Here is a 57,671-nt window from a genome sequence, read left to right as displayed (position 1 = left end):
CGAATACTGTTCCAACGCTTTAAGTCAAGCTGCCTGATATTAGTATCGTCAAAAAATATCATGCCTTGGTAATCTTTACGATAGCCAAATATATAGCTCAACAAAGAGCTTTTGCCTGTACCCGACGAAGCTTTAATGAGTGATATTGAATCACGACTAAAAGCTAGTTCTTGGTGCCAAATATCAGACTGGACCCATTCTCCTTTAGCGAATACCTCTGGTAGTGCTTGTTTGAGTATTATCTTCTCCATCTTAGAAATGCTAATTAATAAATAAAATCCAGTACGAATATAACTTATTTAATGCTTTATTTGGCATATTTCGAAGCCTTTAATATGACATCCATCAATAGTTTCAGTGTATTATCTGCCTTACTGGTCATAAGCATCTCTGTAAGATTAGAGGACGGAGAACCTGAAATTCTTAAATAATCCAGATCTTCAAATAACTTATCAAAACCAGTTTCTTTATATTGGGGAACGCCCGACATAACCAGCTGCATTATCGGATTAGAAAATATCTGCTTAAAATCTATTATAAAATTGATATCAATTGATTTCCTCCCGACATAACGGGCACTTGAAATATTCTCAACTTTAGGAAGCATTGAGCTTTCAGATAATCCATCCTTATTAGATATGATAAGACCTTTATCTGTTCGCGTAATAAACAGCACTAAATCTTTATCACCAAAGGTCAGTTTATCTGGTTGACTCTCAATAATGAGTGAACTTAACGAACTTTCTTTTAATTCTTCAAGAATGATATCAAGCAACTCTGGAGTTGACTCTACAAATGCACTGAAATTAAAGTCTGGTTTATACAGGTTAAACTCAAGTGAATTCATGGATAAAACAAGATCACCATTTACCGAAGATAGCGCAGCCTTTAGTCTGGATGCGGTAGATTCACCCATACCCATAAAAATACGAGTTATTTGAGGTATATCATTTAAGAAGTTATGCAATTGATCCCCCTTTATCCCCGCTTCTAAATAAAAAAGAGGATTAACGGGTAGATATGAATTCCATGTGCCACGAGTCTTGGTTAAACCAGCATCGAGATTGTCAATATAGGTCTTTGCCTGCTCATCTTGACCATACAGATTTTGAGCAAGCGAAACTTTACCCTTCTCAAAATTCAAGCTCGAACTTGCATAAAGAGAGTTTGCGCAGCAGGTATCATATTTAGAAGAGCAAAATCTGGATTTATAAGACTAAAGGTATTAACTAGCTTTTGAAAGTTTGCCATGTTATAAACCACAACGATATCGTTCTTGGGCTTTAAAACTCCCGACCACACATGGCTCATAAGAGAAGCTTTAGGCTTGGTTATACGATCAATATCAGAACTCGAGGTTAAAACTAAAATATCTTTGTTTACAAATAGATTTGCATTTTTCATCGTTCCCTTATAAAAACGAAAGCCACCCAAATGGGCTACACTATCTGTTTGCTCGTCAAAGATTTCACTTGCCGATAGAGACGCTATTAGTTTTTTATAATCTTTTACTGCGCCATAAAGACTAAACCGTTCTGACGATTTAGATTCTCCATCGACAATAAAGTATAAGGGTTTAGAATAATCCAATCCTGACTGCCAGGGATAATAGAAAAAGGGATTTATAATTGGTCCACTCAGCTTGTTTAGGCCTAACTGACTAAGTACTTTATCTTGAATCTCTTGAGAAGCCAATTTTTTATACTCAGACTTATCCAACATCTGATTGATATTCACACCAACAAGCAGGGTGCTTGATTCAACACCTATAAGAGATTCGTATTTTTGAGAGGCACATGAACTCAGAAGAGCAATAGTTATAATCAGAAAAGATAATCTGATACTTAATTTTGATTTTTTCATTTACGGATTATGGTTTAAAATACTTGTTTTATTGGCTTTACACAAAACAAGAAGCCACTGCTAATATAGTTATTAGCAGTGGCTGAAATACATTATCCTTGCAATATTATTTTACAAATGAGCTAAACTCTTTAGTAATGCAGTTATAAGTTTCAAAGAGTTGTCTTCTTTATTCTTTAAAACAATCTTGGTTTGGGTAGCAGTAGCTGTACCCGAGGCCTCACCATAATCTAGCGTAGAGATGAAGTCAGCTACACCTGGATATTTGTCGGTAGACAAACTAGACAAAGCCATTTGAACCATTGGTATATTTAATATCTTCTGGATATCAAGAACAATGAACATTTCTTCTGATTGCTTATTGTAGTAACGTGATTTGCTAAAATCAGATTCCATCTTCATAGATGGGTTTTCGGAAAGCGCCTGATCTGTAGTTAGAATTATGTGATCACCAGCATTAACTAAATAGACCGTAAAACCACGTTCGGATAGTGTCAAAATATTTTCTGTTTCAAACTGAATAGCAGACATACCATAGTTGGACTCCTTGATTAGTTTTACCAGGAAAGGATAAAGGCTTGGCTTAGCCTCACAAAAAACACTAAAATCAACTGAAGGCTTTAAAAAGTTTATATTTATATCACTTACAGCAAACGTAAATTCACCATCAACACCATCTAAACCCTCTTTAAGTTTATCCAAACTGTCTTCACCAAGTTTATCAGCACTAAGTATACCTGGTAAAACCATCTCTAAATAGCTAAGGATCTTATCTCCATGAACAGATGTATTAATATACATAAAAGGATCCGCCGCAATATTAGAAACAAACTTATCTGATGATTTGCCAAATACAGCTGCACTTGCATCTAGGATTTTTTGAGCTTCGGCCGATTCAGACAACATCTTTTGAGAGTAAACAACCTGACCTTTTTCAAAGTTTAAGTTAAAGGATTGGTATAACCCATCAGGGAGATTGACCATACCAGAGAGATTATTGGTTGGATAACCAGCGATTAAGGTTGTAAAAAACTGAGAGATATTTTGAATAAAGTTCGACTGGGCTACCAAAGTAAAATCATCACTATTATTAAAGCTATCCGACCATTTATAAGCTGTCAGGGTTTTACTTGATTCAGTTTTCGATTTTAGATCGTCACTAGAAGTAAGCATAAAAATATCTTTGTTGTACAAAACATTTAGTGGCTGTCCTGAAACATTAGCTACCGCATGGTTGTAATTACCCACTTTCTCAGATTGTAGCTCATACATTGAGTTACTAGCTATATATTTATTGAGTTTACTCAAATCATCAACAGAAAGGTAAATACCCAAATCAAAATCATCTGTCTGGGTTTGACTTAGCACAACATAGGTGTTATTATCACAGTTAAGTCCTGTCTTGCCTGCATCATTAATTAAATCAGCAACAAAGTTCCGGAGTCCTTCTTCTTGGATAGCTCCATATAGCAGTTGAGCTCGAGTGTCTTCTGGTAATAGAGTTTTAATATCAGATTTTGTTAACACCTGATTAAGTTTTATACCAGCCACAAGGCTTTTCTCATTCACCGGGATTAATGTCTCATAGATCGACTTCTTTGATGAGCATGAGGCAAACACACCCACACACAACAGTAGACATAAAGTCTTAAATGAAAGAAATTCTTTTTTCATTGATAACAAGTTATTGGTTTAAAATATTGATCATACTACAGGCGAAAACAGCAGCTGTTTCTGTACGAAGCCTACTATCCCCTAGGCTTATGGGTTGAAAGTCGTACTTGAGAGCCAAGTCAATTTCCTCAGGGCTGAAATCACCTTCAGGTCCTATAAGAATTAAAGCATTGGATCCTGGTTTATAAGCATTTTTTAGGAGTAGTTCATTGCCGTCATAGCAGTGTGCTATAAACTTCTGACCATCAAAAGGCTGACTTATAAACTCTTTAAAACTCAGCATCCCATGAAGTTTAGGTAAATGAGCACGCTTGGACTGTTTCATAGCCGAAACTAGAATCTTCTCTACTCGATCGTCTTTGATTACCTTTCGCTCAGAGAATCGACAGTTTAGGAATGTTAGTTCCGATAAGCCAATCTCGGTACATTTCTCGGCAACCCATTCGTTGCGATCCATATTTTTAGTAGGCCCCATCGCCAAATGAATAGATACAGTAGAGGGTGGAACCTCAGTAGTCTTTAAAATATTAAACAGGCATTTTTTAGGACTTGACAGTGCTATCTCGGCCTCGTATAAGCCTCCTAACCCATCGACTAAATCAATTCGATCTCTTTCAACCAGGCGTAGAACCCTAGAACAATGACGAGCTTCCTCTAGAGGAAGCTCATTACTTTTTAATATATCGGGTGTATAAAATATTGGCATAAAAATTTATTCTAATTCGGCTATTTGGTCTCTCAAAACAGACGCCAACTCATAATCTTCCTGACTGATGGCCTTGTCTAACTGATTTTGAAGGTCTTCTTTTGATGGAGTAAGAGGTTTTGGCTCATCAGTGAGCATAACCTTATCAACATCAAGAACAACTTCAATACTCTCAGCCTCTAAGATTTCCTGATCTATATAAATAGGAACATTAAAACGTAGGGCTAAGGCTATCGCATCAGAAGTTCGTGAATCAACTCGCGTAAACTGATTTTCCTTATTTAGATAAATATGCGAAAAATAGATTCCACCTTCTACCTTATAAATCACAACACGAGTCAAGTTTCCATCCAAAAACTGAATGCAAGTAGTCATCAAGTCGTGAGTCAAAGGGCGTAAGTTAGGAATACCATTAAGTGCACAAGAGATGGAATAAGCTTCTTTCTCACCCACAATAATGGGTATTTGTTGTTTATCCGTATCATCTAATTTCTCCAATAGTAGCACGTAGGCTCCCACTTTAGATTGGCTTTCAAAAACCTGTTTTACTTTTAACTCAACTTCGTTCATCTCAAATTTTAATTTTTTCTGGGTTGTGTTTATATTTAAAGAACATAGCAAATAGCACGGTTACTACTAAAGCGTATGCGGCAAATACAAACCATGAATTTGGCCATCCAATATAATCTACAACAGCCCCTGCAGCATATGATCCTAAAAATGCACCAAAACCGTTGGTCATAATCATAAATAAACCCTGAGCACTCGAGCGAATGGAGTGATCCGTTTCGTTGTCAATAAATAGAGAACCAGATATATTAAAGAAGTCAAAAGCAACTCCATAAACTAACATCGAAAGTACCAACATCCACACACCTTCTCCTGGGTTTCCTGTACCTAAAAGGCCGAAACGTAATACCCAAGCAAACATACTTATCAACATAACATTTTTTATTCCAAATCGTTTAAGGAAAAATGGAATTAACAAAATACAGAGTGTCTCAGAAACCTGAGATAGTGATATTAATGTATTGGCATGGGTTACACCAAAAGTGTCTTTATAGGCAGCTATACCGCCAAAATGTTGTGTTAGGTAGTCGTTTGCAAAAGCATTGGTAATCTGAAGAGATACACCAAGTAGCATACAGAAGATAAAGAATATAGCCATTCTCTTTTGCTTAAACAGCGAGAATGCTTTTAAGCCAAAAGCCTCAACCCAGCTCTGTTGCTCAGAGGGTTTAACCGTTTCACAGTTGGGTAAGGTAAAGGAGTAAACAGCCAGTATTAAGCCAAAAGTAGCGGCAACATAAAGTTGCTTATATGTACTCGTATAGCCTAAAAATTCGACTAAGTTCATTGATATTACAAACCCTACAGTTCCCCAAACCCGAATAGGTGGGAAATGTTTGACCGTATCGAGTCCCGACTTGGCCAAGGAAGCATAAGCTACGGAGTTGGACAGTGCAATGGTCGGCATATAAAAAAACACCGATAAAAGAACATAAGTATACAAGGGGGTATACGTCGTTTCTTGGGCTGCCATAATAAGCAAGACCGCACTTATCAAGTGACTGATCCCAAGCATCTTTTGTGCAGGGATCCAACGATCAGCAATAATCCCAACTATAGCGGGCATAAATAACGATGCTATACCCATGGTGGCATAAAAGCTACCAATCTCTCTACCTGTAAAACCTAATGTTCCACTAAGGTATCCTCCAAACGAAATTAGCCACGAACCCCAAATTGCATATTGCAAAAAGTTCATGATTATCAAGCGATGCTTTATACTCATAGATGCGTTTTTTAGACAAAAATTAGACCTTATGTATAGCTACAAATGTAACCAAATATTTTTTAAGTAAATAGATCTTTCAATATCTATTTTAACTTTCCTTTAAAGTAGTAAAAACTTAGTTATAGGTCAAGTTATCGCTATTTATTTGTGTATTATCGCATTGACATACATCGGCATAATGAATCTGAAAATAGAATGGAGGTTTAAAACAAACGAGCTAGTCGCAGCCTTGCTCCGACTTACTGGTAAGAAGCAAGGGAGTAAGTTCTTTAGAATTCGCAACTTGGAAGAAACAGAAGTTGCTTTGGGGTAGGTACAAAAAAAAAATTGATTGTCTCACGACAACCAATCTTTGTTAACCTTAAATCTAATACCATGAAAAACACAGTACAAATATAAAGATATATGCTTTATAACACAAGTTTGTGCTTGTTTTTACCAACTTATTTAACCTGACTTAACGGGTTTTACAGTTTATATAATAAATCACTCAACATAAAGAACCAAACCCTTAAGATATTCTCCCTCGGGATGATAAACACTTACGGGGTGATCTGCAGGTTGAGTCAACTGGTGCAAAACTCTTACCTTACGTTTTGAGATAGCCGCTGCTGAGAAAATCATAGTTCTAAAATCATCTTTAGAGACAACTTGAGAACAAGAGAAAGTGAAAACAATTCCACCTGGGCGAATTTTCTCAAAAGCTTTAGCGTTTATCTTTCTGTATCCTTGAAGCGCATTACGAAGTGCACTACGGTGTTTAGCAAAAGCTGGAGGGTCGAGAACGATCAAATCGTATTCACTACCCATTCGGTCTAGATATCTGAAGGCATCTTCAGAAAAGGCTTCGTGACGAGGGTCTTGACCAAAATTTAATGCAATGTTCTCATTAGTTAAGTCTATGGCTTTAGCCGAACTGTCAACTGAATGAACCAATTCAGCTCCACCACGCATAGCGTAGAACGAGAATCCTCCTGTATAACAGAACATGTTTAAGACTGCATGACCAGCTGCATATTTTTCAAGCAATGCACGGTTGTCTCTTTGATCAATAAAGAACCCTGTTTTTTGTCCTTTTAGCCAGTCGACATGAAACTTTAATCCGTTTTCCACAGCAACGTTATTTTCATCACCGCCAAGCAAAAAGCCATCAGTTGGATCAAGCTCTGCTTTAAAAGGAAGAGTTGTTTCTGATTTATAATAGACATTCTTCACAACACCATCGGTTGCTTTAAGAATAGACTCAGCTAGGATATTACGCATAAAGTGCATCCCTACTGAATGGGCTTGCAAAACTGCAGTCTCACCATAGACATCAACAATCAGACCAGGAAGGAAATCGCCCTCACCATGAATCAAACGGAACGTATTATTGACTGGATTATCAGCCAAGCCAATTGTTTTACGAAGCTCATAAGCTGCTTTAATACGTGTAAGCCAAAAGTTATCATCAATAGGCTCATCATCAAAACTTAAAACTCGAATAGCAATACTTCCTATCTGATAATGACCTTTTGCTATAAATTCGTTCGAGGCGGTATAAACATCAACTAAGTCTCCCTCGTCTGGCTTGCCGTCAATTTTGGCAATTGCCCCTGAAAATATCCAAGGGTGGAAACGTTGTAATGACTGTTCTTTCTTGGGTTTTAAAAACACTTTATGTGTGGTCATAATTCTATATAATAGATAAAAAAGTAATTATTTATTTGTATTTAGCTCGGTTTGAACCTCAGGAGCTAGCGTATAGTTACCTTTGGCTTTGAGTTCTTCGAGGAGTTTATAGATACGCAGACAGCTCCAAGCATCCATTGCAGCATAACGCTTTTGAGCTTCAGAAAGCTCGGGTGCCTCCCAATTGGATAAACGCTGAGCCTTAGATATTCGCTCTCCAAACAGTATTGCGTAAAGCTTTTGGAGACTCTTGTCTTTAATACCGAAAGGCTTAATAAACTCCTGAAGATCAATACAACTAGCTTGTTTAAAAGGTGCTCGTTTGCGCAACATTAAAAAATCGTCACGAAGCGATAGCCCAATTTTCTTAATCCTAGGATTTTCTAGAAGTTCTACGAGTTCGGGCATTAATCCAAGACTGTTTAGTCTAAACAGAAAGCAGGTTGATTCAGAAGAGATTTGAAGTAGAGCTACCTTATGCGAAATACCTTTAACAAAAGCTGGGCGTGTTTCACTGTCAATCCCCAATAATGGCTGCTCATTGAGGTGTTTTAGAGCCGAAACAGCATCAGCTTTAGTCTGGACAACCTCGATTGCTACAGAGAATTTAGCTTCGGGAAGTTGCTTCATTTGTTCTTTTGAAATGCTTCTGTGTAATATCATTTTATTATTTTCAATAGTTAAAATAGAAGATCATCTTCGAAGGGTTCTTCGTTATAAAGATCTTCATCATCACCCTCTGGGTTAGTTGTATTATACTTGATGTCGTGCAAAGCTCTTAGTGAATTAACTAAGCGTTGCCCCCAGTATTCAGCAAAATTATTCTTGCATCTTACCAATGCATCGTGCATGGTTTGGTTAAAGCCAAGCTGAAAGATAAACACAAAATTCTTTAGATCTTGATAAATATCGGCTAAGTCTTCCGAAACATTTTTCTTGATTGGAGTATCACTATAACGCATTTCGGGAAGAAACACCTCAAGATAGTCATCCTTGTCCGCCAAAACCGAAGCTATATTTATTCGAATAATCTCATAAACCTCTTCGGATACGAAGTGTTCCAAATCTTCTTCTTCAATAGCTACACAAGGGGGTAAGAGATTGGCCTTAAGATAGAGTAGAGGCAACATTTTTAACGAAGTATCTACAAACTCGTCTTTGCTTAAAGTCTCGGTTCTCTCAAGAAAACCACAGGTTTCAGCAGCAACAGTGACAAACTCGATCACGTTTTTATCAAAAATAACAAGGCTATCTTTTTCCATTAGGTAATTGTAATTATTTGGACAAAGGTAAGAAAAACTAATGATAGCTAATAAAAAGGTACAGCCTTTAACTATACTTAGAAGATAGTTTTAGACGAAGTTTTATGACTCAAGGGTTTTAGATTTAATCCAAACCCAACCCTGAATTGCAATATTCAGATTATATTTGTATTGTTTAATATAAAGATTGTATCTTAAATAATTACTACTTTTGCACAAAGTAAATCAAATAAAAATCAGGCAATGGCAAACTCCATATCCGACGACAATACAACAGAATCAACCTCTTGGATCAAAAGAATAAAGGCTTTTTTAGGCAATGAAATTGTACATTTCATTTTCGGCCTATTCTTAATTATGTTTACGTTATACATGCTCATAACTTACCTCTCTTTTTTTATAACTGGGGGGGCAGATCAGAGCATACTCGAAAACTTAAATGAAGCGGGTTTAAATGCTGCTGACAAAGAAGTTAATAATGCTGGAGGTGAAAAAGGTGCACAACTAGCCAATTGGCTAACTAATGGAACATTTGGTGCAGCTTCGATTTTTATTATCGCATTTACGGCTGCTGCAGGTATTCGCCTGATGAAAGTTAGAGCATTAAACATGTGGAGGTGGTTTATTGGCAGCAGCATGTTGCTTATTTGGTTTTCAATATTTCTGGGTTACTATTTCTTTGACCTCTATAAAGACACTTATTTCTATTTAGGAGGTAAGCACGGCTATCACACCAGTGAATGGCTTAGCGCTCAAATTGGAGCTAGTGGATTAACTATCCTTTTGGTGATTACAGCACTCTACATGATAATATTCTTCAACAAAAAGTTTATTCATCAGATTCGAGATTTCTTCAAGGGCAAGTACTTCCCAAAAATGAAGAGAAACCAAGACAAGAAGAACGAAGACAAACAGGATACCTTAGCCGATGACGGTGGATTTACACCAGAAGACGATGAGAGCAGTTCTGCAAACTTCATTCAAGAGTTTACACCAGCAGCGAAGACTGAGCCAACTTCAACTTTACCAAAAACACAAGAAAAAGAAGAGGACAAGCCAACTTGCAATAACGAAATAGAACTAACCCTAAATCCTCAAAAGAAACCAAACAAGCCGCAAACTGGCGAAGTGAGTTTTGAGGTATCGGGAACCACTACTCCACATCAGGAACCTGCCCCTACTCAAGATGGCCCCTCATTTGAGGTTGAAGCCAAACAAGACGATTTGGTGGGTTCTCTTAACCAACCCTACAACCCCAAACTCGACCTAGAACATTACAAATTCCCTACGCTCGACATGATGAAGTTCTTCGAAAATAACGAACCAACCGTTAATATGGAAGAGCAGAATATGAATAAAAATAAGATTATCAATACACTCCGAAGTTTTGGTATTGAGATTACGACCATAAAAGCCACAGTCGGCCCTACAGTGACCCTCTACGAAATTACACCAGAACAAGGGGTGCGTATTTCTAAAATCAGAGGGCTTGAAGACGATATTGCCTTAAGCTTAGCAGCACTAGGGATACGTATTATTGCACCAATTCCAGGCAAGGGAACCATCGGTATTGAGGTACCAAACGAGAACCCAAAAATCGTATCGGGACAATCCATTATCGGTAGCAAAAAATTTCAATCCTGTACCTACGACCTACCCATTGCATTCGGAAAGACTATTACAAACGAGGTATTTGTGGTCGACTTATGCAAGATGCCTCACGTGCTAGTAGCTGGAGCAACGGGGCAAGGTAAATCAGTAGGGCTAAATACGATCATTACTTCCCTACTCTACAAGAAACATCCTGCCGAATTGAAGTTTGTCTTGATTGACCCTAAAAAGGTTGAGTTTAGTATTTACTCGGCCATTAAGCACCACTACCTAGCGCAACTACCAGACGCTCAAGACCCTATCATTACAGATGTTACCAAAGTGGTCCAAACACTTAACTCGGTTTGTATTGAGATGGATAGTCGTTACGACTTGCTAAAGATTGCAAAGGTGCGTAACATTAAAGAGTACAATGAGAAGTTTATCAACAGAACATTGAACCCTGAGAAAGGACATAAATTCATGCCATACATCGTGGTAATCATTGATGAGTTTGGTGATTTAATTATGACTGCTGGTAAAGAGATAGAGTTACCAATTGCACGTATTGCACAGCTGGCTCGTGCAGTAGGTATCCATATGGTTATAGCGACACAACGTCCTACAACAAATATTATTACAGGAACAATTAAAGCTAACTTCCCGGCTCGTGTAGCCTTTAGGGTATCGTCAATGATGGACTCAAGAACCATTTTAGACCGCCCAGGGGCCAATCAACTTATTGGTAAAGGTGATATGCTATTCCTACAAGGAGCAGATCCCATTCGTGTACAATGTGCCTTTATTGATACCCCCGAGGTCGAAAATATCACGAAGAATATTGCTCAACAACAGGGTTACACCACTCCTTTCTATCTGCCTGAATACACCTCCGAAGAGAGTAAAGCAGCACTCGGAGAGGTTGATCCAAGCCGCTTAGACCCCTTATTCGAAGAGGCTGCTCGAATGATTGTTATACATCAGCAAGGTTCAACCTCACTGATTCAACGAAAATTCTCTATTGGCTATAACCGAGCAGGTCGAATAATGGACCAGTTAGAGAAGATGGGAATCGTTGGTCCAAGTGAAGGCAGTAAAGCACGCCAAGTTTTCTGTCAAGATGAGATGGATTTGGAGCAACGTTTGAACAATTAACAATTAGAATCGTTATAAGTAAGCATATGAAAACATGGGTAACACTGGGGTTAATTATCTTGTCATTTACGACAGGGTTCTCACAAAAAGACAAAGAAGCTAAAAACCTCCTCGACAGAACAACAGCACTGTTTACGGAAGATAAAGGAGTGGAAGTTTCTTTTAATACGTCAAGTTATCAACAGGGTGTACTTAAAGGTAAAACCGAAGGCAAACTCTATCTAAAGAAAGAGAGCTTTGTGATTCAGACCACTGAGATGCAAACTTGGTATGATGGAAAAACCCAATGGAGTTTAATCTTTGAGATGGAAGAGGTTAATGTATCGAACCCAACCGAAGAAGAGCTCCAACAGATCAACCCTTATCGACTCTTAAATTTATATCGTAAAGGATACTCCTACCAACTAGGGGAGAAAATTGCAGATCGTCAAGAGGTTGTGCTTAAGGCTCAAGACAAGAATAAAGAGTTTCAAACCATTACCGTGTGGGTAAACACCAAACTCTATGAACCTAGTTCGTTCGAGGTTGTTCTAAAAGATGGTACGGTCAATAAAGTGGGAATTAAACAAATCAAAAAAAACTTGATACTAAAGGATGGTCTCTTCAAGTTCCACGAATCACAGTACCCCGATGCTGAAATTATTGATTTACGTTAAACAAAATATAAAGAAAAGATATGGCAAACATAGAAAAAGTGAGATGCTTAATTATTGGTTCTGGCCCTGCAGGGTACACTGCTGCTATTTATGCAGGTCGTGCTAATATTGCACCTGTGATGTACGAAGGACTTCAACCAGGTGGACAATTAACTACTACTACTGAAGTTGAAAACTTCCCTGGATATCCAGAAGGAATTACTGGCCCAGAACTAATGGAAGATCTTAAAAAACAAGCTGAACGCTTTGGAGCAGATATTCGTTTTGGTCTAGCTACTAAAACAGATTTATCTAAGGCTCCTTACAAAGTTACTATTGATGATGACAAAGTAATCGAAGCTGATTCTATTATTATTGCAACAGGTGCGACTGCAAAATACCTCGGACTTGAGGATGAAAAGAAATACATGGGTATGGGCGTTAGTGCTTGTGCTACTTGTGATGGTTTCTTCTACCGAAAGAAAACAGTTGCTGTTGTCGGTGGTGGAGACACAGCTTGCGAAGAGGCACTTTACTTAGCAGGACTTGCAGATAAAGTATATTTAGTTGTTCGTAAGCCTTTCTTACGCGCATCTAAGATAGTACAAGAACGTGTAAGCAATAATCCTAAGATTGAACTATTGCTCGAACACAACGCTGTTGGACTCTATGGAGACAAAGGTGTTGAAGGTGTTCACTTGGTAAAAAGAATGGGCGAAACAGACGAAGAGCGCTACGATTTACCTATTGATGGCTTCTTCCTTGCAATTGGTCATAAACCCAATTCAGATATCTTCAAACCATTCATCGAGACAGATGAAATTGGCTATATCAAAACAATTGACAAATCACCTAAGACTACTGTACCTGGTGTATTTGCTGCTGGTGATGTTGCTGACCCACATTACCGCCAAGCTATTACTGCAGCAGGCACAGGTTGTCAAGCAGCGTTAGAGGTTGAAAGATACTTATCAGAAAAAGGTTTGTAGGTCTAACATATAGACTTTACTTCTAAATAATAAAACCCCCGTTCATTGAACTCCTAGAGTTTAGATGAACGGGGGTTTTATTATAGTAACCTAAACCAGTTGGTCTTTAGGGTAATTAATCAGATAAAGATTTTCTGTCGATCGAGTAAATGCTGTATATAGCCAACGCAGATAATCGGATGTCAATCCATCGGGGTTAACATAACCTTGATCCAAAAACACATTCTTCCACTGCCCACCTTGCGCTTTATGCCCCGTAATGGCATAAGCATATTTTACTTGCAAAGCATTAAAATGGGGATCATCTTTGATCTTTTTATAGCGCTCACGTTTTAACGAAATATCTTGATAGTCTTCGAGCACAGCATGAAAAAGTTTTTCTTGTTCAGCTCTTGAAAGAGCAGCTGTTTCGGTATGCAAAGCGTCAAGTAGAAGTTTCACATCCATCTCATAATTATTTTGATCGGGAAAAGAGACCGTAGCATCGGCAAATCGAAAACCATACAACTCATAAGTTCCGCGAAGTCGAACAATCTCAATAATCTCACCATTGGCGATAAACTCCATACCTTTATGCTCTTTAGCCCAAAAGTAATTGTTCTTATTGACCATCAATAAGTCGCCTGTGTTGAGTTCATCTTCACGGTAAAGCACGGTAGAACGAATTCCTTTATTGTACAAATTAGCTCTTTTGTTCGACCGACAAATCACGATAGACTCCCCCATTCCATCTCGACTATAAGCGGAGTTTATCTCTTCTATCAAATCCATCCCTGAGATGTTTTTAATATCTGTAAAGTCGTGCAAGTCAATCTTCGGAAGCTCAAGACTATCTTCTGAGGCCAATTGATTTCGAAGCTGAGTTGCATTAAACAAAATACCCGAATCGCGATCTTGACGAACAACATCAGTGAGCTCAAACTCTGTAATATCTAAATTGTAACTCTCGAGCTGCGAGGCCGATAGAGCAGGGCTTTGCTCCTCTCCAACAGGAGGAAGCTGAGCCGTATCACCCATCAAGATCAACCGACAATTCGTTCCACTATAAACATAGCTAATCAGGTCATCAAGTAACCTACCCGAACCAAATGAAACACCCCCATAACCTTGATTAGCAATCATCGAAGCTTCATCAACGATAAAAACTGTATGCCCGTGAAGATTAGGAGATAACTCAAAGTTACTCTCATCACTACCAAACTGTTTTTCACGATAAATCTTTTTATGAATTGTGAAAGCAGGATAATCTGCATAGAGGGAAAAGACTTTAGCAGCTCTACCTGTAGGTGCTAAGAGGACAACCTTTTGCTTAAGCTCCAACAAGGTCTTTACTAATGCTCCAACCAGCGAAGTCTTACCAGTACCGGCATAACCTCTAAGTAAAAACAGCTGATTTAATTTCACGCTCGTTAAATACTGTGAGAATAACGTGATTAACTGATCTTGCTGGGAAGTTGGAGTATGTTCAAAGTTTTCTTTTATTTTTTTAGAGAAAAAAGTATATATCATCATATTAGCTAGAAAAAGTTTTTCCTTTCTATCGTTTTATCGATTAATTTATTCTAAATTTGCACATACGAATATAAACTAAAAATAATACATATCATGAAGAAAGTAACCAATGTCGTATTAGCGGTATGTGCGGTAGTTTTACTTTACATGTGCTATTCGAGTATCATGGGACCAATTAATTTCGAGAAGGAAAAAGCCAAAAGAGAGAAAGCGGTTGTTGCTCGATTAATCGATATTAGAGAAGCACAGCTTGAATACCGCAAGCAATTTAATCATTATGCTAATGAATTCGATAGTTTAATTGATTTTATTCAGAATGGTTACCTACACACCGTAGTTAAAGAAGGTGAATTAACAGACGTACAGAGAGAAGCTGGTATTACTGAAACTAAAGCTGTTGCAATGATCAACAAAGCTAAGAAAACTGGCGACTGGAAGGAAGTTGAGAAAAACGGCTTAACAAACTTCAGACGTGATACAATCAACGTTCCTGTATTGAGCAGTTTATTCCCTAAAAACTTTAAAGCAGACTCAATTCAATATGTACCTTTCACTGAAGGTGCTAAATTCGAGCTTTCGGCTAAAGTTGATACAATACAATCTGGTCCTGCTAGATTCTTCCAAGCACAAACTCCTTACCAAGTTTACCTAAAAGGTCTTGACGAGCAAGAAATCAATAACATGATTTACATGCGTCAACAACTTGACAGATACCCTGGATTACGTGTTGGATCTATGGAAGAGCCTATCACAACAGGAAACTGGGAGTCTCTATAGTCATAGAGTACAATATAACGCTGCTTAAGCGAGCAGTTTAAACTTTAAGATATGTCTCCATTAACTACTATTCAAAAAGTGGATTTTAGCAAATCGGAACAATATACATTATCCATCCGTATTAATACGGATGGATTTTCTTTTTCTATATTTAATCCCATAGCAGAGAATCCTTATACTTTATTTAAATTAAGCATTAATCCCAAACAACCCCTAATTGCTAACTTCAAGGATAAAGTCACTAACTACCCCTTCCTTAGTCAACTGTATAAACGAGTAAATATTGTCATTGGCGACACTAAAGCAATAGTACACCCAACAGCCTTATTTACATCGGAGATAGCTGAAGAACTTTATTTTTATGGACAGAAGGTATTGTCTCCCAATACCAAAATAGTTTATAACAATATCGAGACGAGCAAATTAACAGTCATTTACGGCATCAATAAAGGGTTGTATAAGTTTCTTAACGAACACTTTAGAAACCCACGTTTCTTCTCACAAACGACACCTTTACTGGCCTACTTTGCTCAAAGAAGCAAAGAAAGTGCGACCTTAAAGATGTTCGTGCAATTCCAACGCGATGCCATACATATATTTTGCCTCAACAGAGGTAAACTAACATTAACAAACTCATTTAACACCTCAGAAATTAGCAATCAAGTCTATTATATACTCTATATATGGAAACAACTAAACTACGAGCAACAGCGTGATGAGTTATATCTTTCGGGTGCACTAGGCGATAAAGAAGAGCTCATCAAACAGCTAGAAAAGTATATACAACATCTATCAATCATAGATACACCCGATTTTATCGATTTAAAAGCAATAAATTTATGCGAGTTATAAGCGGTCTTTACAAACGTAAAATGTTTACAGTCCCTAAAAATTTCAAGGCAAGACCTACAACAGATTTTGCCAAAGAAAACCTATTTAATGTGCTAGTGAACAACTATATTGACTTCGATTCCGAGAACATTACTGCCTTAGATTTATTTGCAGGCACAGGAAGTATCAGCATTGAGTTATTATCTCGTGGGTGTCAACAAGTAGTAAGTGTTGAGAAAGATCCCAAACACTTAGCCTTTATTCGTAAAGTTATGGATGAGGTTAAAACAGACAAATGCATTCCTATTCGAGCTGATGTATTCAAGTTTATTGGCAAATCACACCAAGCATTTGATTTTATATTTGCTGACCCTCCTTACGAGCTCAAAGAGATGGAGACAATCCCTCAACGAATATTCGATGCTGGTATGCTTAAGAAAGGTGCAATACTAGTATTTGAGCACGGAAAAGATCACGACTTTTCACAACATCCATTCTTCATTGACCACCGAATCTATGGAAGTGTTAACTTCTCTATATTCAGAGAGCAAGAATAGAGAAGATTAAAGCATCGGGGAAAGAATACGAACAATAGATTCGAGTACCCGAACTCTTAATGGGCGCTTTGCCCAGTTTTTGTAGAATATCTCTTCACAGTGGTGCTGATCTTGCAGAAATATATTCTTAAGCTCTATAGCCGCCTTCTTATCATACATAAAGGCATTAACCTCGAAATTATGTTCAAAGCTCCTAAAGTCGATATTTGTAGTGCCTACACTAGCCAATAAGTCGTCTGATACAAGAGTTTTAGCATGCAAGAATCCTGGTTCATAGAGATAGCAGCGTACACCAGCCTTCAACATATCATCAAGAAAAGATCTTGAACCCAAATAAGTCAACTTACTATCCCCTCGCTTGGGAATCATCAACCGAACATCCACACCAGCAAGTGCTGCTGTTTTTAGAGCAACCTGCACAGGTTCTGTTGGTAAGAAATAGGGGGTTTGGATATAGAAGTACTCCTTTGCCTGCCCAATGGCCAAAATCATACCTTGCATAATTTCACGCCAAAGCCCAATGGGTTCACTCGTCACAATCTGACAAAGTGTAGTACCTGCATTATCAATATGCGGGAAGAACTTAGCCGAAGACAGTAATGTATGGTCAACAAAATACCAGTCGACCAAGAAAGCAGTCTGAAGACCATGAACAGCCTTACCTTTGATCATAATGTGAGCATCTTTCCAAGTTCCACCCCACTTTAGACCTTTAATATAGCGATCGGCAATATTCATTCCTCCCACAAACCCTACTTGTCCATCAATTACCACAATCTTGCGATGGTTACGATAATTGACCTTACTTGTAAATAGTGGAAAGCGAACTTTAAGATAGGCGCGCACCTCAATGCCTGCATAGCGCATTTCATCAAAAAACTTATTGGGTACGCTCCAACAACCCACATCATCATAGATCACACGAACGGTAACACCTTCTTTGGCCTTATCAATTAAGACATCACGTATCAAATGCCCCAAAGCATCATTTTCAAAAATATAATAGTTTAGGTGGATATGTTCTTTAGCCTTGTAGAGCTCCCTTATCAGGCTTTGAAATTTATCAGCTCCATTGGTATAAAAAGAGATCGCATTGCCCTCATAAGGAAAAGACTGGTTAATTCGTTTGAATAAAGAGACCAACGTCTGATAAGAGGTTGGCAGTTCAATGGATTCTTGAGCCAAGTACTGACCTCTGGGCTTTTTGAGAAGGTTACCATAGCTCTTATTATTTATGATGCGCTCTCGTCGCTGATCTTGTCCAAAAAAGAAGTAGATAATCAGCCCTATAAAAGGAACGAAAATAAGCACAAGCAACCACGCAATTGTTTTAAGGGGATTACGGTTATCTAGTATCAAAACAAAGATAGTCCCCAAAATAATTGTGAAGTAAATGATATTAAATAAAGTCCCTGCTAAATTAACAAAGGCAAAATTCCACTCAATCATATCTGTACAGCTTATAAACAAATGTAAATAAAAAAGCGACTGAAACAACTATAAGTTAACAGATATTATACCTCTGATCAGTAGTGTCGTACTCTTCTGGGACCCCCTCTACCAGGTCGACCTCCCTCGTTTGGCTGCTTTCCCCCTCCAAAGGTGTTGAGTTTGTAGATAAAGTGCACCATAAAGAAGTTGGTAATTTCGTTGTACTCCGTGTCTTGACGCATACTAGCCGATATAGAACGAGAAAGGTTACTACGTTGTTTCAAAATATCGAACATTTGTACACTAATCGTTGCCTGTTTACTCTTTAAGAAGTTCTTAGAAAGCTCTATGTTCCAGATTAACTCGTTACGGTCTAAACCCTGACTATATCCCGACTTGATAGCATAAGTTGCATCGGTCGAAAAGCTAAGATCCCAAGGGATTTTGATGTTAGAGTTAACCATAAAATTGTAGTCAAATGTCTCCCTATCACTTTGCGATTGCATTGTATTGGATATTTTAGAATATCGCACACCAGGATTAAGCCCCATTTCGAACCAATCGTTACGGAAGTTCAAATTCAAGTTTTGATTAAGCCTCAGGTTTCGCGTGCTGTTCTTTTCGGCTTCACTCTTAGGATCAAGCGACATATAACCAACAATATTATTGTAGTTAAGTCGAGAGTTCGTAGCAAAAGTAAACTTTTTGTTTTTAAATGGTGTGGTAAAGTTAAATGAACCACCTGCACTCCAGTTGCCGTTAATGTTTTCGGGACGAGTTGTTTTCCCCCCAGTTTCGGGATCATAAACTACCATTGTACTCACGCTATTCATCGTGTTTCTAAAATAAGCGTGAGCAGAAATACTACGTTGAGACTTAGAGAAATAGGTATTGTAAAAAGCCATAAAGTAATTGACGTAACCGGGTTTTAAACCAGGATTACCCTCACGAATATTCAGAGGATTCGTAACGTCTTTAATCGGAATCAGGTCGAGCATACTGGGTTGCTGTGTATTACCTCGATATATAACCCTCAAGAAACTTTGCTTGTGAAACTGATACTTCAAATTAAAGGTTGGAGTAAAGTTGACTACCGTACGCACTGTATCAATTAGCTTTTTAGACTGATCGTACTGAAGTCTGTTTTTTTGAGGTTGAAGAGTGAAACCAATATTATAGTTATACTTCTCACGAACCGTATTAAACTTCAAGCTAACCTCATGGTTGTCGTAATAGTTGCGAGCAAGTTTACTCAAGTCAGGATCAAAGTAGTCAGTAATATCATCACCCTCGAGATAGTTCTCCAGCCGGTAACTCCTACGATCTGACTTATTATAAGTCTTATTATAGCTATAAGAGAATTGTAAAAAACGCTGTGTAAATATAGGTTCCGAATAATTAACTTCAACCTTATAACTGTAGTTATCATTAGTGTTTTTAGTCAAGAGATCACGTTCATTACGCTTATCTGTCTTATAATATTCAATCAGCGAATAGTCGTTTCCATCGGTCTTGATATCTCCATAAGAGAAGTTTAAGTTTACACCTATATTTCTTCCTTTATCGCTAAGCCTTCTATTGACAAGCATATTGGTACCAAAACCCAGGTTATCACCTTTACTGTTCGAGTAGGTTGTACTTTTGTTTATAGCCTGACCGTCTTGAAGCATTTGCTCCCAATGCTCAAAATTGTCAATATCTCCAGTTAGTGTCTCTCCATCACCATGACGCTTAGTCTTAGAATAATTAACCCATGGAAGAAACATAATATTCGTCATTGAGTCGGGCTTCCACTCCACACGAAAATTAGAGCTAAACCGTTTATCACGATTTATGTCGTTAGAATAGCCCTTCGAATAAGACGATCCACTTTGGAGAAAGGTCTCTGCAGTAGTTTGTGACTGTGTGTCGCGCTCAGAGTCTCTAAAATCAACACTTCCACCAAGCTCAACTTTCTTTCGTGTAAGACTAAAGTTAATACCTCCCGACTTTGTATCCTCCATTCCTCCACCACCATACCAGCGACGTCCACCTCCAACAGAGGCATCACGTACGTTGTTAAAGTTAAAGACTCCCGTTAGTTGGTCTCCATCAACAAACCTATTAAGCATTCCCTTAGCAGTATATCGGTCGTGATTACCTGCTGCAATATCAGCATTACCAAACCAACCTTGGTTCTTACCCTTCTTAACGGTTAGGTCTAAAACAGTTTCTTCTTCTCCGTCATCAATCCCTGTAATTCGAGTTTTGTCACTCTTTTTATTATAAGATTTAATATTGTCAATAATATCAACTGGTAAGTTTTTCAACGCTAAATCGGGATCTTTGGTAAAAAACTCTTTACCATCAACCATAATTTTGGTTATTTCTTGACCATTAATAGTGATTTTACCCTCATCATCGACCTGTGCTCCTGGTAATTTCTTAACAAGCTCCTCAAGCATCGCATTTTGGGATACACGATATGCAGAGGTGTTAAAAACCAATGTATCTGCCGATACTGTAACCTGCGGAGCTTCTGCAGTAACTTCTGCTCCAGCTAAGAGAATGGCATCAGAGTTCATTTTTATCTTACCCAAGTTCGTTTTTTCTTTTAAAGTCGACTTGGATACCGACTGTGTATAAGGTTTATACCCTACATAAGACACCTTAACTAAGTAATTTGCGGCATTTAATCCAGGCAAGAAAAACTTACCGTTGGAATCCGTCATCACTCCCTTAACAAAGGTACTATCAGGTAGAGTCAAAAGTTGCACAGTAGCACCTTCAACCATCTCATCAAACTCTTCATCAATGACTTGACCGTAGATTTCATATTTCCTCGACTGACCAAAAACAGAGAAACTCAGAGATAAGAAAGCCGCAAAGAGCAAAATTTTATTTATGGAAATCATAAATTAGGGTATATCTAGTTAGTAACGTTTGTCTATTAGACTTGCATTAACTTAAAAGGTTTAAAAGATGTTCTGTTATTTATCGCTTAGAGATCGTAAAATACTCAAAACAAGCATTGCTTAAGATCAAAAATACAAGAAAGGAAGATCCGTCAGTATAAGTCAAATCTTGTGATATAATGTGCAGAAACATATCGGCAAAGAGATAAATAGTTGTAAGGATAAGACCAAATACAATTGATTTTTCTCTATACACACTCATAGAGGTTTTATTGTTGCGTTTGGCAAAAAGCATTAATAGCGCTCCAAAAATCAAAACCAACTTTACTGAAACCTTCACCAACAATAGGTTATCGTCTGTTAAGACATTTAGATAAAATAAGAGTAACGGAAATGACAAAGCAAAGATTAAAACTAAATAGCCCAAAGCTCTGCAATAGGATGGAAATAAAGCTCTCATAGATTCTGTTTATAAGTCGTTAGTCTTAACAAAGATAGCAAAAGGCCATATAAAACTCTGGGAAGAGAAGATTAATGCCGAGGAAACTCTTATTTTCAAAGCATAATTTCAATAATAAAGCTGTAAAACATATCTTTGTTATATTACTAAGAATTATTTTAAACCTCATGGAACGTCAATCTCTAATTATAACTACCAATCTTCGAGAAGATTTAACTCGTCAAATCGAAAGAATCAATCCTGATAAGATTTTTATTCTTACCGATACGAATACATACAAGCACTGTTTGCCTGCCATACAAGATCACCCACTTCTGCAAGAAGCGAATATCAGTACAATCCCCTCGGGCGATAATAATAAGACAATTCAGTCGCTAATGTTCGTATGGAAGAATCTTAGCTCACAGGGAGCTTCGAGAAGATCTTTGCTGATTAATATTGGAGGAGGGATGATTTCGGACTTAGGTGCTTTTGGTGCAGCGACCTTTAAGAGAGGAATGCATTGTATTAATATCCCAACAACCTTGTTATCCATGGTAGATGCTTCACTAGGTGGCAAGACGGGCATCAACTTCAATGGTTTAAAGAACGAAGTGGGTGCATTTTACGATGCCGATGCTGTTCTTATTGACATGCAGTTTTTAAAGAGCTTGGATAAAGAAAACAACTTATCAGGCTATGCCGAAATGCTAAAGCACGGACTTATCTATAAGGTGGAACACTATGACCAATTAATTAATTTTAGCTTCGATGCTCCTATTGATTATGAAACTCTGGCTATGCTGGTCGAAGAGTCAATTGCGGTTAAAGAGTTCTATGTAACACAAGACCCTCACGAAAAAGGATTACGAAAAATCTTAAACTTAGGTCATACAATAGGTCATGCTTTTGAGAGCCATGCCCTACATACCGACCGTCCAATATTACATGGTTATGCAATAGCGTGGGGCTTAATCTGCGAGCTTTATATAGCACATAAACAATGTGGTTTCCCACGTGAGGAACTAAAGCCAATCATCGACTTAATAAAATCCCGATACGGAGCCTTCTTTATTGAGTGCAAGGAGTACGAACAGCTTTATGAGTATATATTGCACGACAAAAAGAATACGAAAGGTGAAGGTATCATCAATATGCCACTACTCAAAAGCAGAGGTGAGGTTTCGCTTGATGAGGTAGTCGAAAAGGAACTTATTTTTGAGAGCTTCGACTTCTACAGAGACTTCATGGGGATATAATATACTTGTAATGAATAGCTTACTTAGCAAAAGAAATTATTTGTCAATCATAGTTTGTTATTCATTATTAAATGCATTAATTTCGCAATCGCAATACGAAAGTATAGCGGGGTGTGGCTCAGCCCGGTTAGAGTGCGCGTCTGGGGGGCGCGAGGTCGCTGGTTCGAATCCAGTCACCCCGACCATACAAAAACGGCAGTTAGATTAGTTTCTACCTGCCGTTTTTGTTAATATATAATTCTTAGCTTTCCGCTTCTCTACACAGGTATAGATCACAGATAATTTATTCAGCTAACAGTGAAATCGAATACATACATGTATGCCCCCTCTCCATCGGGACTATTAAATAAAAAACAATATTCTCCATTAGCTATAGGTTTATCAAAATATACTTTGTAAACTCCATCACGAACTTCCTCAAATTCAACCGCAGCATCTACATCATCTGCAGTTCCCATAGTCATCCCTGAATAAGCATTAATTTTACCAACTGAGAGTTCTCTTGTCTTTTTCTTCTTTTTAAACTTAGCCAAAATAATATCACTAGGGGTATCGGATGCGTAGAACATATAATATTTTATTTCTTGGCTCAACTTGACTTCATCCTGATAATAAAAGTAAAACACAGGTGTATTACTTACAACATTAGACGATGTTGCACCAGGATATATTTTTCTAATTGATGTACTAGCTATACCCATACTAAATGCTGACCCAAGTGTATTGACTTTAGTTTTAGTGTAGCGTATAGGTTCTATTTTCTTAAGCCCTAAATCTGTTTCATAATATACTCCGATACTGTCTCTTTGTGCATATCCAATTAATGGAATGAGTATTGCTAGTGCAAATAATAGCGTTTTTTTCATAATCTTTATTTTTGTATATATTACTATGAGCTTACTTTAAGAAAAACAAGCAACAAACAGCATTAAATATAAACAAAGTAACACTATGAATCATAATATAAACACTAAACTTTCCTCCTTACTCCCACTAACCAAACGACTTACTCATTTGTCCTAAACCACCCTTTGGTTTTAACATAGATCAAGGACTTCTTGAATTAGGCCAATTAAAGGGCTTCTAAGCTATTGTTATTCAGTCGAAGTTTGTACTTTTGCAAAATCTAAAAAAATGAATTGAGTTATGAACAAGGGGTTATTAGCCTTAGCTTTTGGGACTTTAGGGTTGGGAATTACAGAATTTGTAATGATGGGAATCCTTACGGATGTCGCTACTAACTTCAATATCGACATAAATACTGCAGGGAACCTCATCTCAGCCTATGCATTGGGAGTATGTTTTGGAGCTCCTATCCTTATTTTAGCAAGAAAAAACCCACTCAAACATATTCTACTTGCATTGGTGTCTATTATGGTAGTGGGAAATATAGCAGCTACTTTCGCACCCAATTACGAAACGTTATTAATTGCCCGTTTTTTCTCTGGCTTGCCTCATGGAGCCTATTTTGGAGTCGGATCTATTGTGGCCTCTAGCCTTGCACCCGAAGGTAAAAAGTCACTAGCAGTTGCCATAATGATTGCTGGCATGACTGTTGCTAACCTTATTGGAGTGCCACTAGGCACACTCTTAAGCCTTCATTTTTCATGGCGAATTATCTTCTTTTTTGTTGCTATTTGGGGCATTTGGGTATTCTACAGCATTTGGAAATGGCTACCACACGTCAACAGTCTACCCGACACAGGGATTAAGGGGCAGTTTGCTTTCCTGAAATCGCCTGCTCCATGGCTTTTGATTTTGGCAACCATGGTAGGTAACGGTAGTATCTTCTGTTGGTATAGCTATGTTACCCCACTCTTTACAAATGTCGCCGGATTTTCGGCCAGCTCAATGACCTATATTATGATTCTTGCAGGGTTAGGTATGGTAATAGGCAACTTAATTAGTGGACGACTATCGGATATCTACACCCCAAGAAAAGTAGCTCTTTGCGTACAAGGGATGGTTGTTTTTATCTTAATAGGATTATTTCTCTTCGTATCTCAACCGTGGATAGCCGTAATTTTATTGTTCCTCTCAACATCGGCTCTCTTTGCACTCTCAAGCCCTCAGCAAATCCTACTCATTAAGTTTTCAAAAGGAGGCGAATTACTTGGGGCAGCGAGTGTCCAAATCGCATTTAACTTAGGCAACGCTCTAGGTGCTTACCTAGGTGGTACGAGTATTGGTTTGGGATATAGCTACGAATACACAGCCTTGTTTGGAATCCCATTAGCCCTGATAGGATTTCTGGCTTTAACTACATTTCGGAAACATTATGCTGGAACTAAATCTTAATTAAATTCAAATAAAACTGGAAGTTATATTACAGAGAAGTTATATCTTCGCTAAAAATAAACACAATATTACTATGCTACTCATTGCAATACTAGTTCCTTGGCTCTCTTTTTTTATGAGAGGAAAAATATTTGCAGGTCTACTCTGCCTCATACTACAAATAACCCTGATTGGGTGGTTGCCAGCTGCTATTTGGGCCGTATCATCGCGAGTACAAGCCAGAAATAGAGCAGATGTGGAAAGACTGGTTAGAGAACTTAACCGTCAAAAAACAAATTAAAATATTTATCGGTCTCTTGTTTTTAAAAAATAAGCCTTATATTGCCAAAATAAAGAATTAAAGTTATGGGATTTAAGAACCAAAATATGCAAGCTATCATGATGATGTGGAGATTACTCTTCGCAAGGCTTGCCTATTCCCCAAACTTAAATAACTGACAGAAATAAATTTAAGATACGGATTAAGGAGTTCTTGCGAAAGCAAGGGCTCCTTTTTTTGTACCCAATAATTAAACCCAATAAAACAAAACGTTATGAGCAATTTAAATTTTGAAACCAAAGCATTACACCAAGGTCACGACAGTAAAAACACACAAGGAAGCCAAGCTGTGCCAATTTATCAAACTACTTCGTACGTGTTCAACGATGCTGATCACGCTGCTGGTGCTTTTAATCTTTCAATCCCGACCTACATCTACACACGTCTTAACAACCCAACCAACGATGTATTAGAACAACGTTTAGCAGCACTCGAAGGTGGAATTGGAGCAGTAGTTACAGCATCTGGAGCTTCGGCTATCTCTACCACACTGTTAACTCTACTCAAACCAGGTGACCATATTATCTCTTCGAACAGCTTATACGGGGGTACATACAACCTACTCAATGTCACCTTAAGACGATTTAATATCGAAACAACTTTTGTTGACCCGAAAGATCCTCAGAACTTCAAAAATGCAATTCAACCTAACACACGTGCTATTTTTGTGGAGAGCTTGGGTAACCCTAAACTAGACGTAGTAGAACTCGAAGAGATTGGACGAATTTCGAACGAAGCCGATATTCCTTTTATTGTCGATAACACCGTAGCAACTCCATTCTTACTCAACCCTATCACTTACGGAGCAAATATTGTTATCCACTCGCTTACAAAATATATTTCGGGCAACGGAACTTCACTAGGTGGAGCAATCATCGATGCAGGAACTTACAACTGGGGCAATGGTAAATTCCCCGAATTCACCACACCTTCTGCTGGTTATCATGGATTAGTTTATCATGAGGCACTTGGTAATGCAGCCTTTATTGCAAAAATCCGTATCGAAGGACTTAGAGATTTGGGTGCAGCACTCAGCCCATTCAATGCATTCCAAATCATACAAGGACTTGAAACATTACCCCTACGTATAGAGAAACATTCTCAAAATGCTTTATTACTAGCTAAGTGGTTGCAAGAACAACCCGAAGTGGCTTGGGTAAACTATCCGGGGCTAGAGGGCAATGCCTATTATGAGTTGGCACAAAAATACCTACCCAACGGACAAAGTGGTGTAGTAACCTTCGGACTAAAAGGTGGATACGATGCCGCAAAAAAAGTAGTAGGCTCAACCAAATTGTTTGCTCTATTGGCCAATATTGGAGACTCGAAATCGTTGATAATTCATCCAGCCTCAACCACTCATGAACAGCTATCACCGCAGGAGCAGTTATCAACAGGTGTAACGCCCGATTTGATTCGTCTTTCTGTGGGACTAGAAAACATTGGGGACTTAAAAAACGACTTAAGAACAGTCTTCTATACATTATAAACTATGATTCCATCTGAAAACTATACACTACTAAGGGAGTTAATCCAAAACAAAACACTAGTACTCGACGGAGCTATGGGGACAATGATTCAAGCCCATAACCTAGTTGAGCAGGATTTTAGAGGCGAGCTATTTGCCGACTCTAAAATCCTACTAAAGGGTAATTATGACGTTCTTTCACTTACACGTCCCGACATCATTACTCAAATTCATGAAGCTTATTTGGAAGCTGGTGCCGATATTATTGAAACAAATACGTTCTCTTCGACCACAATAGCTCAAGCTGATTATGGTTTAAGCCAAGAGGTTGAGAAACTTAATTTCCAATCGGCACAACTGGCCAAAAAAGCTGCTAAAAAATTTAGTGCTTTAACACCAGACAAACCTCGATTTGTAGCAGGAGTACTAGGTCCGACCAATAAAACAGCGAGTCTTTCGCCCGACGTTAATCGTCCAGGTTATCGTGCGATTAGTTTTGAAGAACTACGAACTGCATATAAGCAGCAAGCAGAAGCACTCATAAAAGGAGGTGCCGACTTGCTAATGATCGAAACCATCTTCGATACACTAAACGCTAAAGCTGCACTCTTTGCAATCGATCAATTGAGCCAAGAGTGGAATCTTCAAATTCCGATTATGGTTTCGGGTACGATCACCGATGCTTCGGGGCGTATTCTATCGGGACAAACCCTAGAAGCTTTTATAACTTCAATCTCACATACTCCTCTGTTAAGCATTGGGTTAAATTGTGGATGGGGAGCAAAGCAACTCAAAACCTATGCCTTAGAGCTAGAACGAGTTAGCCCCTATCCCATCTCTATCCACCCAAATGCGGGATTACCCAACGAGTTTGGCTACTACGATCAAACCCCACAAATCATGGGTCAGGAAATTCAGTCGTTACTACAAAACCCTGCGATACGGATTGTGGGTGGATGTTGTGGAACTACTCCCGATCATATCCGAGTAATAAGTGAGTTAGCAAGTCAAGCAGACCAAACAAAGTCGACTTACATAGAAAAAACAAAACCTCGGGTTTTGGAGCTTTCTGGTTTAGAACCTTTCAAGTACAACGAGAATATTGCCTTTGTCAACGTGGGTGAACGCACCAACGTAACAGGCTCAAAGAAGTTTTTAAGACTCATCAAAGAGCAAAGTTATGAACAGGCTCTAGCTATAGCCAGAGAGCAAGTTGAAGGAGGTGCTCAAATCATTGATATCAATATGGATGAGGGGTTACTCGACGGTACCCAAGAGATGAAAACCTTCTTAAACCTAATTGCCTCTGAACCCGAAATAGCCAAAGTTCCCATTATGATTGACAGTTCTAAATGGGAGGTTATCGAAGCAGGACTGCAATGCCTGCAGGGTAAAGGTGTTGTCAACTCAATCAGTTTAAAATCGGGAGAAGCCGAGTTTATCCACCATGCCAAATTAATCAAGAGATATGGTGCAGCAGTTATTGTAATGGCATTTGATGAAAATGGACAAGCCGATAATTTGGAGCGACGTATCGAAATCTGTAGTCGTTCGTATAATATACTAACCGAACAAGTAGGTTTCCCAGCACAAGATATCATCTTCGACCCCAATGTATTTCCTGTAGCAACAGGAATGGAGGAACATCGTCGAAATGCACTCGATTTCTTCTTAGGCTCAAAATGGATTAAAGAGAACCTTCCGCTAGCTAATATTAGTGGTGGCATCAGCAATGTATCGTTTTCATTTAGAGGCAATAACCCCATTCGTGAAGCGATGCATTCAGCTTTTCTGTATCACGGAATCAAACACGGCTTAAGCATGGGAATTGTTAATCCAAGTTTACTGACGGTTTACGATGAAATTGAGCCAGAACTTTTAACCCGAATTGAAGATGTACTTTTCGATCGAACCGACGATGCTACGGGGAAACTATTAGAGTTTGCAGATAGCATTAAAGACATAAAAGAAGAGCACGCTCAAGTTATTGAGCAGTGGAGAACCACTGACCTACAAAGTCGACTTGATTATGCACTGGTTAAGGGAGTTTCCACACATATTGAAGAAGACATTGAAGAGGCACGATTGACAGCAAATCACCCCATAGAGGTAATAGAGGTTAATCTAATGCATGCCATGGGTATTGTCGGCAATTTATTTGGCGAAGGTAAAATGTTCCTTCCTCAAGTAGTGAAGTCTGCACGTGTAATGAAACAGGCAGTAGCCTATCTTCTACCCTATATTGAATCGACTAAAACAACTAAAAAATCCAGCAGTTCTCCAAAGATATTACTAGCTACAGTCAAAGGAGATGTTCACGATATAGGTAAAAATATTGTATCGGTAGTATTGGCTTGCAATAATTACGAAATTATTGATTTAGGGGTAATGGTACCTGCCGAAAAAATAATTGAAACAGCCATTCGTGAAAAAGTAGATATTATCGGTCTTAGTGGACTCATTACACCCTCACTTGACGAGATGATTCATGTGGTATCTGAACTCGAAAAAATAGACTGTAAGATACCCGTAATGGTGGGTGGTGCAACAACGACCAAACTACATACAGCAGTAAAGATAGCACCGCATTACAGTGGGGCAGTTGTGCAGGTCAAAGATGCTTCACGTGCAGTTACTGTTGTGAGCAACTTACTACAACCCGAAACTTCTCAGGAGTATATTCAGTCGATAAAAGACGATTATCAACAGACAAAAGAGAAGTACCTCAACAAGAGAGAAACACAGAGCTTATTATCAATTCAAGAAGCCAGAGTTAATAAGCTCGCCATCGAGTGGGATAATTATCAACCTACTAGGCCTAGAGAGTTGGGTGTCTATACAAAAGAGGTCGAAATTGGTGAACTCATTCCGTATATCGATTGGAGCCCATTCTTTAATGCTTGGGAGCTTTACGGCAAATTCCCTGAGATTCTGACCGATCCAGTAGTCGGAGAATCAGCATCACAATTATACAACGACGCAGTAGATTTGTTAGAGCAAGCTAAAAAAGAAGCGTGGTTTCAACCCAAAGCTATATACGGATTATTCGGAGCCAACCAGGTTCGAACCGATGACATCGAAGTATGTGCCCCCGATGGAAAACCGTTGACCACAATCTATACGCTTCGTCAGCAAATGGCAAAAAACAACGGTTTACCCAACTATGCCCTTTCCGATTTTGTGGCACCTAAAGAGAACGGCAAGACGGATTATATGGGCTTCTTCTGTGTAACGAGTGGATTGGGTATTGACTTAAAAGTACAGCGCTTCAAAAAATCGGGAGACGACTATACGGCATTACTACTGAGTTCACTTTCCGATCGATTGGCAGAGGCTTATGCTGAATACCTACACCGGTATGTTCGAAAAGAAGCTTGGGGATATGCTGAGCCTGAATCTTTAAGTTATCAACAGCTAATTGCTGAAGAGTATCAAGGCATTCGTCCTGCACCAGGTTATCCTGCGTGCCCCGACCACCAACAGAAGAAAACAATTTGGGAACTTTTGGAGATTGAACAAAAAATTGGAGTACGCATAACTTCAAGCTTTGCCATGTACCCAGCCTCATCGATTTCGGGATACTACTTTTCGCACCCGCAAAGCAAATACTTCTCAGTTGGAAGAATTGGGCTAGATCAGGCGGAAGACTATGCAGAGAGAAAAAATCAAAACATTGACCAGGTTAAGCAATGGCTTAAACCCTTATTATAAACAACAACTATTATTATGACAGTTACAGAGCACTTAGCACAACTCAACGGGAAACCAGCTTTCTCTATTGAAATACTTCCTCCACTGAAGGGAGCCAATATCAACGAAATATTCGACTCCCTAAACCCTATTATGGAGTTTGACCCAGCCTTTATTAATGTTACTTACCATAGGGAGGAGTTTGAATATAGAGAGCTAGATAACGGACTTTGGCAAAAAAGGATAATCCGCAAACGCCCAGGAACCGTAGGGATTTGTGCAGCTATTCAGAATAAATTTAAAGTTGATACCGTAGCACACGTACTTTGTGGAGGTTTTACACAAGAGGAAACCGAAAACTTATTGATTGATCTTAATTTCTTGGGAATAAACAATGTCGTAGCACTTCGAGGCGATGCAGTTAAGAGTGAAATCTATTTCAATGCAAAGAAAGAGGGACACCAATATGCTTCGCAACTTGTAAAGCAAATCAACAATCAAAATCAAGGAATCTACCTTGATGAGACCCTTGAAAATAAAACTAAAACTAATTTCTGCGTAGGCGTAGCAGGCTATCCAGAGAAACATTTTGAGTCACCCAACCTTGAGGCCGACATTGCCTATCTCAAAGAGAAGGTTGACAATGGAGCATCCTACATCACAACCCAACTCTTTTACGATAATCAGAAATTCTTCGACTTTGTGGATAAATGCCGAAAGGCGGGTATCACGGTACCGATAATTCCAGGGTTAAAACCCTTTGCAACCAAACGTCAACTCAATATCATTCCACAACGTTTCCATGTGGATATCCCACTCGACTTAGCCAATGAGGTTGTGAAGGCTGACTCAAAAGAGGCAGTCAGAGAGATTGGCACAGAGTGGATGATTACCCAATCAAAAGAGCTAATGGACGCAGGCTTCAATCTGATTCACTACTACACCATGGGAAATAACAAAGCAGTTTGTAAACTAGCCAATACCTTGCTCTAAAACGGAAGACCTTCGTGATTAATAAGCAATAAATTGGAGCCTTAAGACGATGGTCATTCTTATTATGCCTATATTTATCTTAACTTTGTGAAAGCAGCAAATCTTAATTAGTAATCATATTCTTATGAAATATTTAATAGAATATCCAAAGGAGTTGAATGCAAAAATTCAGCTTCCTGCCTCAAAAAGCATTAGTAATAGGGCTCTAATTATTTATGCCCTTACACAAAACGGCATTTTACCCCAAAACCTAGCCGATTGTGACGATACCTCAGTAATGATTAAAGCACTCAACTCGGCCGACGAGTTGGTCGATATAATGGCCGCAGGGACTTCTATGCGATTTCTTACTGCCTTCTATGCCACACAAGCAGGTACAAAAATAATGACAGGTACCGAGAGAATGCAGAATCGCCCAATTCACTTGCTTGTTGAAGCTCTTAGAAAACTTGGCGCAGATATCGAGTATCTCAAAAACGAAGGGTTTCCACCATTGAAGATTAACGGGAAGAAACTCCAAGGGGGAGATTTAAGTCTGGATGGTAGCATTAGTTCTCAATTTATTACAGCACTGCTACTAATCGGACCCACACTTGAAAAAGGATTAAACTTAGAACTCAAAGGTGAGATTGCATCCAAACCTTATATTGATATGACACTTGCCTTGATGAACCAATGTGGTGCTTCGGCCAAGTGGACAAGCCCTAACAAGCTTGAGGTGAAACCTCAACCGTATAAACCCACACCTGTTTTAGTAGAGTCTGATTGGAGTGCTGCATCTTATTGGTTTGAGATGGTTGCACTTATGGATAAGTCTGAGATTTTGCTCAAAGATGTAACGCTGCCAAGCCTTCAGGGCGACGCACAAGGAGCTGAACTCTTTAAGCTATTGGGTGTTGACTTTAAAGCAATAGATCGAGGATTATTGCTAACCAAGACCGATAATATTGCGGATAAGCTAGATATCGATTTCACTAAAATCCCAGACTTGGCTCAAACCTTTGTAGTTGCTGCGGCATTACTTAATATTCCGTTCCGATTTACTGGTCTTCAAACCTTAAGAATAAAGGAGACCGACCGTATCGCAGCACTGATCAATGAGCTCAAGAAACTAGGGTACAACATTAAAGATAAGGGTGATACCCAGATGTATTGGAATTTGGAAAAGACAACACCCCAAGCCAAACCAGTCATAGCAACCTACGAAGATCATCGAATGGCGATGGCCTTGGCACCTGCGGCAATAAAACACCCAAGTTTGATCGTCGACGAGCCTATGGTAGTGACCAAATCATACCCTACCTACTGGGAAGACCTTCAAGAAATTGGTGTTAAAGTGCTAAAAATATGAAACGATTCAATCATTAGCCCCAATATTACGTTAACTTTGTTGTATTAAACACAAGTAGATTATGTATGTACTTATAGCTTTTCTTATTGCTATTGCCTTATTTGCAATGATTGCAGGCTATATACGCAATAAGAATATTCAGAAAAAGATAGATCGTGGCGAACTCGATAAGTTTCCTGAACCCGAAGAGGTTGATGAAGAGTGTTGTGGACAACATTCAATCTGCGAAAAAGATAGCTTATTGGCGGCAGTGAGTAAAGAGGTGGTTTATTACGACGATGAAGAACTTGATCAGTTTATAGGCTACACCCCCGATGATTACGACAATAGAGAGGCCGATATGTTTCGAGATATCTTCTATACCATGCAAGACACAGATGTTGCTGGCTGGGTAAGAAGCCTTATGCTTAGAGGTATTAGCCTGCCGGAAGAAATTAAAGACGAAGTATTTTTAATAGTAGGCGAACGAAGAATTCACTAACAGACGAGCATGAATATATTTCAATTTGCCTTCTTTCAATATGCTATTATTGGCAGTTTACTAGCGAGTATAGCATGCGGTATTATTGGTACCTATATCGTTACTCGCCGTTTGGTATTTATCAGTGGTGGACTTACCCACGCCTCATTTGGAGGTATTGGTATTGGATTATACACAGGCATATCTCCACTCTTTTCTGCAGCAGTATTTGCTATACTCTCTGCTTTTGGCGTAGAGTGGCTAGCCAAGCGTAAAGAGACTCGAGAAGATTCTGCTATTGCTGTGTTTTGGACATTCGGGATGGCCATAGGAGTCATATTTACGTTCCTTGCACCAGGATTCACTCCAGAACTTTCGACCTACCTATTTGGCAATATCTTGACAATCAACAAAACGGATTTATATCTATTAAGTGGATTGGCCATTGCGCTTATCCTCTTCTTTTCGTTGTACATCCATCCTATTCTATCAATCGCATTCGACAGAGACTTTGCTCTTTCGCAGAAAATTCCAGTACAACTCTTCGAATACATACTGATGTTTTTTATCGCTTTGACCATTGTAGCATGCCTGCACATGGTGGGGATTGTTTTGGTAATTTCTCTACTAACCATTCCACAGATGACAGCCAACATCTTTACGAACAGCTTTAAGAAGATGATCTTTATCTCCATATTCATTGGCTTTACGGGTTGTTTAGGTGGCTTAGTGTTGTCGTATATCTTGCATGTACCATCGGGTGCTGCTATTATATTCTTCTCAATACTGATTTATACTACCTGCAAATTAATAAGAACTATACAATTAAAACTTCAAGCTAAATAAAAGCAAATGGAAATAACTATAAACTCACTAGACGATATACAACAGGCTGCCAAAGAATTTGTAGCAGCAATGGGTGAGAACTCAGTATTCGCATTCTATGGTAAAATGGGTGCTGGAAAAACCACCTTCATCAAAGCACTATGCCAAGAGCTAGGTGTAACAGATGAGATAACCTCACCAACCTTCTCAATTGTAAACGAATATCGTGCCGACGAATCAGGTGAACTCATTTATCATTTCGACTTCTACAGAATAAAAACACTAGAAGAGGTTTACGACATGGGTTATGAAGATTACTTCTACAGTGGAGCAATCTGCTTTATCGAATGGCCAGAACTAATTGAAGATGTATTACCTGGTGATGCAGTAACCGTTAAAATCGAGGAGTTGCCAGAAGGTGGTCAACGTAAGATAACAATTTAAGGAAATACCGTAATGAAAGAAGCCACAAGTCTAATTCCACACTACATTATGCTGGGGATATTCTTCCTCTCGGGTGCTGTTTGTTTTATCTCTGCACTGGCAAATGCCAAGTGGTTTTTTGACTCTCAAAGCTTAAACTTTTTCAAGAAACGCATAGAGCAGCGAATGACACTTCGCATAATATATGCAATCATCGGAATCCTCTTGATGTGCCTTGCTCTCTATTTTTATTATACTCTGCAACAGGCAATCATCAAATTACCACATTAAAAAAAGAGCAGTTAACAACAAAGTTAACTGCTCTTTTGATATATGCTTAACACATATAAAGTATCAATCTAGCTGTCCAAGCTATCTCCGTATTCCATTTCACCTTGTACAACAAACAGAAGTGCTTCTGGATCGAATTCTCCCATGTCGTCCTTTTTAGCCTCAGCTAAGATATAATCTACGATATCGTCTAAGTTCAGCTCGATGAAACCATCTGCATCAGTAGTACTATCTAAAACACCACTATCCATATAGTATTCGTCAATTAGATCCAAAAGATAAAATAGCTCATCATCGGAAAAGGTCTCTTTGAAATCTTGAGGCAAATAGCTTTTGATAAACTCTATTGTTTTATCGTCGTCAAGATCATCTAATAAAAAATCTTCGTTACTCATAACAGTTCAGATTGAGTGTATTTAATATTACATGTGTTTTTTAATAATCTCCTCGTAAGCGGATTTTGATGCTGCACCCACTTGTTTATCCACAACTTCACCGTTCTTAAAGAACAATACAGTAGGGATATTACGGATACCAAATTCTCCAGGTACATCGCTATTTTCGTCAACATCGCATTTGCCGATAACAACTTTACCTTCATAATCTTTAGCAAGCTCATCGATGATTGGGCCTACCATTTTACAAGGACCACACCATGGAGCCCAAAAATCTACTACTACTAATTGATCGCTATTAAGTAATTCTTTGAAATTACTGTCAGTAATGTTTAATGCCATTTTCTTATTCTTTTAAAATGTAATATTTAAGTGTTTCTAATTTATAGTAAACGTTAATCCAGCAGATTGGTTTAAAAAACTGACCAAATCCTTGCCAACACTCACTTTTAATTGCTTCGAAATAAACTCTAGCGAGTGATTGGATTCTCCGTCAGTAACTTTAAAATAAAGCTCTGCTGTTCCTCTTGAACGCTTAACCGTATCAGATAGTTCAGAGATAAAAGCTGAATTTAGGACTTCTAATGGAACCGAAATTGTTAGCTTTTGTACCAAATCATCTTTAACATCGGTAAGCAGCTCTATGCTAGTTATTTTAAGCTCAAGCTCATTGGGATTCCATTGTCTAGGCTGACACCTAGCTTTCATATATAATAACATTCCTTCGTTAATATAACCCTGGAACGTAATCCAATCTTTACCAAAGAACGGAATCTCGTACGAACCTGAATAATCCTCAATCTTAGCAATCCCATAAGGGTTGTTTGTACGGGTCATTCCCCTACGCACACTGGTTACAATGCCACCCATCGTGATTTCTCGCCCAACAAGTTCTTCTTTATCTTCGAGCTCACTTACTCTGGTGTTACAAACATAATTTAAAATCACGGAATAATCATCAAGTGGATGCGCCGAAAGATAAATTCCGACTAACTCACGCTCTTTGTTTAACAATTCTAAGTCACTCCATGAATCGGCTTCAGGAACCTCTGGCGTAGCAATATCAATAGCATTATCCCCTCCAAAAAGAGAATTCATACTCATCTCCTTATCGGCTTGATACTTGTTACCATAACGCATCAAAGCCTCGATAAAAGTTTCATCGCCAATATTCATTGGTGAAAAGTATTGCTCACGCTTGACGTGGAATTCATCAAAACCTCCAGCCAAAACAATGTTCTCCATGTTTTTCTTACTGCAAGCATTTAGGTTAACACGCTCAATAAAGTTAAAAAGAGAGGTGAAAGGACCGTTTTTAGTTCTTTCATCGACAATGGCTTTTACGGCATTTTCGCCTACACCCTTGATTGCACCCAATCCAAAACGAATATTACCATCCTTATTAACGGTGAACTTCAAATTACTTTCATTCACATCGGGCCCCATAACCTTTATCCCCATAGACTTGCATTCGTCCATGAACTTCGTGATTTCCGTTATATTGGAGATATTACGGCTCATGACTGCCGCCATATATTCTGATGGATAGTTCGCCTTTAGGTAAGCCGTCTGATAAGCAAGCCAAGAGTAGCAAGTAGCATGCGATTTATTGAACGCATACGATGCAAATTTCTCCCAGTCGGTCCAAATCTTTTCAAGCACCTTTGGCTCGTGACCATTACTCTTTCCTCCTGCAATAAATTTAGGTTTGAGGACGTCCAGTTGATCACGGAGTTTCTTACCCATTGCCTTACGGAGTGCATCAGACTCGCCACGAGTAAAGTTACCCAATAGACGAGACAGTAACATGACTTGCTCCTGATAAACCGTAATCCCGTAAGTCTCTTTCAGATACTTTTCCATGATAGGAATATCGTATTCGATAGGTTTACGGCCGTGTTTACGATCAATAAAGTCTGGAATATAATCCATAGGACCTGGCCTATAGAGCGCATTCATGGCAATTAAGTCTTCGAAAGTAGAGGGTTGGAGCTCTCTCAAGTACTTCTGCATCCCAGCAGACTCAAACTGGAAAGTACCTACGGTACGTCCATCACTGTATAGCTTATAAGTCTTCTCGTCTTCAAATGAGATTTTCTCTATATCAATCTCAACACCAACAGAGTCTTTTACATTAGCTACAGCTTCTTTAATAATAGAGAGGGTTTTTAGCCCCAAGAAGTCCATCTTGATTAGACCAGTATCTTCAATGAGCGAACCTTCGTATTGTGTTACTAAGATTTTCTCACCCGTATCTTTATCAACAGCCGTACTCACGGGCACCCAGTCGGTAATATCGTCACGACAGATTATCGTGCCACAAGCATGTACACCCGTACCACGAACATTACCCTCGAGCATTCGAGCATACTTTATGGTATCGCGAATCTGTGGATTGTCCGAAGCCTCGGCAGCCTGTAGTTCGGGAACATAAGCTATAGAGTTATGCAGGTTGATTTTCTTATCGGGAATTCTATCGGGAATTAATTTAGCCAATCGATCGGCTTCAGGCAAAGGTAATTTCTGCACACGTGCTACATCTCGGATAGCCATCTTCGTGGCCATTGTTCCGTAAGTGATAATATGTGCAACCTTGTCTAAACCATATTTCTCGGTTACCCAACGCAATACCTCACCACGACCATCATCGTCAAAATCGACGTCAATATCGGGAAGTGAAATACGATCGGGATTAAGGAAACGCTCAAACAGCAAATCAAAGCGAATAGGGTCAATCTTGGTAATTCCCAAGCAATAGGCTACGGCAGAACCTGCAGCAGATCCACGACCTGGCCCAACCGCAACACCCAACTCATTTTCAGCTGCAGCAATAAAATCTTGTACAATCAAGAAGTAACCAGGGAAACCCATGGTCTTCATAATGTAGAGCTCAAAGTTTAATCGCTCTTTCACCTCAGGCGAAAGTGGATCGCCATAAAACTTGACAGCACCCTCGTAGGTGAGTTTCTCAAGATAATCAGCTTCAAGCTTTACACGATATAATTTGTCGTACCCACCGAGTTGCTCAATTTTGGCTTCACCATCGGCTCGAGTTACAACAACCTCTCCATGCTCATTCTCGGTGAATTCATGATAAAGATCTTCATCAGTATAACGCTGACGATACGACTCTTCGGTACCAAACTCTTCGGGAATCTCAAAGGTTGGCATAATTGGTGCATGGTCTATGGAGTAGAGTTCGACCTTATCAAGAATCTCCTGAGTGTTAGCCAAAGCTTCGGGCAGGTCAGCAAAGATGACATTCATCTCTTGCTGAGTTTTCATCCACTCTTGCTTTGTATAAAGCATACGGTTGGGGTCATCAATATCTTTACCTGTACTCAAACAGATCAAGCGATCGTGCGCTTCTGCATGTGCCTCTTCAACAAAGTGAACATCGTTGGTTGCAATAAGCTTGACATCAAACTTCTTGCTATATTCTATCAAATGATTATTTACATTGACTTGTAGCGGATACGCCTCGTGATTCGCTCTGGGTTGTGTCGCCTTATGACGTTGAAGCTCAAGATAAAAATCATCACCAAAGGTCTTTTTAAACCATAGTATTGCCTCCTCAGCCTCAGCAAATTTGCCTTGTGTTATATTTTTTGGTATTTCTCCACCCAAGCAAGCCGTACTTACAATCAGCCCTTCTCTATATTTTTCGAGTTGCGCACGATCGGTACGAGGTCGCATATAAAAACCATCAGTCCAAGCTTGAGAGACAAGCTTAATCAGGTTGTGGTATCCTTTTTTATTCTTTGCCAAAACTACCAAGTGATAACCACTTTGGTCAATCCTACCCTCACGCATATGTACACCACGACGAGCAACGTACATTTCACATCCTATAATAGGTTTAAAAAGGCTTTGCTTTTTAGCTTCAATTTCTTGCTCTATTTCAAGGATAGCGGGGTCATCGTCCGCCTTACCCTCTTTCTTCAAACTCCTGATCTGTTTCTTAAGTGTTTTGATCTCACCATGGATTGGACCGTTCTTTTTCTTAACATAATTGTAAAACTCTTTAACTCCGAACATGCTTCCGTGGTCAGTTAATGAAATCCCTTTCATTCCATCAGCTAACGCCTTATCAACAAGCGCCTTGATGCTGGCTTGACCATCTAAGAGAGAGTATTGAGAGTGGACGTGTAAATGAGTATAGTTTTGCATATAATATGGATAGCTAAGATATTTATTACTAAGATAATAGGATTGTATATATTCTCAAGAGTGAAGACAATTGAAAGTGCGATGAAACACTACGAATAAGACAATATCCTACTAAATACAAAGGTATATATGACAAAGTTACCAACAAAACCATATTATAATCTCTTTTTTTTGCTGATATTTTAAATTAAGCCTACTTTTGCTAACAAATAGATTTTATTACATTTATGAATCGTTCAACAAGATTGAAAAAACTAAAAAAAGTGAGACTCCACCATGAGGGAATCTCAACATTAGTGGTAAGCTTTATTGCTTTTTTAATTATTAACCTCGTACTATACAAGTTTGTACCAAGTAGAATCCTATTCTATTTAGTATTAACAGTTAGTGCAGCAGTTTACTTGTTACTCATAAATTTCTTCAGATGTCCTATCAGACGTTTTGAAGGGGAAGTGGAAAAAACAGTAGTAGCCCCTGCAGACGGCAAAGTAGTTGTCGTTGAGGAAGTGTATGAAAATGAGTACTTCCATGAAAAGAGGCTAATGATCTCTATCTTCATGAGTGTATTAAATGTTCACGCCAACTGGTATCCAGTAGAAGGCACAGTGAAGAAAGTCGGTCATCAGAACGGCAAATTCATGAAAGCTTGGCTTCCTAAAGCTAGTACAGATAATGAGCGCTCAATGGTAGTTATAGAGACTCCAGAGGGACAAGAAGTTATGGCTCGTCAGATTGCTGGCGCTATGGCTCGACGCATCGTTACTTATGCTAAAGAAGGAGAAGAATGTTTTATCGATGAACATATGGGCTTTATTAAATTAGGCTCACGTGTTGATGTTTACTTACCTATTGGTTCAGAACCTCTCGTAAAGGTTGGCGACTTAACAACAGGTAACCAAACGATTATTGCAAACTTAAAATAGAAGAAATATGTCAAATGCCATTACTCGCCATATACCGAATACTGTTACATGTCTGAATTTATTTTCAGGGTGCATTGCATCTGTAATGGCCTTTGAATCAAAATACGAGCTAGCATTAGGCTTCATTATCCTGAGTGCCATATTCGATTTTTTCGACGGCATGCTGGCTCGTCTTCTTAATGCACATTCGCCCATAGGCAAAGAGCTCGACTCTTTGGCTGACGATGTTAGCTTTGGAGTTGCTCCAGCCCTAATTGTCTTCAGTTTTCTTAAAGAGTCAGGATTACATTATCCTGATTTTTTAACACCCATACAAAGCTATATTCCCTATTTAGCATTTATTATTGCCGTGTTTTCTGCCCTTCGCTTGGCAAAATTCAATGTTGATGAAAGACAAACCAGCTCATTTATTGGATTACCCACACCAGCCAACGCGCTATTTTGGGGTTCACTAATTGTAGGTGCTGGCGACTTATTACTTATGCATGTCAACGCTGTAGTTATAGTAGCATTAGTAATTGTGTTTTCATTATTATTAACTGCGGAAATCCCAATGTTCTCCCTAAAATTCAAGAATTTAGGATGGAAAGACAATAAAATAAGCTATATTTTTATTTTAGTGTCAATTCCTATGCTAATCATCTTTAAACTTAGTGGAATAGCAGCTGTAATTACGTGGTACATTATACTTTCGTTGTTGACACAGAAGGCAAATAAGTAAGATTGGCATAGATATTGTATCTACTTATACAAATTATCAAACTCATACCGTCATGCTAAAACTTCTTCTTATCCCCATAATTATCATTATCCTAATTGTATCCATGGTAGTGGGCTACCTAAAATACTTGATTCTTCTTTTTAGAGGAAAAGGTAAACAAACCTACCAACAATCAAAAGGTTATAGAGCGAGGAAAGAGGGCGAAACCTCTATCAATACCGAAGGAACAGCTCAACAGAAAAAAGTAATTGGTAAAGATGAGGGGGAATATGTAGATTATGAAGAAGTTGACGAGTAAGTACTACCTTCTTTTTGCAAAAAACTCCTGAATCAGTTCTGCCGATTTTTCATGCTGTACACCCCTTACAACTTCAGTCTTAGGGTGAAGCGCATTAGGTGCCAACAAACTATACCCTTTCTTGCTGTCTCCTGCACCAATCACTAAGCGACTTACTTGCGCCCAACCTATTGCACCCGCACACATAACGCAGGGCTCTAAGGTCACATAAAGCGTGCAATCTTTCAAATACTTACCTCCAAGCGAACTTGCTGCCATTGTTATGACCTGCATCTCTGCATGTGCTGTAACATCAGTAAGGCGTTCTGTCAGGTTGTGAGCTCGCGCTATGACAGTCCCGTTAGAAACCACAACAGCTCCAACAGGAATCTCTCCTGCAAACATGGCCTTTTCAGCCTCTTGGAGTGCCAAACCCATATAATAGGCATCATCTTTCAAATTATTCATCTTCGCATTTCATGTTCGTCAAAGAGTGTGGGATATTTGTTATCCAAATCCTTATGAATAAATAAAAGGATAGTCTCACGAAGCCACTTTGACCGATTAGCAATCTTATTGTTTTTCAAATAAGCATCAATAAAGGTCAGTTCTTCTTCACTCAGAAAGCAAGTCAAACGTTGATACCGTTTAACCTCCTGATTACTACCTATAGATTTATCCTTCTTTGTCATTATTTTACAAAAATACCGTTACTTATTGAATTGCAAAATAATAAATATTGTATTTTTACAATTAAGATGGCAAAACACAATATTTTAGGGCAAAAAGGAGAAGAAGAGGCGAAATTATATCTTGAAGCTCATGGATATAAAATTATAGAGTTGAACTGGACTTATCGACATCTGGAGATTGACATCATCGCACTAAAGTCGAACACACTCAGTTTTATAGAGGTCAAGACCCGAGAGAACAAACTCTACGGCGAGCCCTACCAGGCCTTCACGCTCAAAAAGCAAAAAAACATTCTTGTAGCGGCAAGTCACTACATCAAAAGCCATAAAATAGATTTTGAAATACGGTTCGATCTGATTACAATTATCACAAGCCAACCCACCGAATTTATCCATTACGAAGATGTCATACGACCTTTTATTTTTTGACTTATGAACAAGCAAACTCCCAATATTATCCGTCTTGAGCTTATAGACTCGACCAATAATTTTCTTAAGGCACTAAAGACTCAAGAGCAGCTCCCTGACTTCACGTACGTACAAGCAAACTTTCAAACTGCGGGCAAAGGTCAGAGAGGTAATTTCTGGGAAGCAGAAAATAATAAGAATCTACTTTTTAGCGTCTTACTAAGACCCACAGAGCTACCCATAGCCAAGCATTTTATACTCTCCGAAATTGTTTCTTTAGCGCTTATAGCTACACTAAGACAATTCAGCAAAGAGTTCAAAATAAAATGGCCCAACGATATTTATTGGAAGGAGAACAAAGTTGCAGGTATACTTATTGAAAACGACTTAGAGGGCATGCAAATCAAAGAGAGCGTTATTGGGATTGGTTTAAATGTGAATCAAGTCAAGTTTTCTCCCGCTGTGCCCAACCCTACATCCATCCATTCAATTACTTATAAGGAGCAAAACTCAGATGATATTCTACTGGAGTTTCACCAGCATCTGGAGCGATATCTTGAGATGCTTAAAGGCAAAGCCTACGATAAGATAGCGGAGGAGTATCAGTCTTTATTATTTAGAGCTGAGGGGTATCATCAGTTTAAAGATAAAGAAGGGGTCAAATTTAAAGCTAAGATAGAATCCGTAGCTCACGATGGAGCCTTAAACTTAGTGGATGATAAGGACAAAAAAAGAACCTACTTGTTTAAGGAGGTTCAGTTTGTAATTTAATGTAGAAGTATCAACAGGCTATTGACAAGATTAAAATCTTATAAAACCTCATCTTTGAGTTTATCAATATGGGCTAGCATTCTTCGAATTTCAACAGACTTAATTTTAGCATAAGCCTTTGTTAGATAAATATAAGCTTCACAATACGAAAAGGTATAAAGATCCTTTAGCTTATTACGATACTCCACATACTCCATATGAGTCGGCTTACGTTTACGCTCGTAATTAAACAATAATCTGCGACGCTCTTTTTCTGCACGCAGATAAATATAATTACCCAAAAAGAGGTTCGCATTCAGGTTGTTAGGATCTTGAGCGATGACTTGACGGTAAAGTTCTTGCGTAAGCCTCACCTCACCAATATCAGTTAGTCGTTGTGCCAAAACGAGTAGCTCGCTTACACTAAATGAGCTAGTGTTTTTACAATACTCTTTATAAAGACCCAACGACTTGTCGAGTTTACCCTTATGGAAGTAAATATCTGCTAGACTTACCAATAAAGTATCACTAAGAGCAGGTTTATCGGAGGCTCTTACCCAGTAAAACACCTCTGCATTTTCAGGGTCAAGATTAGCAAATTGATGAAACAAACCAATTACCTCGCCCCACTTCTCGTCCTCCAGCGAAATAAGCATTTTTGACATGATCGAATCTGGCATTTGAGATTGAGCCTGAGTCATCAGAGGAGTCAAAAACAAGAAAATAAGTAATAAAATTTTCATGAATAATTATTGAATAGATAAGCTAATTGGTTATATTAAACAGTTGTTATACAACTACAGTAATATATACAAAGATAACATCTTATTGTTTATCTAATTTTTATCATCTGCATTTTTTTACGTAAATTTGCCTAACAAATTGATATTTTATGGCAAGATATAAAAGAGTGCTTCTAAAGCTAAGTGGAGAAAGCTTAATGGGGCAAAAACAATACGGCATAGACGAGGCTCGATTAGCCGAGTATGCTGCACAAATCAAAGAAATCCACCAAATGGGTGTTCAAGTTGGTATCGTTATTGGTGGTGGTAACATTTTTAGAGGCCTTTCGGGTTCTCAAAAAGGATTTGACCGTGTCAAGGGCGACCAAATGGGAATGCTCGCAACCGTGATCAACAGTTTGGCTTTAAGTTCGGCTCTTGAGTCGGTTCAGGTTAAGACCAAAGTACTCACTGCGATTCGTATGGAACCAATTGGTGAATTTTACACCAAATGGAAAGCTATTGAAGCATTAGAGAATCAAGAGGTCGCTATTTTTTCGGCAGGCACAGGTAACCCATTTTTCACTACTGATACGGGCGCTTCTCTTCGAGGAATTGAGATTGAAGCAGACATTATGCTCAAAGGCACACGAGTAGACGGTATCTATACTGCAGACCCTGAAAAAGACCCTACTGCAACCAAGTTTACAGAAATCACGTACGACGAAGTATTTAGCAGAGGTCTTAAGGTTATGGATTTGACCGCTACGGCTATGTGCAAAGAGAATAATTTACCAATACTTGTTTTCGATATGGATACCGTGGGTAACCTTAAAAAAGTAATTCAAGGCGAAAATATCGGTACAACAGTTCACAATTAACATTAGATTCAAAAACCAATATATATTAAATATGATTGACGTCAATACTTGTATCAACGATGCAAAAGAAAGCATGGAAATGTCTCTAGAATATCTAGAAGAATCATTATCACATATCCGTGCAGGTAAAGCCAATCCAAAGCTATTGGACGGTATTCGTGTAGATTCTTATGGTAGCTCAATGCCTATCAGCAATGTAGCAGCAGTAACTACCCCAGACGCGCGTAGCATTATCATCAAACCATGGGATAAAAGTATGTTCCCCATCATCGAAAAAGCAATTATCAACTCTGACTTGGGTATCATGCCTGAGAACAACGGTGAGGTAATTCGTATTGGTATCCCTCCTCTTACTGAAGAAAGACGTATTCAGCTCACCAAACAATGTAGAGGTGAAGCAGAAACTGCTAAAATCAGTATCCGTAATGCACGTCGTGACGGTATCGATTGGTTGAAAAAAGCGGTAAAAGAGGGTCTTCCTGAAGACAATCAAAAAGCCACTGAAGACCAACTTCAAAAAATACACGATAAGTTTATCAAGAAAATTGAAGAGCGCTTAGAAGAGAAAGAAAAAGAAATTATGACTGTCTAACTCTATATAAGTGCACGGATTAGTTATAAAAAACACAGGTAGCTGGTATCACGTAAAAACGGATGATAACCAAGTTATACATTGCAAGCTTCGAGGGAATTTTAGGCTCAAAGATATCCAAAGTACAAATCCTATTGTAGTTGGAGACTATGTGCGTATTGATATAAACCCAGAAGGTACTGCCTTCATTACGGAGATAGAAGATCGCAAGAACTACATCGTTAGACGTTCTTCGAATCTTTCGAAACAATCGCATATATTAGCAGCCAATATAGACCATTGTCTACTGTTTGTTACGGTGAATTATCCCGAAACATCTACAGTGTTCATTGATCGTTTTTTGGCCTCTGCCGAAGCCTATCGCGTCCCAATCATTTTGCTATTCAATAAAATGGATGCTTATAACCAAGACGAACTAAGCTATGTAGACGGGTTAATTAACCTTTACAATACTATAGGTTACACCTGCATGAAATCGTCTATGATTACTGGTCAGGGTACTGAGGAGCTACTAAAGGTTTTGACTGGTAAGGTGACACTCTTATCTGGGCACTCTGGAGTAGGTAAAAGTTCATTTATCAACAAATTCATTCCCGACTCGGGCATGAAAGTTGGTGATATTTCATCGTACCACAACACAGGAATTCATACCACTACCTATTCGGAGATGTTAGAATTACCTCAAGGAGGTTATATCATCGACACTCCCGGAATTAAAGGTTTTGGCACATTTAATATGGATAAAGAAGAAATCTGTCACTTCTTCCCTGAGATCTTTAAGATCTCAAAGAAATGCCGATTTAGCAACTGTATCCACATGCACGAGCCTGGCTGTGCTGTACTCGAAGCCGTTAAGAATCATTACATCAGCGAATCAAGATATCACTCTTATTTAAGCATGATGGACGATGATTTTGAACAAAAATATCGTTCTTCTCTTTAGTCTAAGCCAAGACCTAAAGAAGATTTAATATAACCCAACTAAAAAGGGATTGCCTGTTAATAACAAGCAATCCCTTTTCTATTTTAATAACTATCTTGAGCAAGACTCAAGATAGTTTAAATCATTATTTATTCAAATCACAACCTTTGCAGCGAGGTTTTAACTGTTTGAAGAAGTCGTTACCCTTATCATCAACTAAGATAAATGCAGGGAAGTCTACTACTTCAATTTTATAAATAGCCTCCATACCCAATTCTGGATATTCAACACACTCGATACTCTTGATGTTGTTTTGTGCTAGAATAGCAGCAGGACCACCAATACTACCAAGATAGAAACCTCCAAACTCAGCACAAGCATCAGTAACTTGTTTGTCGCGATTACCTTTGGCTAGCATTACCAAGCTTCCTCCGTGACTTTGGAAAAGTTTCACATAAGGATCCATACGACCAGCAGTTGTAGGGCCTAGCGAACCACAAGGCATTCCTTGAGGAGTCTTTGCAGGACCTGCATAATAGATAGGATGATTCTTGATATATTCTGGCAAGCCTTCACCTTTGTCTAGACGTTCTTTAAGTTTAGCATGAGCAATATCTCTACCTACTATAATAGTTCCGTTAAGAGATAAACGAGTAGCAACAGGATACTTTGATAATTCTTTTAAGATCTCTGGCATCGGAAGATTCAAATCAATACGAACAGACTCACCTTCACCAGCTTCGCGGAGTTCTTTAGGGATCAAACGTCCTGGGTTATCATCTAGTTTCTCAATCCAAATACCATCCTTGTTAATCTTAGCTTTTATATTTCTATCAGCCGAACAAGAAACACCCATACCCACTGGGCAAGATGCACCGTGACGAGGCATACGGATGATACGAATATCGTGTGCAAGATACTTACCACCAAACTGAGCACCTAAGCCAATGTTTTGAGCCTCTTCGAGCACTTTGTTTTCCAACTCAATATCACGGAATGCTTGACCACCCTCGTTGCCATGGGTAGGCAAGTTGTCGTAATATTTAGCCGAAGCGAGTTTGACAGTTTTAAGATTGGTTTCAGCAGAAGTACCACCAATCACAAAAGCAATATGATAAGGAGGACAAGCTGCAGTTCCCAAAGTTTTGATTTTCTCAACAAGAAAAGGAACTAGTTTCTCTGGAGTTAGTAGAGCTTTAGTTTCCTGATATAAGTAAGTTTTATTGGCAGAACCACCTCCCTTAGCAACACATAAGAAATTATACTCACCCCCGTCAACTGATAGTAAATCAATTTGAGCAGGAAGATTACAACCTGTGTTCTTCTCATTATACATATCTAAAGGCACGTTTTGAGAATAGCGTAAGTTTTCTTCGGTATAGGTCTTATAAACCCCTTTCGATAGAGCTTCCTCATCACCACCACCAGTCCAAACGTTTTGACCTTTTTTACCAAGTATAATAGCAGTACCCGTATCTTGACAAACAGGTAATTGACCTTTAGCTGCAATTTCTGCATTACGCAAGAAGGTTAAAGCAACATACTTGTCGTTCTCGCTAGCCTCGGGATCAGACAAAATCTTAGCCACTTGCTCGTTATGAGCAGGACGAAGCATAAAAGCCACATCTTTGAAGGCATGGTTGGCCAAAGTAGTAAGTGCTTCAGGCTCTACTTTAAGGATTTCCTGTCCTTCGAACTGAGCCGTAGAAACGTAATCTTTAGTAAGTAAATAATATTCTGTTGTATCTTTACCCATTGGAAATGGGGCTTGATACTTAAATGGAGGTGTTGCCATAATTATTTATTTTAAATGTGTTATTTGAATATTAGCTACCTACAAAGTTAACTTTTTTCGATTCAAAACCATAGATTAGGGAAATTAATCTTTATTCAACCTCATCTTCCTCAGATTCGTCTGATTCTACTATGTTATCCCAGTCAACATCGTCGTAAATAGGGTATAAGAAATCATTATAAGGAAAACGTTGAACGTGAAGTTCACGGATTCTATCGTAGATTTCTTTACGGAACTCTTCGAGGTTGGTTTTCTCTAGTGCAGAGATAAAGATGCAGTCTTGCGCCTTAGCCATCCAGGTGTTCATTAATTCTTCTAAAGTACGGTTTTCAACTGTTGCAGGAGTCAAGTCATCTTCATCTTTCTTAATGAATGAGTAAGCATCAATCTTGTTAAATACCAAGAATACGGGTTTGTCAGAGCAATCAATATCAGCCAAAGTCTGTTCTACCACACGAATATGATCTTCAAAGCTAGGGTGAGAGATATCAACCACATGAATTAATAAATCGGCTTCACGAACCTCGTCAAGGGTAGATTTAAACGAATCGACCAAGTCGGTTGGGAGTTTACGAATAAACCCTACGGTATCCGACAAAAGGAAAGGAAGGTTACCCACTACTACTTTTCGTACTGTAGTGTCAAGCGTAGCAAAGAGCTTGTTCTCAGCAAACACCTCACTCTTAGCAAGCATATTCATGATCGTTGACTTACCCACATTGGTATATCCTACCAAAGCTACACGAATCATACGACCCCTGTTTTGACGTTGAGTAGCTTTTTGTCTATCAATCTTCTCCAATTGTTTTTTAAGGAAAGAGATACGATCACCAATAATACGTTTGTCAATCTCAAGCTGAGTCTCACCAGGTCCACGAAGACCTACTGAACCACCAGTCCCTGTTCCCGAACCACCACCTTGGCGTTCCAAGTGAGTCCAAAGTCGAGTCAATCGAGGCAACATATATTGGTACTGTGCCAACTCTACTTGAGTCTTAGCACTAGCAGTCTGTGCACGCATGGCAAAGATGTCGAGGATTAAAGAAGTTCTATCAAGAATCTTTACTTCGAGTACCTTCTCAATATTTCTTATTTGTTTGGCCGAAAGTTCATCATCGAAGATGACCATCCCAACCTCATGTTCTTCAACAAAATCACGGATCTCTTGGAGCTTACCAGTACCCACATAAGTTGTAGGGTTTTGTTTATCTAAGCGCTGAGTAAATTGGCCTACAATAACAGCACCAGCTGTTTCGGTCAAAAACTCAAGCTCAGCTAGATATTCATTTGTTTTGGTTTCATCTTGCTCTTGAGTAATCAACCCCACCAATACGGCCGTTTCTTGTTGTACTTCGGATATTATAAAATCTTTCATTCTGTACTTTTAAATTTCTACTAACAAATATAACAAATAACTGCAAGGCTTGATCATTTTAAAGCCATTTAAAATGCATTAGTATGCGCTGAATAACAATTATAACGAATATTAAAGTATCAATTAAATAAACGAAAGTAGGCTAGATTAGCTTTTAATAGCAACCTAGCCTACTTACATTTATTACGATATAATTTTTAGTTATCAGAACAAATTAATATCCTGGGTTCTGTTGTGCACGGATTGGTGCATTAACGTTTGTCTCACTTAGTGGTATAGGAAGAAGAGTTCTAAAGTAAGTTCTATTAAAACTACGAGATACATCATCTAAAGATGGATGGAAACCTCTATCCTCTTCATTGGTGTAACGAGTAATAGTTTCATCATTACGCATTGCATCAAAGAAACGACTACCCTCACCAATAAGCTCTTTACGTCTTTCTAAGATAACGCGTTCTAAAGTTGCTTCAGCAGCAGTTATATCTGCAGCCTTAGGGTTTGCACGCTTATGAATTACATTTAAGTAATCAGCAGCTTTCTGAGAATTACCCAGCTTAGCAGCTGCCTCAGCAGCAAACAAGTAAATTTCAGATAAACGCATTGCGGGTAAGCTGTTTAAACGCCACTCTCCAGTTTCATCAGCCGGGTATTTATTGACAAAAACTGTAGCATCACCATATAGTTTTATAGAACCAGACTGAACACTCTTTACCAAAACTTTATTGCGAATATCGTCTGGAGTTTTAGCTAGCATATCGATAAAGGATTTAGTCGCAATAGCTGCAGCATAGCCATAAGGGCTCATTATATTTGCGATACCCTCTTTGTCTGTCCAGCTATCGGTACTAAAATTCACAATCTCGAAAAGCATCTCTTTACGTCCTTTATCAGTAGTTTGCCAACCATCAACATATTCTTCGTTAGTCCACAACTCATAAGGAGAGTCATTGATTACTTCTTCTGAATACTGAAGTGCTTTATCATTATCACCCTTATAAAGATGAACCTTAGCCAAAAGCCCTTTAACAAACCAATAGTTAACATATCCATAATACTTATCCTTAGTCAATCCACCAATCTCTATAGATTTTTCAAGATCTTTAATCACTTGCTCATAAACTTCAGCTACAGTATTTCGAGTTTCTTGAGAAGCAACGGGTAATGTGTTTAAAACAATAGGAATACCGTATGAGGCACCGTTATTAACATTATAAGGAGCACCATAAATGCGGCATAAGTCAAAATGAACTAAAGCACGAATAGCTACAGCTTGAGATTTCATTGCATCTAACTGAGCAGGAGTAGCATCTCCTATTTTATTTGAATCAATAGCTTCGATTAATCTATTAACCCTAAGTATAACATTATAAGGAATGCTCCAGATGCTAGGTGCATCATTTGCTGTATATTTCATGGAATAGAAAGGAGCACCACGACTAGACAATAAAGAAGATTGCATGTCTTCACCTCTAACATCACCATAAAGCCACATGCTAGTACCATAATAGGTCGTTTTGCTCGAAGTTCCTTGTAGACCATTATAAATACCTGTTAGTGCTACATCAGCAGACTTATAATCTACGATAGCTTTTTCTGTTGGTATATTTGTACTAGATTCTAGATCTAGCCAGCTATTCCCACATGAAGAGAGCATAATTAAAGCTACTCCCCAAACGAATGATTTGTATATATTTCTCATTTAATTGCTACTTTTTTATTAGAAACCTACTTCAATACCAAATGTCACTGTTCTAAGTGCTGGAGTTTCAAACATAACCAGACCATTTGCAGGGACTTCTGGATCAACGTATAAATCTTTTGATTTAATAGTAAATAAATTACTTGCAGAAGCATAAACTCTCACCTTGCTAAGCCCTGCCTTACGAATGATATTCCTAGGTAAGCTATAACCCAAAGTAATATTTTTCAAACGTACATGGCTTGTTGACATCATCCAACGAGACGACTCCACCTGAACATTATTATAAGCGAATTGAGGAAGTTTAGCGTGATCACCTGGTTTTTGCCACATATCACCTATTTTATAATAAGAAGGTATATTACCATCGTAGTGATCAGTACCACCATTTGAATGCAACCATCTTGCTCTATCATATGCTTTACCTCCAAAAGAGTAAGTAAAGGTAAAGTTAAGATCGATATCTTTCCAACTTACAGAGTTTGTCAAACCACCTGACACTTTAGGTTCAGCACTACCAATTATTCCCTTTTTAGCTTCGGTAATGCTAGTGGTGGTATTTCTGCTATTTTCAGAACCGTCATTTATATAGTACGATTCTTTACCTGTTGCTGGATCAACACCTGCATATTCGTAGCCGTAGAATGAATAGTAAGGTTGACCAACTTTATTAATTGTCACACTACCAATGATTTCTTGCTGAAAACCGTCTAATTTAGTTAATGTATTCTTGTTATGGCCAAGATTTAAAGAAGTGCTCCAAAACCAATCATTCTTATCAATGTTTGTGGATTTAATTTCGAATTCAAAACCTCGATTTCTCATCGATCCCACATTCTTTAAGATTGAACCAATACCCGTAATTTGCGAGATTGGTTGATCTAATAATAAATCTTTTGTGTCGCGATTATACCAATCAAAACTTACGGTCAATCTATTCCAAAGAGACACATCGAAACCAATATTCGTTGCATAGTTCTTTTCCCAAGACAAGTCGGGATTGTAGAAACTAGTTTCAGAGGCACCAGGCTTACCATTATAGTTTGCACCATAACTATAAACACCCATATATCCATAATAATCTGAAGGCTGGGTTCCATTAACACCATACGATGCACGAATCTTAACATCAGTAAGAATATCGCGATAATCTTCCATAAAGGCTTCTTCAGTCATTCTCCATGACCCTGAAACAGACCAAAAATTACCCCAACGGCTATCTCTAGCTAAACGTGAGCTACCATCTCTACGGTAACTACCACTTAAATAATATTTATTATCATAGGTGTAATTCAAACGACCTAACATCGAGGTCATACGATATTGAGATTTTGAACTACTTGATCTTGATGTACCAGCATTAGCTATTTCAGGTAGATAACCAGGATAGTTACTACCGTTAGCATAAACATAGTCTAACTTATAATCTTCAGTCTCGAATCCTAGTAAAGCATCAATAGCATGTTTTTCAGCAATAACTTTATCGTAAGTCAACTGAGTTTGGCTACTCCATTTACTACGGTTCATCATGCAACGTTGATAAACTCCATGAGAGTCTTTACCATCCTGGGTACGAGGATCCCACCAGACTCTGTTATTTGCCTGGTTGAAATCAAAGTTAAACACTTCTTTTATGCGTAAATTATCCCAAATATTCCAAGAAACAGAAGCTGTACTCATAGATCGGAAAACAGAGTTTCTATCGTAGTTGTACTTCATTGTCTGAACAATATTAGCACCATTTAAAGCGGGGAAATCTGTACTAAAAGAGCCATCTTCGTTATATGGATAGTTTGAAGGGGATCCAGTCATAGTAGCAACCATTATCGGACTACCATAACTTGTTCCTTCAGCCACTTGGTTCTGATTAGAATAAGAAACCATTGAGTTAAAATCCAATTTTATACGATCAGCAGTATGGTTAATATTAGCAGATCCAGTCATACGTTCGAAACCAGAATTGCTTGTTATACCGTCTTGCTTAGTATAAGACATTGAAGAGTAAAACTTTGTTTTCTCACTACCTCCTTGAGCACTAAACTCATAGTTCTGGTGAGAGCCATTTTTGAATAATAAGTCTTTCCAATCAGTATATCCAGACCAAGGTCTCGCTGCATACTTATCAATATTCTTATCAGCATAAGCTAATGAGCTTTCTGGTGTAGCATTTTCACCATTAGCCATAAAATAATTTGAAAGCCCAAGATGCAATAACTCTCTTCTAGCTTCTCCGTTCAATACTGGCCGATAATTAATCGCCATATCGGAAAAACCAAAGCTCGACTTGAAATTAAAACTAGTCTTACCAGCAGTACCTTTTTTAGTTGTAATTACAATCACACCATTGGCTGCACGAGAACCGTATAAAGAAGCTGCAGCAGCATCTTTGATTACAGTCATAGACTCAATATCATTGCTATTAATAGTAGACAATAAACTTGTACCCCCTTGAGAATAACCGAAAGAGTCTTTATTTTACCATAAAGATATGCCATGTATCCATATTCTTATCCAAAGAGCTACAGAGAAGCACAAAAACTAACACTATGCTACTATTTAACAATCAATACACAGTGAAGAATAATTTTTGTAATTGTTAATAAAGCAAGTTAGACTACTGTGTAATAAACCTTTACATAGCTACAATTACACAAATAAAAAAGCAAAGCAGATTATCAGAATAAACTGAATAATCTGCTTTACTTAGCATTTAGTTATGAATTTTGATAGAAAGTTTTATTTAGCTACCATAACCAGGATTTTGTTGCCCTCTTAAATTTGGATTAACATTAACCTCATCTATAGGAATCGGAAATAGCGTTCTAAAATAAGTTCGATCAAACTTTTGAGACTCGGGAATCAAGGTATAATGTAGTTGCATATCATTTTGGTTGGTATAACGAACTATTGTTTCATTATTACGCATAGCATCAAAGAAGCGTTGTCCCTCACCTACTAGCTCCTTTCTTCTCTCTACACTAATACGATCTAGTGTTGCATCTGCCTGACTAACTGGAGAAGCTGCCGGATTTGCACGAAGATGGATTATATTCAAATACTCTGCAGCTTTATCGCTTTTTCCAAGCTTTGCAGCAGCCTCGGCAGCAATCAAGTAAACTTCAGATAAACGCATCATCGGCAAACTGTTTAAACGTACATCTCCATTAGCTGGGGGAAACTTATTAACAAAAATCGGAGTTTTACCGTATTGCTCAATAAGGTCTTCATTGATTTGAGGCGCTATCAAAATACCATTACGTACATCATTGGGGTCAGCACCTAACATATCTATAAAAGATTTTGTCGCAATAAGGTCTGCATAACCGTCTTCATACATTAAATAAGCTATCCCCTCACGGTCGGCCCAATCACTAGAATTTTTATTTATGATCTCAAAAAGCATTTCTTTCCTACCAGTATCGTTAGTATTCCAACCGTCAATATACTCTTCGGCTGTCCAAAGCACATAAGGAGAGTTTTTCAAAACATCTTCAGCCAATGCTAATGCCTGAGCATTATCTTCTTTATACAAATAAACCTTAGATAGTAATGCTTTCACATACCAAGAGTTTACATATCCATAGTTCTTTGTGGTTTTTAGACCTCCCAAGTCCAATGACTCTTTAAGATCTGAGATCACTTGTGCATAAACCTCTGCAATCGTACTTCTTTTTGGAAGAGCATTCACCCCAATCGGCTCTATGACAATAGGTACACCCAAAGATGCCCCATTGTCAACACTATAGGGTACACCGTATAATTTACAAAGATCAAAGTGAACCAAAGCTCTAATAGCTAGTGCCTCAGATTTCAAACTATTAAGTTGTTCTGCTGTAGCATCAGCCACCTTACCATTCTCAATAGCTTGAAGGATATTGTTTGATCTCCGAATAACATTATAAGGAATAGCCCAAATAACTGGAGCATTATCTTGTGTATACCTCATCTCATAGGTAGAAGATGAACGCATTCCTTGCGTTCTAGCCTGCATATCATCGCCACGAACATCTCCTGTATAAAACATACGAGCGGCATAATATGATACTCTACTAGAACTTCCTTGAATTCCGTCATAGAGACCATTCAACGCTACCGTAGCTGAATAATAATCAACAATAGCTTTATCTGAGGATGTCGAAGTACTAGGATCTAGATTCAACCAACTGTTTCCACAAGCAGACAAAGCTACCAGCATTATCCCAAGTGTTATAGATTTATATATTTTTCTCATTCTATTTCTTCCTTTAAAATTAAAAACTAATTTCCAAGCCAAAAGTCACGGTTCTCAATGCTGGAGTTTCAAAAGTTACCAAGCCATCAACTGGCACCTCTGGATCAACATAGAGATTTTTTGACTTAAATGTCAATAAATTATTAGCTGAAGCATATGCACGTAATTTATTAATTCCCCAGGTTTTAGTTATACGTTTAGGCAAGCTATATCCTAAAGTGATATTTTTTAAACGAACATGGTCAGTAGATTTCACCCAACGTGAAGAAGTAGTTGCACTATTACCAAAAGCAAACTGAGGTAATTTAGCATGATCACCAGGCTTTTGCCACATATCACCAATCTTATAGTAAGATGGAATGTTACCATTATAATGATAGGCTCCACCATTAGAATGCAACCAACTTGCAGTATCCATTAAGTTGCCACCAAACGAATATGTGAAGGTGAAGTTCAAGTCAATATCTCTCCAGCTAATAAAGTTCGTTAATCCACCTTGTACTTTAGGGTTGGCATTGCCCAGGATAACCTTCTTAGCATCCGCAGAATTAGTAGTAGTCTCACGTGAATTTGCACTACCGTTATTTATATAAAAAGACTCTTTACCAGTTTCAGGATCAACACCTGCATATTCATAACCATAGAAAGAATAATATGGCTCACCAACTCGGTGTATAAGTCTACCATTAATTATTTCAGACTGATCTCCATCAAGCTTAGTTAGTTTATTTTTATTATGACCAAGATTTAACGATGTAGTCCAATACCAGTCATCATTCGCTATATTAGTTGATTTAATTTCGAACTCAAATCCTCTGTTACGCATCGAACCAATATTTTTCAACATAGTAGTCATACCAGTGGTTTGAGAAATAGGTTGATCAAGGAGTAAGTCTTTTGTATCGCGATTATACCAATCGAATCCAATAGACAATCTTTCCCACAACGTAATATCAAGTCCTATGTTGGTAGCATAGTTTTTCTCCCACTTCAAGTCAGGATTGAAGAGTCCAGTTTCAGAAGATCCTGGTTGTCCATCATAGTTGGCACCGTAACTATAAACACCGATATAACCATAGTAGTCACTAGGTTGTGTACCATTAATTCCATAAGAAGCTCTTATCTTCGCATCAGTTATCACATCACGAACATTGTCCATGAAGTTTTCTTGTGTTAACCTCCACGACCCTGAAACCGACCAAAAGTCTCCCCAACGACTATCTGTTGATAATCTTGAGCTACCATCACGACGATAACTTACGCTAGCGTAATATTTATTATCATAATTATAGTTCAAACGACCTAGCATAGAAACCATTCTTGATTCTGATTTTGAGCTACTCGATTCTGTCTCGGCTGCATTACCAATTTCCTCCAAATAACCAGGATAATTACTGCCGCTAGCAAAGACATAGTCAAGCTTGTATGACTCAGTTTCAAAACCAGCCAACACATCAATCGCATGTTTCTCAGCTATAACCTTATTGTAGGTAAGCTGTGTTTGCGAAGTCCACTTGCTACGGTTCATCATATAGCGTTGATAAACTCCCTTAGAGGAACGTCCATTGTTTGATCTTGGATCCCACCACACACGATTATTAGCCTGATTAAAGTCATAGTTAAAAATCTCTTTAAGACGTAGATTATCCCAAATATTCCAAGTCGCTGAAGCGGTACTTAATGAACGAACTACAGAGTTTCTGTCGTAGTTGTATTTCATCGTCTGCACAATATTTGCATTATTCAAAGCAGGAAAATAGGTACTAAATGAACCGTCTTCGTTATAAGGATAAGAAGAGGGAGAAGCAGTCATAGTAGCCACCATAATAGGACTAGCANACGAAGTACCTTCCGACATCTGATTTTGATTTGCATTCGAGATCATCGTATTGAAATCTAGAATTACACGATTAGCTGTATGAGAAATATTGGCCATACCTGTCATTCGCTCAAAACC

At 38.4% G+C, this 57,671-nt stretch carries 52 protein-coding genes, 1 tRNA gene and 1 pseudogene (1 of these 54 running past the window's edge); 27 read left to right on the top strand and 27 right to left on the bottom strand.

From position 1 onward, the window contains the following. The 7 genes from B091_RS0106115 to B091_RS0106085 form a co-directional block, all read right to left on the bottom strand. On the bottom strand, positions 1-251 hold the 5' end (the start) of the coding sequence (locus B091_RS0106115) for an ATP-binding cassette domain-containing protein (protein ID WP_018109131.1). It extends 394 nt beyond the left edge of the window; only the first 251 of its 645 coding nucleotides appear in the window; its start codon is at positions 249-251; the stop codon falls past the left edge of the window. Positions 252-307: 56 nt separating this feature from the next. Next, positions 308-1,144 carry a DUF4836 family protein gene (locus B091_RS0106110; RefSeq protein WP_018109130.1) on the bottom strand — a complete coding sequence of 279 codons (837 nt, stop codon included), beginning with the start codon at positions 1,142-1,144 and terminating at the stop codon, positions 308-310. Further along, complete coding sequence (locus B091_RS0106105) at positions 1,141-1,863, bottom strand: DUF4836 family protein (protein ID WP_018109129.1); 723 nt, start codon at positions 1,861-1,863, stop codon at positions 1,141-1,143. The genes B091_RS0106110 and B091_RS0106105 overlap by 4 nt, the downstream gene beginning before the upstream one ends. 111 nt (positions 1,864-1,974) lie before the next feature. Beyond that, entirely contained in the window at positions 1,975-3,537 is a 1,563-nt protein-coding gene (locus tag B091_RS0106100; protein ID WP_018109128.1) for a DUF4836 family protein, read from the bottom strand. A 10-nt stretch (positions 3,538-3,547) separates the two neighbouring features. Then, positions 3,548-4,243, bottom strand: coding sequence for a 16S rRNA (uracil(1498)-N(3))-methyltransferase (locus B091_RS0106095; protein ID WP_018109127.1), 696 nt, complete (start codon positions 4,241-4,243; stop codon positions 3,548-3,550). Between the two features lie 6 nt (positions 4,244-4,249). Continuing rightward, the gene (locus tag B091_RS0106090) at positions 4,250-4,813 is read right to left on the bottom strand and encodes a bifunctional nuclease family protein (protein ID WP_018109126.1); all 564 of its coding nucleotides are present in this window, start codon (positions 4,811-4,813) and stop codon (positions 4,250-4,252) included. A gap of 1 nt (position 4,814) precedes the next feature. Beyond that, entirely contained in the window at positions 4,815-6,038 is a 1,224-nt protein-coding gene (locus B091_RS0106085; RefSeq protein WP_018109125.1) for a nucleoside permease, read from the bottom strand. A 181-nt stretch (positions 6,039-6,219) separates the two neighbouring features. On the opposite strand from B091_RS0106085, the gene B091_RS12925 reads away from it, so the two are divergent. Further along, the gene (locus B091_RS12925; RefSeq protein ID WP_018109124.1) at positions 6,220-6,354 is read left to right on the top strand and encodes a hypothetical protein; all 135 of its coding nucleotides are present in this window, start codon (positions 6,220-6,222) and stop codon (positions 6,352-6,354) included. A gap of 173 nt (positions 6,355-6,527) precedes the next feature. Here the strand turns inward: B091_RS12925 and B091_RS0106075 are convergent, their stop codons facing one another. Genes B091_RS0106075 through B091_RS0106065 form a run of 3 tightly spaced genes read right to left on the bottom strand, consistent with a single transcriptional unit; the run spans position 6,528 to position 8,974 of the window. Next, positions 6,528-7,712, bottom strand: a complete 1,185-nt coding sequence (locus tag B091_RS0106075; RefSeq protein WP_018109123.1) for a class I SAM-dependent rRNA methyltransferase — start codon at positions 7,710-7,712, stop codon at positions 6,528-6,530. A 27-nt stretch (positions 7,713-7,739) separates the two neighbouring features. Next, the gene (locus B091_RS0106070) at positions 7,740-8,375 is read right to left on the bottom strand and encodes a 3'-5' exonuclease (RefSeq protein WP_018109122.1); all 636 of its coding nucleotides are present in this window, start codon (positions 8,373-8,375) and stop codon (positions 7,740-7,742) included. Positions 8,376-8,392: 17 nt separating this feature from the next. Further along, a complete protein-coding gene (locus tag B091_RS0106065; protein ID WP_018109121.1) occupies positions 8,393-8,974 on the bottom strand; it encodes a DUF5063 domain-containing protein in 582 nt (193 codons plus the stop codon). 243 nt (positions 8,975-9,217) lie between these two features. Here B091_RS0106065 and B091_RS0106060 point away from each other — a divergent pair, with 243 nt between their 5' ends. The 3 genes from B091_RS0106060 to trxB are packed head-to-tail and all read left to right on the top strand — an operon-like array spanning position 9,218 to position 13,343. Further along, the gene (locus B091_RS0106060; RefSeq protein WP_018109120.1) at positions 9,218-11,719 is read left to right on the top strand and encodes an FtsK/SpoIIIE family DNA translocase; all 2,502 of its coding nucleotides are present in this window, start codon (positions 9,218-9,220) and stop codon (positions 11,717-11,719) included. A gap of 26 nt (positions 11,720-11,745) precedes the next feature. After that, the gene (gene lolA1, locus B091_RS0106055) at positions 11,746-12,375 is read left to right on the top strand and encodes an outer membrane lipoprotein periplasmic chaperone LolA1 (protein WP_018109119.1); all 630 of its coding nucleotides are present in this window, start codon (positions 11,746-11,748) and stop codon (positions 12,373-12,375) included. Positions 12,376-12,395: 20 nt separating this feature from the next. Next, the gene (gene trxB / locus B091_RS0106050; protein WP_018109118.1) at positions 12,396-13,343 is read left to right on the top strand and encodes a thioredoxin-disulfide reductase; all 948 of its coding nucleotides are present in this window, start codon (positions 12,396-12,398) and stop codon (positions 13,341-13,343) included. A 90-nt stretch (positions 13,344-13,433) separates the two neighbouring features. Here the strand turns inward: trxB and B091_RS0106045 are convergent, their stop codons facing one another. After that, complete coding sequence (locus B091_RS0106045; protein ID WP_025069377.1) at positions 13,434-14,852, bottom strand: ATP-dependent DNA helicase; 1,419 nt, start codon at positions 14,850-14,852, stop codon at positions 13,434-13,436. A 96-nt stretch (positions 14,853-14,948) separates the two neighbouring features. Between B091_RS0106045 and B091_RS0106040 the strand changes: the two genes are divergently transcribed. From B091_RS0106040 to B091_RS0106030, 3 genes are read left to right on the top strand one after another with little or no spacing between them, the layout of a single operon-like run. After that, positions 14,949-15,632 carry a hypothetical protein gene (locus B091_RS0106040; protein WP_025069376.1) on the top strand — a complete coding sequence of 228 codons (684 nt, stop codon included), beginning with the start codon at positions 14,949-14,951 and terminating at the stop codon, positions 15,630-15,632. 51 nt (positions 15,633-15,683) lie between these two features. Next, on the top strand, positions 15,684-16,484 hold the full coding sequence (locus tag B091_RS0106035) for a DUF3822 family protein (RefSeq protein ID WP_018109115.1): 801 nt from the start codon (positions 15,684-15,686) through the stop codon (positions 16,482-16,484). Next, positions 16,472-17,020 carry an RsmD family RNA methyltransferase gene (locus tag B091_RS0106030; RefSeq protein WP_018109114.1) on the top strand — a complete coding sequence of 183 codons (549 nt, stop codon included), beginning with the start codon at positions 16,472-16,474 and terminating at the stop codon, positions 17,018-17,020. Before B091_RS0106035 ends, B091_RS0106030 begins: the two co-directional genes overlap by 13 nt. Positions 17,021-17,026: 6 nt before the next feature. Here B091_RS0106030 and cls read toward each other — a convergent pair whose 3' ends face one another. The 3 genes from cls to B091_RS0106015 form a co-directional block, all read right to left on the bottom strand. Continuing rightward, on the bottom strand, positions 17,027-18,469 hold the full coding sequence (gene cls, locus B091_RS0106025; protein WP_018109113.1) for a cardiolipin synthase: 1,443 nt from the start codon (positions 18,467-18,469) through the stop codon (positions 17,027-17,029). A 77-nt stretch (positions 18,470-18,546) separates the two neighbouring features. Continuing rightward, entirely contained in the window at positions 18,547-21,345 is a 2,799-nt protein-coding gene (locus tag B091_RS0106020; RefSeq protein WP_018109112.1) for a TonB-dependent receptor, read from the bottom strand. Between the two features lie 79 nt (positions 21,346-21,424). After that, entirely contained in the window at positions 21,425-21,805 is a 381-nt protein-coding gene (locus tag B091_RS0106015; protein ID WP_018109111.1) for a hypothetical protein, read from the bottom strand. A 167-nt stretch (positions 21,806-21,972) separates the two neighbouring features. Here B091_RS0106015 and aroB point away from each other — a divergent pair, with 167 nt between their 5' ends. Together aroB and B091_RS0106005 are read left to right on the top strand one after the other, a co-directional pair. Next, entirely contained in the window at positions 21,973-23,043 is a 1,071-nt protein-coding gene (gene aroB, locus B091_RS0106010) for a 3-dehydroquinate synthase (RefSeq protein WP_018109110.1), read from the top strand. Positions 23,044-23,150: 107 nt separating this feature from the next. Beyond that, positions 23,151-23,228 (top strand) — tRNA-Pro (locus tag B091_RS0106005). A 102-nt stretch (positions 23,229-23,330) separates the two neighbouring features. Here the strand turns inward: B091_RS0106005 and B091_RS0106000 are convergent. Next, on the bottom strand, positions 23,331-23,909 hold the full coding sequence (locus B091_RS0106000) for a hypothetical protein (RefSeq protein ID WP_018109109.1): 579 nt from the start codon (positions 23,907-23,909) through the stop codon (positions 23,331-23,333). A gap of 280 nt (positions 23,910-24,189) precedes the next feature. Here B091_RS0106000 and araJ point away from each other — a divergent pair, with 280 nt between their 5' ends. The 10 genes from araJ to B091_RS0105950 all read left to right on the top strand — a co-directional run bounded on the left by araJ (position 24,190) and on the right by B091_RS0105950 (position 35,161). Then, entirely contained in the window at positions 24,190-25,341 is a 1,152-nt protein-coding gene (araJ, locus tag B091_RS0105995; protein ID WP_018109108.1) for an MFS transporter AraJ, read from the top strand. A gap of 73 nt (positions 25,342-25,414) precedes the next feature. Then, the gene (locus B091_RS0105990) at positions 25,415-25,621 is read left to right on the top strand and encodes a YqaE/Pmp3 family membrane protein (RefSeq protein WP_018109107.1); all 207 of its coding nucleotides are present in this window, start codon (positions 25,415-25,417) and stop codon (positions 25,619-25,621) included. A 253-nt stretch (positions 25,622-25,874) separates the two neighbouring features. Then, the gene (locus tag B091_RS0105985; RefSeq protein ID WP_018109106.1) at positions 25,875-27,149 is read left to right on the top strand and encodes an O-acetylhomoserine aminocarboxypropyltransferase/cysteine synthase family protein; all 1,275 of its coding nucleotides are present in this window, start codon (positions 25,875-25,877) and stop codon (positions 27,147-27,149) included. Between the two features lie 3 nt (positions 27,150-27,152). After that, positions 27,153-30,839: a methionine synthase gene (gene metH, locus B091_RS0105980; protein ID WP_018109105.1), complete on the top strand. Its 3,687-nt coding sequence runs from the start codon at positions 27,153-27,155 to the stop codon at positions 30,837-30,839. A gap of 15 nt (positions 30,840-30,854) precedes the next feature. Then, a complete protein-coding gene (gene metF, locus B091_RS0105975) occupies positions 30,855-31,811 on the top strand; it encodes a methylenetetrahydrofolate reductase [NAD(P)H] (RefSeq protein WP_018109104.1) in 957 nt (318 codons plus the stop codon). A 124-nt stretch (positions 31,812-31,935) separates the two neighbouring features. Further along, complete coding sequence (locus B091_RS0105970; RefSeq protein ID WP_018109103.1) at positions 31,936-33,162, top strand: 3-phosphoshikimate 1-carboxyvinyltransferase; 1,227 nt, start codon at positions 31,936-31,938, stop codon at positions 33,160-33,162. Positions 33,163-33,223: 61 nt separating this feature from the next. Further along, positions 33,224-33,643, top strand: coding sequence for a hypothetical protein (locus B091_RS0105965; protein WP_018109102.1), 420 nt, complete (start codon positions 33,224-33,226; stop codon positions 33,641-33,643). Positions 33,644-33,652: 9 nt separating this feature from the next. Beyond that, positions 33,653-34,468 (top strand): metal ABC transporter permease, encoded by an 816-nt coding sequence (locus B091_RS0105960; RefSeq protein ID WP_018109101.1) that lies wholly within the window; start codon positions 33,653-33,655, stop codon positions 34,466-34,468. 6 nt (positions 34,469-34,474) lie between these two features. After that, positions 34,475-34,891: a tRNA (adenosine(37)-N6)-threonylcarbamoyltransferase complex ATPase subunit type 1 TsaE gene (gene tsaE, locus B091_RS0105955; protein ID WP_018109100.1), complete on the top strand. Its 417-nt coding sequence runs from the start codon at positions 34,475-34,477 to the stop codon at positions 34,889-34,891. A 12-nt stretch (positions 34,892-34,903) separates the two neighbouring features. Beyond that, complete coding sequence (locus B091_RS0105950) at positions 34,904-35,161, top strand: Imm17 family immunity protein (RefSeq protein ID WP_018109099.1); 258 nt, start codon at positions 34,904-34,906, stop codon at positions 35,159-35,161. A gap of 68 nt (positions 35,162-35,229) precedes the next feature. On the opposite strand, the gene B091_RS0105945 is transcribed toward B091_RS0105950, so the two are convergent. Genes B091_RS0105945 through dnaE form a run of 3 tightly spaced genes read right to left on the bottom strand, consistent with a single transcriptional unit; the run spans position 35,230 to position 39,726 of the window. Continuing rightward, entirely contained in the window at positions 35,230-35,556 is a 327-nt protein-coding gene (locus B091_RS0105945) for a hypothetical protein (protein WP_018109098.1), read from the bottom strand. A 27-nt stretch (positions 35,557-35,583) separates the two neighbouring features. Next, a complete protein-coding gene (gene trxA / locus B091_RS0105940) occupies positions 35,584-35,898 on the bottom strand; it encodes a thioredoxin (protein ID WP_018109097.1) in 315 nt (104 codons plus the stop codon). A gap of 36 nt (positions 35,899-35,934) precedes the next feature. Next, the gene (gene dnaE, locus B091_RS0105935) at positions 35,935-39,726 is read right to left on the bottom strand and encodes a DNA polymerase III subunit alpha (RefSeq protein WP_018109096.1); all 3,792 of its coding nucleotides are present in this window, start codon (positions 39,724-39,726) and stop codon (positions 35,935-35,937) included. Positions 39,727-39,953: 227 nt separating this feature from the next. Here dnaE and B091_RS0105930 point away from each other — a divergent pair, with 227 nt between their 5' ends. Genes B091_RS0105930 through B091_RS11835 form a run of 3 tightly spaced genes read left to right on the top strand, consistent with a single transcriptional unit; the run spans position 39,954 to position 41,668 of the window. Next, positions 39,954-40,649, top strand: a complete 696-nt coding sequence (locus tag B091_RS0105930) for a phosphatidylserine decarboxylase family protein (RefSeq protein ID WP_018109095.1) — start codon at positions 39,954-39,956, stop codon at positions 40,647-40,649. 7 nt (positions 40,650-40,656) lie between these two features. Further along, on the top strand, positions 40,657-41,370 hold the full coding sequence (gene pssA, locus B091_RS0105925) for a CDP-diacylglycerol--serine O-phosphatidyltransferase (protein ID WP_025069374.1): 714 nt from the start codon (positions 40,657-40,659) through the stop codon (positions 41,368-41,370). Positions 41,371-41,422: 52 nt separating this feature from the next. After that, positions 41,423-41,668 carry a hypothetical protein gene (locus B091_RS11835; protein ID WP_018109093.1) on the top strand — a complete coding sequence of 82 codons (246 nt, stop codon included), beginning with the start codon at positions 41,423-41,425 and terminating at the stop codon, positions 41,666-41,668. Positions 41,669-41,671: 3 nt separating this feature from the next. Here B091_RS11835 and B091_RS0105915 read toward each other — a convergent pair whose 3' ends face one another. Together B091_RS0105915 and B091_RS0105910 are read right to left on the bottom strand one after the other, a co-directional pair. Continuing rightward, positions 41,672-42,115 (bottom strand): nucleoside deaminase, encoded by a 444-nt coding sequence (locus B091_RS0105915; protein ID WP_018109092.1) that lies wholly within the window; start codon positions 42,113-42,115, stop codon positions 41,672-41,674. Next, positions 42,112-42,339, bottom strand: a complete 228-nt coding sequence (locus B091_RS0105910; protein WP_018109091.1) for a hypothetical protein — start codon at positions 42,337-42,339, stop codon at positions 42,112-42,114. Before B091_RS0105910 ends, B091_RS0105915 begins: the two co-directional genes overlap by 4 nt. 66 nt (positions 42,340-42,405) lie before the next feature. On the opposite strand from B091_RS0105910, the gene B091_RS0105905 reads away from it, so the two are divergent. Both B091_RS0105905 and B091_RS0105900 read left to right on the top strand, forming a co-directional pair. Beyond that, on the top strand, positions 42,406-42,768 hold the full coding sequence (locus B091_RS0105905; protein WP_018109090.1) for a YraN family protein: 363 nt from the start codon (positions 42,406-42,408) through the stop codon (positions 42,766-42,768). A 3-nt stretch (positions 42,769-42,771) separates the two neighbouring features. Next, positions 42,772-43,518 carry a biotin--[acetyl-CoA-carboxylase] ligase gene (locus tag B091_RS0105900; RefSeq protein WP_018109089.1) on the top strand — a complete coding sequence of 249 codons (747 nt, stop codon included), beginning with the start codon at positions 42,772-42,774 and terminating at the stop codon, positions 43,516-43,518. A 38-nt stretch (positions 43,519-43,556) separates the two neighbouring features. Here the strand turns inward: B091_RS0105900 and B091_RS0105895 are convergent, their stop codons facing one another. Continuing rightward, positions 43,557-44,240, bottom strand: coding sequence for a tetratricopeptide repeat protein (locus tag B091_RS0105895; protein ID WP_025069372.1), 684 nt, complete (start codon positions 44,238-44,240; stop codon positions 43,557-43,559). Between the two features lie 149 nt (positions 44,241-44,389). Between B091_RS0105895 and pyrH the strand changes: the two genes are divergently transcribed. The 3 genes from pyrH to rsgA are packed head-to-tail and all read left to right on the top strand — an operon-like array spanning position 44,390 to position 46,635. After that, the gene (gene pyrH, locus B091_RS0105890) at positions 44,390-45,100 is read left to right on the top strand and encodes a UMP kinase (protein ID WP_018109087.1); all 711 of its coding nucleotides are present in this window, start codon (positions 44,390-44,392) and stop codon (positions 45,098-45,100) included. Positions 45,101-45,131: 31 nt separating this feature from the next. Further along, positions 45,132-45,692, top strand: a complete 561-nt coding sequence (frr, locus tag B091_RS0105885) for a ribosome recycling factor (RefSeq protein ID WP_018109086.1) — start codon at positions 45,132-45,134, stop codon at positions 45,690-45,692. Positions 45,693-45,702: 10 nt separating this feature from the next. Continuing rightward, complete coding sequence (gene rsgA, locus B091_RS0105880) at positions 45,703-46,635, top strand: ribosome small subunit-dependent GTPase A (RefSeq protein ID WP_018109085.1); 933 nt, start codon at positions 45,703-45,705, stop codon at positions 46,633-46,635. Positions 46,636-46,759: 124 nt separating this feature from the next. Here the strand turns inward: rsgA and B091_RS0105875 are convergent, their stop codons facing one another. From B091_RS0105875 to B091_RS0105850, 6 genes and pseudogenes are all read right to left on the bottom strand, one after another. Further along, positions 46,760-48,409 (bottom strand): fumarate hydratase, encoded by a 1,650-nt coding sequence (locus tag B091_RS0105875; protein WP_018109084.1) that lies wholly within the window; start codon positions 48,407-48,409, stop codon positions 46,760-46,762. Positions 48,410-48,500: 91 nt separating this feature from the next. Beyond that, positions 48,501-49,784, bottom strand: coding sequence for a GTPase HflX (gene hflX, locus B091_RS0105870; protein WP_018109083.1), 1,284 nt, complete (start codon positions 49,782-49,784; stop codon positions 48,501-48,503). A 214-nt stretch (positions 49,785-49,998) separates the two neighbouring features. Next, a complete protein-coding gene (locus tag B091_RS0105865) occupies positions 49,999-51,483 on the bottom strand; it encodes a RagB/SusD family nutrient uptake outer membrane protein (protein WP_018109082.1) in 1,485 nt (494 codons plus the stop codon). 18 nt (positions 51,484-51,501) lie between these two features. Beyond that, positions 51,502-53,946 (bottom strand): annotated as a pseudogene (locus B091_RS11830) (SusC/RagA family TonB-linked outer membrane protein); the annotation flags it as partial. A gap of 277 nt (positions 53,947-54,223) precedes the next feature. Then, positions 54,224-55,714, bottom strand: a complete 1,491-nt coding sequence (locus B091_RS0105855) for a RagB/SusD family nutrient uptake outer membrane protein (RefSeq protein ID WP_025069370.1) — start codon at positions 55,712-55,714, stop codon at positions 54,224-54,226. Positions 55,715-55,733: 19 nt separating this feature from the next. Further along, a partial coding sequence (locus tag B091_RS0105850) for a SusC/RagA family TonB-linked outer membrane protein (RefSeq protein ID WP_018109079.1) occupies positions 55,734-57,671 on the bottom strand: 1,938 nt, incomplete at its 5' end.

Origin of the sequence: Bacteroides propionicifaciens DSM 19291 = JCM 14649, from assembly GCF_000375405.1 — a bacterium.
In the GTDB taxonomy this organism is placed as follows: Bacteria; Bacteroidota; Bacteroidia; order Bacteroidales; family Bacteroidaceae; genus Bacteroides_E; species Bacteroides_E propionicifaciens.
The sequence above is the reverse complement of the archived record's forward strand: the minus strand, read 5'-3'. Positions and strand labels throughout refer to the sequence as shown.

Excerpts from the sequence above, each read along its gene's own strand:
- B091_RS0105970 (WP_018109103.1), top strand. The coding sequence starts at position 31,936 with ATGAAATATTTAATAGAATATCCAAAGGAGTTGAATGCAAAAATTCAG.
- B091_RS0106060 (WP_018109120.1), top strand. The coding sequence starts at position 9,218 with ATGGCAAACTCCATATCCGACGACAATACAACAGAATCAACCTCTTGG.
- B091_RS0105990 (WP_018109107.1), top strand. The coding sequence starts at position 25,415 with ATGCTACTCATTGCAATACTAGTTCCTTGGCTCTCTTTTTTTATGAGA.
- aroB (WP_018109110.1), top strand. The coding sequence starts at position 21,973 with ATGGAACGTCAATCTCTAATTATAACTACCAATCTTCGAGAAGATTTA.
- B091_RS0106070 (WP_018109122.1), bottom strand. The coding sequence starts at position 8,375 with ATGATATTACACAGAAGCATTTCAAAAGAACAAATGAAGCAACTTCCC.
- B091_RS0105985 (WP_018109106.1), top strand. The coding sequence starts at position 25,875 with ATGAGCAATTTAAATTTTGAAACCAAAGCATTACACCAAGGTCACGAC.
- B091_RS0105960 (WP_018109101.1), top strand. The coding sequence starts at position 33,653 with ATGAATATATTTCAATTTGCCTTCTTTCAATATGCTATTATTGGCAGT.
- B091_RS0105950 (WP_018109099.1), top strand. The coding sequence starts at position 34,904 with ATGAAAGAAGCCACAAGTCTAATTCCACACTACATTATGCTGGGGATA.
- B091_RS0106090 (WP_018109126.1), bottom strand. The coding sequence starts at position 4,813 with ATGAACGAAGTTGAGTTAAAAGTAAAACAGGTTTTTGAAAGCCAATCT.
- pyrH (WP_018109087.1), top strand. The coding sequence starts at position 44,390 with ATGGCAAGATATAAAAGAGTGCTTCTAAAGCTAAGTGGAGAAAGCTTA.
- B091_RS0106035 (WP_018109115.1), top strand. The coding sequence starts at position 15,684 with ATGTCTCCATTAACTACTATTCAAAAAGTGGATTTTAGCAAATCGGAA.
- tsaE (WP_018109100.1), top strand. The coding sequence starts at position 34,475 with ATGGAAATAACTATAAACTCACTAGACGATATACAACAGGCTGCCAAA.
- B091_RS0105910 (WP_018109091.1), bottom strand. The coding sequence starts at position 42,339 with ATGACAAAGAAGGATAAATCTATAGGTAGTAATCAGGAGGTTAAACGG.
- B091_RS0105945 (WP_018109098.1), bottom strand. The coding sequence starts at position 35,556 with ATGAGTAACGAAGATTTTTTATTAGATGATCTTGACGACGATAAAACA.
- B091_RS0106075 (WP_018109123.1), bottom strand. The coding sequence starts at position 7,712 with ATGACCACACATAAAGTGTTTTTAAAACCCAAGAAAGAACAGTCATTA.
- B091_RS0105875 (WP_018109084.1), bottom strand. The coding sequence starts at position 48,409 with ATGGCAACACCTCCATTTAAGTATCAAGCCCCATTTCCAATGGGTAAA.
- B091_RS0106100 (WP_018109128.1), bottom strand. The coding sequence starts at position 3,537 with ATGAAAAAAGAATTTCTTTCATTTAAGACTTTATGTCTACTGTTGTGT.
- B091_RS0106020 (WP_018109112.1), bottom strand. The coding sequence starts at position 21,345 with ATGATTTCCATAAATAAAATTTTGCTCTTTGCGGCTTTCTTATCTCTG.
- B091_RS0105905 (WP_018109090.1), top strand. The coding sequence starts at position 42,406 with ATGGCAAAACACAATATTTTAGGGCAAAAAGGAGAAGAAGAGGCGAAA.
- B091_RS0105855 (WP_025069370.1), bottom strand. The coding sequence starts at position 55,714 with ATGAGAAAAATATATAAATCTATAACACTTGGGATAATGCTGGTAGCT.
- trxB (WP_018109118.1), top strand. The coding sequence starts at position 12,396 with ATGGCAAACATAGAAAAAGTGAGATGCTTAATTATTGGTTCTGGCCCT.
- araJ (WP_018109108.1), top strand. The coding sequence starts at position 24,190 with ATGAACAAGGGGTTATTAGCCTTAGCTTTTGGGACTTTAGGGTTGGGA.
- B091_RS0106000 (WP_018109109.1), bottom strand. The coding sequence starts at position 23,909 with ATGAAAAAAACGCTATTATTTGCACTAGCAATACTCATTCCATTAATT.
- cls (WP_018109113.1), bottom strand. The coding sequence starts at position 18,469 with ATGATTGAGTGGAATTTTGCCTTTGTTAATTTAGCAGGGACTTTATTT.
- B091_RS0106105 (WP_018109129.1), bottom strand. The coding sequence starts at position 1,863 with ATGAAAAAATCAAAATTAAGTATCAGATTATCTTTTCTGATTATAACT.
- B091_RS12925 (WP_018109124.1), top strand. The coding sequence starts at position 6,220 with ATGAATCTGAAAATAGAATGGAGGTTTAAAACAAACGAGCTAGTCGCA.
- B091_RS0105900 (WP_018109089.1), top strand. The coding sequence starts at position 42,772 with ATGAACAAGCAAACTCCCAATATTATCCGTCTTGAGCTTATAGACTCG.
- B091_RS0106065 (WP_018109121.1), bottom strand. The coding sequence starts at position 8,974 with ATGGAAAAAGATAGCCTTGTTATTTTTGATAAAAACGTGATCGAGTTT.
- dnaE (WP_018109096.1), bottom strand. The coding sequence starts at position 39,726 with ATGCAAAACTATACTCATTTACACGTCCACTCTCAATACTCTCTCTTA.
- B091_RS0105915 (WP_018109092.1), bottom strand. The coding sequence starts at position 42,115 with ATGAATAATTTGAAAGATGATGCCTATTATATGGGTTTGGCACTCCAA.
- B091_RS0106095 (WP_018109127.1), bottom strand. The coding sequence starts at position 4,243 with ATGCCAATATTTTATACACCCGATATATTAAAAAGTAATGAGCTTCCT.
- metH (WP_018109105.1), top strand. The coding sequence starts at position 27,153 with ATGATTCCATCTGAAAACTATACACTACTAAGGGAGTTAATCCAAAAC.
- B091_RS0106040 (WP_025069376.1), top strand. The coding sequence starts at position 14,949 with ATGAAGAAAGTAACCAATGTCGTATTAGCGGTATGTGCGGTAGTTTTA.
- trxA (WP_018109097.1), bottom strand. The coding sequence starts at position 35,898 with ATGGCATTAAACATTACTGACAGTAATTTCAAAGAATTACTTAATAGC.
- lolA1 (WP_018109119.1), top strand. The coding sequence starts at position 11,746 with ATGAAAACATGGGTAACACTGGGGTTAATTATCTTGTCATTTACGACA.
- frr (WP_018109086.1), top strand. The coding sequence starts at position 45,132 with ATGATTGACGTCAATACTTGTATCAACGATGCAAAAGAAAGCATGGAA.
- B091_RS0106030 (WP_018109114.1), top strand. The coding sequence starts at position 16,472 with ATGCGAGTTATAAGCGGTCTTTACAAACGTAAAATGTTTACAGTCCCT.
- B091_RS0106015 (WP_018109111.1), bottom strand. The coding sequence starts at position 21,805 with ATGAGAGCTTTATTTCCATCCTATTGCAGAGCTTTGGGCTATTTAGTT.
- B091_RS0105930 (WP_018109095.1), top strand. The coding sequence starts at position 39,954 with ATGAATCGTTCAACAAGATTGAAAAAACTAAAAAAAGTGAGACTCCAC.
- hflX (WP_018109083.1), bottom strand. The coding sequence starts at position 49,784 with ATGAAAGATTTTATAATATCCGAAGTACAACAAGAAACGGCCGTATTG.
- B091_RS11835 (WP_018109093.1), top strand. The coding sequence starts at position 41,423 with ATGCTAAAACTTCTTCTTATCCCCATAATTATCATTATCCTAATTGTA.
- B091_RS0106045 (WP_025069377.1), bottom strand. The coding sequence starts at position 14,852 with ATGATATATACTTTTTTCTCTAAAAAAATAAAAGAAAACTTTGAACAT.
- pssA (WP_025069374.1), top strand. The coding sequence starts at position 40,657 with ATGTCAAATGCCATTACTCGCCATATACCGAATACTGTTACATGTCTG.
- B091_RS0105965 (WP_018109102.1), top strand. The coding sequence starts at position 33,224 with ATGTATGTACTTATAGCTTTTCTTATTGCTATTGCCTTATTTGCAATG.
- metF (WP_018109104.1), top strand. The coding sequence starts at position 30,855 with ATGACAGTTACAGAGCACTTAGCACAACTCAACGGGAAACCAGCTTTC.
- B091_RS0105895 (WP_025069372.1), bottom strand. The coding sequence starts at position 44,240 with ATGAAAATTTTATTACTTATTTTCTTGTTTTTGACTCCTCTGATGACT.
- B091_RS0106085 (WP_018109125.1), bottom strand. The coding sequence starts at position 6,038 with ATGAGTATAAAGCATCGCTTGATAATCATGAACTTTTTGCAATATGCA.
- B091_RS0105865 (WP_018109082.1), bottom strand. The coding sequence starts at position 51,483 with ATGAGAAATATATACAAATCATTCGTTTGGGGAGTAGCTTTAATTATG.